Source organism: Streptomyces sp. NTD91 (assembly GCF_059510455.1).
The window spans coordinates 1-57,026 of record NZ_JCAJZW010000048.1 but is presented as its reverse complement, the minus strand read 5'-3'; the positions used below and the strand labels follow the sequence as shown (position 1 = coordinate 57,026).

Sequence of the window (57,026 nt, the reverse complement as noted above, 5' to 3'; positions counted from 1 at the left end):
ACCTTCGAGATGATCAAGGAATGAGGTCTTGACAAGGCCAACACTGGCCAAACGCAACGGTGTTGCACGACAAGGGACACGACCCTCATGCTCGTCTGTGACGGGCTGAAAGACTGCCCGACGCGGTCGAGACGGTCTCGCCCCGAACTGTCGTCCAGACGTACATCGTTCACTTGATCCGCAACAGCATCCGCTACTGCGCTCGTCAGGACGGGAACAAGGTCGCCAAGGATAACGCGCCACCTGGTCAGGCGTCCTGGGCACGGCACCGGTTCACCTGATCTCCTGGCGCGGATGGGGATACAGGGCGCTCTCCTCAACCCTCACCACGACGTCCGCCGCCCCGGCCCCGCTCACGGACCCCGCCACCGCCGCAACGACCCACGACCACGCGGACAGCACCCACGCGATCGCGATCGACGGCACCCACGCCTTCCCCGAGAGCATCGCCGCCGACAGCCCTCAGTGACCACCGTGGACACGGGGGAAGCGCCGGCTGGAGAGTCCATGCGCCGGCTGGACGGCTCCTTGGCTCGTGGCCTTACCTGTAGAAGACGGCCACGCCCCCGTGGTGCGAGCAAGCGCCCTGATGGTGGGCGGCGTACGAGTAGGTGCCGTCGTTGCAGAGCGCCGTGGCACCGTTACCAGCACTGCCTGAACCGCCCGAAGCGCTGGAGCCCCCGCTCCCGGACGAGCCGCCGTTGCTCCCCGAACCCGCGGCAGCCGCCTGCGCGGTGACGGTCACCTTCACCTTGACCGTCTTCGTCGCCGTCACCGTCGGTCCAGGACTCGGCGTCGCTGTCTCCGTGGCAGTGGCTGTGGCTGTTGCGGTGACCGTGGCGGTGGGTCGCACCTTGTCGGCCGCCGGCTTCGCGTCGGTCCCGTTGTTCTGCCCGCTCGCGCCGGCGCCGATGCCGAGGAAGAAGGCGAAGCCGATCGCGGGCAGCACGTACCGCTTGCGCGCCCATCTCGGAGCCGTTCGCGCGGGCGGCTGCGGCGGCATGGCGTACGGGTTGCTCATGTGTCCCCCCAGGGTGCGTTGGAGGAACGACCGTAGCGCCAGTTGTGAGTCTTGTGTGAATATTCAGTGCAACATTCATCTATTCGTGACGCATCCCAACCCCGGCTCAGGCGTAGGTGGGTTCGGCGACTCGTCGCGCTCCCCCAGCCGTGGCGCGTTGAGAGTGCGCCACGGCCATGGGTGGTACCGGCGCATGGCGAAGTTTCAGTCCCGTCAGTCCCACGGGCCCGGGCAGAGTGAATGGGTGGCCATGGGGACGGGCGACGGGTGGCAGGGGCAGGCAGGTCAGGCGCTCATCCATGCGGTCGCGGGACTGACGGGACCAGAGCTCGGCATAGATCCGTAGAGCGACGGCAGCTCGCAGTCAACTCGATGCCTTGGTCCCGTCAGTCCCGTGCACGCGGTGGTACCGACGTCGTCTACCGGCCGGCTGGTGCTATCTCGGCGGCCTGGCCCTTTTGCGAGCGCGGGGTCTTCGCGCCGACCTTGCCCGGTTCGATGGTGCTGGGGTCGACGGCTTCGCCTGGGGCTCCTACGGCGTACGGCCCGTGAGGCTGCTTGTCGCGGTCGTGGGGCAAGAGGAAGAACGCGCGGCGGGCGAAGAGTCCGGAGTCGGGGTCGCTGGCGGCGCCCGGCTGAAGGTTGGTGTAGCCGACGAGGCGGCCGTCGCGCGAGTAGCGGGGCTTGCCCTTGCGGGTGGGCACCTTGTCCAGGGCCTGCCTGACGTAGTCGAGGTTCGCTGGGTCCTCGAGCCAGACCACTTCGGCTTCGTCGGTGAGCTGGCTGTCTTGCAGCATCGAGCTCATGGCCGCAGACCCTCCTGTCCCGTGGACCGGCCTCTGGCCGGATCATGCGGCGCGCTCACCGCTGGTCGTCTGGTTCTGGCAATTATCGCAAGAGTCCTGGACAGGGGGCTGTCGGACTCTGTCCGGAGCGTCATTCGCCGGGTTCTGCCGCGGCGTCGGCGAGAAGGGCCAAGCCGGGGTAGAGCTTGCGGTCGTTGTTCTTGATCATCTCTGCTGGGGACGCCAGGCCGAGTTCCTGGCGGATGCGGCTGGCGAAGGCGCGGCTCGTGGCGGGGCGGATCCCTTCGTCGGAGCACCAGCGTCCGTAGGTCTCGTAGAGGAGTTTCTGCTCGACGCGCAGTTCGGGATTGGGCTGCCCGTCTTCGCCCTTGGTGCAGCGCTCGGCGATGAACCGGCCGATGTGGTCCTCGGTCTTCTCATAGGCTTCTGTGGCCAGCCGTACGCTGGCCGGTCCGTGGAGAGGGTCCCTGGTGGCAAGGTATTTCTGGGCACCTTGGATGAGCCAGTTCAGGATGCCGGGGCCTTCGTCACGCACGAGTTCCTGAGCCAGATTATCGATCTTGAGTTCGTCGGGGACCTTCCGTTCGAAGGGGATGATTCTCATGCGGCGCCAGAACGCGTAGCCGCCGGTGCCGACTTCGGGCCGGTGGTTTCCCAGGAGCCACAGCTTGTGCGTGGGCCGGAAAGTAAAGAAGTCCTGGCGCATGCGGCGGGCCGTGATGGTGTCGCCGCCGGTGAGCAGCTTGACGCGGGCCTCGTTGAACTTGTCGTTCGGTTTGAGTTCGGAGCATACGACGATGCGGCGGCCGTGCAGTTCGGTCAGCTCGGTGCTGTGCTCGGTGAACTTTCCCTTCTCCATCAGGAAGCCGGGCGGCGCCGCGTTGGCGTAGTCGCCGAGGATCTGCATCATCACCTCGAGCAGTACGGACTTGCCATTGGCTCCGGATCCATACAGGAAAGGCAGGATCTGGGCCCCCACGTCCCCGGTGACGGAGTAGCCGAGCAGCAGGTGCAGGAACGCGATCGTCTCCTGGCCTTTGGCGTCGTCGCCGAAGGTGTCTCGCAGGAAGCTGCGCCAGCGGGGCAGAGGCATGTCCTCGGGGCCGACCGTGGTGGCACGCGAGTGCATGTCCGTCAGAGGGTCGGGCTTGCGCAGGTCACCGGTCCGCAGGTCGACCACGCCGCCCGGGGTGCACAGGGCGTACGTGTCCCCGTCCATGGAGTCCGGGTCGAGGCTGAGTCCCGGGGCGGCCTGCGCCTGCTGAAGCAGAGCCTTGACACCCGAAGTTGATTGAGTGCGACGCCGGTGTGCGGCTACTTCACGGTCGCTGAAAAGCCCGTGCGGATCGGTCCGGGGCATCTGCTCGGCCATGTCGCCGGCTGCCCACATCGCACCCTTCTCACCACCGGTGCGCTTCCACCGGTACTGGTCCCACGAGTACCAGCCCAGGCCCTCTACGTGCCGGAAGCGGTCACTGTACAGACGCGCGAACAGCTTGGCGTTGCCCCGGTCGGTCAGCTCGTCGGGCAGCAGGCCTGCCGGAGAAACGCGTCGGGCTCCCTCTCTTGCCGCCTGCGCCGGCAGAAGCGCTTGATCTCCGGGCAGGCCGAGGTCGAGACTCGTCTGGCGGATCTGCCCGCCGCCGGCGGCCGCGGCCTCGAAGCGAGCCGACTCGGCGCTGCTCATGAGCATCCCTTGTGAAAGCCCGGGGGGAAAAGACGAGTTGATCGAACGAAACCGGTTCGCGTGGAGCTGCAGGGCTCGTGCATGCCTCCACCGCAGCGGACACCTCCGGGTCCTGACGAGCCTGCCGCAACCTGGCCGGGCACTAGAGAGTCCTTGTCCTAGCTGATCTTCTTCGTCTGCCGCATCAACTCCACGGACACCGTGTCCGTTGCCCGGCGACCCGTCTCAAGGACGGGGCTAACGGGACTGACGGGACTGAAGTTTCCGCTCGCGATCAGAGGCTAGCGCACACCCCGTCGTGGCAGCACATGCAACGTCATTGTGTCGAACATTCAGTCCCGTCAGCCCCGCGCGGCCAGCACCCAGCAGGAGTCGCAGGGCCGGGCCGGGACCGAGTGCTGGATTGGTCCCGCTTCGGTCCCGTACTCAAAAGAGCAGGTCAGAGGGCACAGTTCCCGTTCCACGGGACTGACGGGACTCAAGGTCCTATATATGAGCTGTACAGCACAGTTAGTACTACAGAAGTACGTACGCGCGCATGCGCGCGCGCCTGATCGTCATAACTTGCACACTGAGTCCCGTCAGTCCCGTTCACAACCCCCAGATGGCTCTGACCAGCGATTTTCCCCACGGGACTGAAGCGGGACTCAAGCAAAGAAGAGTCCCGTGAGTGACACACAAGCCCCTCGAACCAGTCGAACAGCCCCCGCATCCGACCCTCGCCACCGAAAGTCAGCCACGACGATGTCGGCAGTCGACGGAGCAGGCGCGCGTATGTTGCAGCAACCCTGTTCCGGCCTCAGCCACGCTTCCTTCTTGAAGGCCTCGAGAGACCCGCCGGCCGGCCGCACGGACAGGTATGGCCACAGGTGGTCAGCGCCGCGGCACGTCAGGGGCGGCCGCCCTCGTTGCAGTCGACACGGACGACGGACGGTCTGACCTGACAGCTCGTCGACACTTGAGAGTGTTCGGGCGCTGCGACGTCCTCAGAAGCACGCACTCAGCGGCGTCGGCGGGCGTTGAGACGGGCGGCCTGGCGAGTCAGATGGACGCGCTCGGCGAGGTTGGGGGCGTGGTGGGCCGCCTCGGCGTAGAGGCGAGCGGCCAGGGTCGGGTCGCCGTCGCGTTCGTGGGGGTAGGTGGCCACGGCGGTGTGGCGGGGCAGGGTCGGGTCCAGTTCCGCGAGCGCGGCCAGGCCGGCACGTGGGCCGTCGGCCTCGCCGACGGCCACTGCGCGGTTGAGACGGACGACGGAGCTGTCGGTCAGGCGGACGAGCTCGTCGTACCACTCGACGATCTGCACCCAGTCGGTCTCCTCGGCGGTGGTCGCGTCGGCGTGCAGGGCGGCGATGGCGGCCTGGAACTCGCCGAGCCGGTCGCGCCCGAGGGCGGCCTGCAGGATCTCGATGCCCTCGGCGATCAGGCGTGTGTCCCACCGGACGAGGACGCCGGTCAGCGGTGCGTCAGTGTCGTGTCAGGCCGTCGCGGCACCATGAAACACGTGAACGGCGCCGCGGCAGACGCGGGACCGGGAGCAGGGAGAGGTGCCCGGAGTGGCTGATCGGGGACCAGGGCGCAAGCCCGGAGTCGGACCCTCGAGGGTCCACGCAGGTTCGAATCCTGCCCTCTCCGCCGACCGCTCGTTCAGCCTCAGCGAGGGCTGTGGACCGTCAAGGTGAGGCGACGCAGGGCGGGTGGGCCCCACGTCGGCTCGCCCCCCGGACGACCGATGGGGATGCCGCGTGGCGGGCTGCCGCGCTGCTGCACACCATCGTGCATTTCGAGCCGCTTGCACACCATGGATCCGTCCGGTGAGGCCGTCGACCCGCCGTACGGGGCTCTGTCGGATCTCGTGCGGAAGGTGCGGCACGACCGCCGCCGCGCGGGTCATCACCACCCACACGACGGCTGAAGCGATCGGAGCCCAGGTCCGGACACGATCCACGGGCCCCACGGAAGTCGGCGTGAACCTCCCGGGCGCTGCCTCATGTTGTGGCCAGTCCCTCCGACGCGCCGTGTTCGAGACGGGCGCCGCCGGAACGCCGGGGACCGAGGATGCGGGCGTCCTGCCGTGCGGTCTCGCCGAGGTGGACGGTGGCGCGGGCGCCGGGTCCGTTGATTGACCCATGAGTGCGGGCGACGGCCCAGCGCTCGTGTCGGCGTTCCGGTGGATGAGGCCCGGCTCTCGAAGGGCGCGGCCTCCTTGTGCTCGCCCGCAGCGCCGGCGTCGTACCCGCGAGCCCGCGAGGGCGTGGCGTCGGAGCCGCCCGCTCTCGTCCTCGGCGGCCCGGCAGTGCGTTCACCTTCATCCATTGCATCGAACGCGCTCCATTCGTTGCATTACCCGGCATGGGCATTGCAACAATTAATGGCTATCTACCGGCAGAATTGCAGATTGCATGCAACGAGACTGTTGCCACTTAGCTGAAAGCAACGTAGCGTTTTTAGTATCGGAAACAAGATCCCGAGGAGCCTGCCATGCTGAAGTTCACCACCCCCGCCGCCATCACCGCCGTCTTCGCCATCCCCGCCGGACGCATCCAGGTCATCGCCGCCGACCGGGCGGACACCGTGGTCGAGGTCCTGCCCGCCAACGCCACCAAGAGCCGCGACGCCAAGGCGGCCGAGGAGATCAAGGTCGGCTACGGCGACGGCGTGCTGCGGATCGAGGCCCCGGAGACGGCCAATCGGCTCCTCGGGCACTCCGGGTCCGTCGAGGTCACCGTCCAGCTGCCCGCCGGCTCCCGGGTCGAGGCGAAGGCGGACGCCGCCGAGTTCCGCGGCGTCGGACGGCTGGGCGATGTCGACGTCACGGGCGGCTACCGCTCGGTCAAGCTCGACGAGGCTGCGAGCGCCCGCCTCAGCGCCCAGGACGGCGACATCTCGGTCGGCCGACTCAGCGGCCCCGCGGAGATCCGCACCCAGAAGGGTGACATCCGGATCACCGAGGCCGTGCGCGGCGCCGCGACGCTGCGCACCGAGAACGGCGACATCTCGGTCGGCGCCGCCCGCGGCGTCTCCGCCTCCCTGGACGCGGGCACCGGCTACGGCCGCATCAACAACACCCTCAGGAACGACGGCACCCCCGAGTTGACCGTCCACGCCACCACCTCGTACGGCGACATCACCGCCCGCAGCCTCTGACCACCCGCAGCCCTCGAAGGAGCACCCTCATGAGAACTCCGGCCATCGCGGCGAACGGTCTGCGCAAGTCCTACGGCGAGAAGGCTGTGCTCGACGGCATCGACCTGGCCGTGCCGGAAGGGACGATCTTCGCTCTGCTCGGCCCGAACGGTGCCGGCAAGACCACCACGGTGCAGATCCTGTCCACGCTGATCTCCGCCGACGGCGGGCAGGCCCGGATCGCGGGCCACGACCTCGCCACCGAGGCGCAGGCCGTGCGCGCCACGATCGGGGTGACCGGGCAGTTCTCCGCGGTGGACGGGCTGATCACCGGCGAGGAGAACATGCTCCTCATGGCGGACCTGCACCACCTGCCCAAGGCCGAGGGGCGGCGGGCGGCCGCCGAACTGCTGGAGCGGTTCGACCTCGTCCAGGCGGCGAAGAAGCCCGCCTCCACCTACTCCGGCGGCATGAAGCGCCGCCTGGACATCGCCATGACCCTGGTCGGCAGCCCGCGGATCATCTTCCTGGACGAGCCGACCACCGGACTCGACCCGCGCTCCCGGCACACCATGTGGGGCATCATCCGTGAACTGGTCTCCGGCGGTGTCACCGTCTTCCTGACCACCCAGTACCTGGAGGAGGCCGACCAACTCGCCGACCGCATCGCCGTCCTGCACAACGGCAGGATCGCTGCCGAAGGCACCGCCGAGGAACTCAAGCGGCTGGTCCCGGGCGGTCACGTCCGTCTCCGCTTCACCGACCCGGCCGCCTACCGCTCCGCCGCCGAGGCGCTGCGCGAGGCCGGCCGGGACGACGAGGCCCTGGCACTGCACATCCCCAGCGGCAGCACCCAAAGCGAGCTGCGCTCCCTCCTCGACCGGCTCGACTCGGCCGGCATCGAGACGGACGAACTCACCGTGCACACCCCCGACCTCGACGACGTCTTCTTCGCCCTCACCGACACCACCACCGTGCCCAGCCAGCCGAACCGGTCCTAAGGAGACCCTGCGATGAGCGCTCCCCTCGCCCCCGCCCGCCCGGCCCGGTTCTCCCTCGCCGTGCGCGACTCCTCCACGATGCTGCGCCGCAACCTGCTGCACGCCCGGCGCTACCCCTCCCTGACCCTGAACCTGCTGCTCACCCCGGTCATGCTGCTGCTGCTGTTCGTCTACATCTTCGGAGGCGCGATGAGCGGCGGCGCCGGCCGCTCCGCCTACGTCACCTACCTCCTGCCCGGCATCCTGCTGATGACCGTCGGCTCCACGGTCATCGGCACCGCGGTGTCCGTCTCCACCGACATGAGCGAGGGCATCATCGCCCGTTTCCGCACCATGGCCATTCACCGCGGCGCCATCCTCACCGGGCACGTCATCGGCAGCATCCTCCAGTCGGTCATGAGCGTGGTCCTCGTCGGCGCCGTCGGCACCGCGATCGGCTTCCGCCCCCACGGGGCCGCCGTGCTGGACTGGCTCGCGGCGTTCGGCCTGATCGTCCTGTTCGCCCTGGCGCTCACCTGGATCGCCGTCGGCATGGGCCTGGCCAGCCCCAACGCCGAGGCCGCCAGCAACAACGCCATGCCACTGATCCTGCTGCCCCTGATCTCCAGCGCCTTCGTCCCTCTGCACTCCATGCCCGGCTGGTTCCAGCCCATCGCCCACTACCAGCCCTTCACCCCCACCATCGAGACCCTGCGCGGACTCCTCCTCGACACCCCCATCGGCGACAACTGGTGGATCGCCCTCGCCTGGTGCCTCACCCTCGCAGCACTCGGCCACCGCTGGTCCACCTCGACATTCGACCGGGACGCGAAATAGCACCAGGACAACGCAGACCACCCCCCACACCCCCATCCACCCACAGCGGCACACCCCCGCGACACCCCCACCGGAGTACCCCGCCCCTCTCGCGTGCGGCGGTCTTGGTCTCGCCCCGGGGGCCGACGGGCAGTTCGGCGGCGATCCAGGGATCCGGAGTGGCCCAAGACCTCATTCCTCGGCCGCGGTGTCGGCACGGTCAGCGGCGATGATCCGGATGCGTCCGGCGAGGACGTCCAGGACGGCGGAGACGGGAGCGGGGGTGTCGAGCTTCTGCATCGTGCTCGCCCCCGTCCTGGCGGCTCAAGTTTCCCAATCTCGAAACGCTACGTTGCTTTCTTGGTCGCTGCAAGACCGCTCTTGCTTTCAGGGTCGTTGTGTGCCAGTTCAAAGCACTGAGATCATTGCAATGACGTCTCTTTTAACGCAACGAAGAAGAGGCTCTTCGTTGCAAAATATTGAAGATGAACACTATGGTGGAGGCGTCAGGGAAAACCGAGCCGCGCCATGAACACCCGTGGCGTGGGAAGGAGCGCACCGATGCCGGGAGGCAGGCTCACCCAGGCCGAACGCCAGCAGATCGCGCTGGGGCTGGCCGACAGCCTCCCCTACGCCGAGATCGCCCGACGTCTCGGCCGCCCGACCTCGACGATCACGCGAGAGGTGATGCGCAACGGCGGCCCCACCGCCTACCGCGCCGAGCTGGCTCAACGCGCCACCCAGCAGCGCACCCGCCGGCGCAAGCAGTCCACGGCCCAGGGAAGGCAGGCGCTCGAGCAGCCCTACGGGCGCGATGCCGAAGCCGTGGCCGCGTACCAGGAGACCCTCACCACCGTCTTCATGGCCTCGGGCCTGCCCAAAATGATGGCCCGCGTGCTGGGTTGCCTCTACACGACCGACACCGGCAGCCTCACCGCCTCAGAACTCGCCCAGCGCCTCCAGGTGAGCCCGGCGTCCATCTCCAAAGCGATCACATTCCTCGAGAGCGTCGACCTCGTCCGCCGGGAGCGCGACGAACGCCGCCGTGAACGCTACGTCGTCGACGACGACCTGTGGTACCAGTCGATGATCCAGAGCGCACGGGCCAACGACCAATTCATCGAAACCGCACGGCAAGGCGTCACCATCCTCGGCCACGGCACCCCGGCCGCCACCCGCCTCGAAAACGCCGCCCGTTTCCTCGACTTCGTCAGCGAAGCACTCATCCGCGCCGCCGAACAGGGCCGCGCCGTCCTCTACACCAGAACCGAGACGGTGCCGGACGACACCACCGACCCCGAGCCGGACGACGGACGCACGACCGCACCGTCCGCCACTGGATGAGCACGCCACCGAGGTGGACAGCCGCATGCGCGTGCGCGAGGCCGTCCCCTATTACGCCGTAATAGCCGCCGTCCCCCTTGCATGGGGGCGGCACGCCTCGGCCGGCCGTCGGCGCTGCGGGCCCCGGACACGTCCGGTCAGCAGCACGTCAGAAGGACGTCAGCGCTTCCTGGCATCGTGAAACACGTGAACGGCACCGCGGGAAGAACGCGAGGCCGGGAGCGAGGAGAGGTGCCCGGAGCGGCTGATCGGGGACCAGGGCGGCAAGCCCGAAGTCGGACCCCCCAAGGGTCCACGCAGGTTCGAATCCTGCCCTCTCCGCCACACACTGTCTCCGCCACACAGCGATCCGTCCCGGGTGACGCCCTGGGACGATCTGCGCGGTTCCGCTGGCTGTCGCGCAGCCGGCCCGCTCCCCCGGCGTGACCCCGACCTGTTTCAGGAGCGCAGCTCCGTGCCTTCGGTTTCCGTGATGGCGGCAAGGCCGCACGGGTACCCACCCCACGGCCGTCGTCCTTGCGTCGGTGTGAAGCGGAACGGACTCGAGGAGCGCACCTCATTGACGTCACGTCAATGAGGTGCGCTTCCCAGGACGTCAGGTCGCCCGGCGCAGCGGGACGACGACGTTCTCCCCCATGCGCTTGGGGTCGAGACGGTAGTACTTGATGTGCCCGATTCGCTCGGTCTCCTCGAGCCAGCCGGCCTCGATGACCTGCTTGCGGGTGCGGGAGAAGACGGGAGGGGCCATGCCGACGAGCTTGGCCAGATTCGCCGCGGTCTCGAGGACCGCACCGGACCGGTCGGTCGGATGCAGGGCGTACAGCATGACGACGAGACGCTGGTTGGCGCTCATGCCGGCCGTCTTCTCAAGCAGTTCGAGGTTCTTCTGCTTGTCGTCGGTGCTGATCACTGGGCCTCCCACCGTGCAGGGGCGTTCTCGTCGAATCCTGGGATGTCCGGCGGGTTGCACGTCTTCACGGCTTCACGCTGCTCGATCCCTGTGCCGTGGAAGGCAATGTACGGGCTGATCCGGTAGAAGTTGTAGTTGCCGATGCGTCCTCGGATCACCAGGATGCGGTGTTTGGCGAGCTTTCTATTGATCTTTCCCACGGCATCGGTGGACATGCCCACACGTTTGGCGATGTCCGCTCCGGTGGCCCGCAGCGGTTCCATGCCCTCGGGCGAGACCCCGATCCACCACAGGACGAGGAACTTCTGACTGGGCGTGAACGCCTTGGATTCGGTGATCGCCTCGACTCGCGCCTTGTCGACCTGTGTGTGCCGGCCGGAGAAGGCGTACGGCGCATAGGGGACCGGCTCACCGGTGTCGGCGTCGACCAGCCTGCGTACTGCTCCCAACGGGCCCTCCGTGGAAGGGGGGTGATTGGTGGTTCATGAGGGACGGCCGTGAGGCCGACCAGATGAACTTAACGTACATGAGCATGAAGTCAATCAGCTCCGCCTGTCGGCCGTGTCGGCTGCCCTCCCGTCAACGGCTCGCGATGCGCTCAAGGTTGCCCCGAGCGGCCGACTCATGTACGTGACGTCAATCTGGTGCGGCCACAGGATCGTGGTACCCGGGTTCTCCAGTCGTGGTAGCGGTTCTGGCAGACGCTGTGGCGGTCTGCTCGGACGCGGTCTGAGGTCACCGGGACTGGGTGGTACGTCCCAGGGAACCGGGCACCCGGATCCTTGAAGCGCTCTGCACGGCTGGCCGAACTGCCTGCCAGTTCCCACGATCTTGGCCATTCGGCCTGTTTATGCAGGTCAAAGCGATGATGGCGGGTGCGCTCTCTTACCTCGGTAGCCAGCGGGCAGCCCGTCCCGGGATGCGAGGACGGAGCCGGTCGGCTGTCGCCGGAACAACCGGCGGGCCGTGACGCCGTAACACAAGGACCTGTGACTCGTACCGAACCAGCGACCCCACCGGCCTCAGCCCACGGCGGGGCGCCACGAACGGCCGCCGGCTCAACAGTGGATCGGGCCCCGCTCCAGTCGCACCCGACGACGAACCCACCCACACACGAACCCGTCGCTTTCCGGCGCGCACGGCTCGAGCCACGACGAAACGGATGCGCGCCGGGAAGTGACGGGGCAGCGGGGTCCAGGGGCCGGCGAAGGCCCCTGGTACCACGCGGCCGAGCCACCTCCCGTCCCTCAGTCAAGCCGCACCGGCGGACGGCGGATGTCGGTGCGAAGGGCCGTGACCCGCACCCGGGAACGGGCGGTTCGGCAGGAGAGTTCTGGGCGTGGGCTATTACGCCGTAATAGCTCGGGGACCGACACTGGGGTCGTCGACTGTCGTCGGGCGTGCCCTCAGGCCGAAACAACTAACGTGTCGGTGCTTCCAAAGATCTTGGACGTTAGTAAGGTGTCGTCCATGAGTTCGCCAGCCAATTCCAGCGACCGCGAGAAGGTCGTCTCCAAGCTGCCGGGATGGCTCCGGCAGAACCTCAAAGTCAGAGCCGCCCAGCACGGTGTCGAGATCCAGGCCGCCGTGGAGCAGGGGATCCGGGACTGGTGCACGCTCGCCTCCACTCCTCCGGGCGTCGACACCTCGCGTGCCGATTCGTTCTCCACGTTCCTGCCGCCCGGCCAGTGGGACGAGTTCCGCCAGGTCGCCGCCGAACGTCGTGTCTCGCTCATCCAGGGCCTGGCGCAGTCCGTCCAGCTGTGGCTCGACACCAATCCCGCGCCGCACGTGGAGCGGCCCGAGATCACCCGTCGCATCATCGTGTGCAACCAGAAGGGCGGGGTCGGCAAGACGGCGATCACGGCGGGCCTCGGCGAGGCGCTCGCCGAGGACACCGAGAGGCTGCACGCGGTGCGGGTGGCCAAGGCGCTCACCGAGGCCCTGCGGGCGAGCGAGACCGGCACCGATGAAGCGCCGGGCGGCGATGACCCGTTGAGCGTGGAGAATCTGCCGGGGCTCGGGCTGCGGGTGCTGCTGGTCGACTTCGACCCGCAGTGTCACCTCACCAATCAGCTCGGGGCGGCTCCCCTGCCCATGAACGGCGACAGCCTGACCAACCACATGGCGGGCGACCCCAAGGGCGACCTCCGGGACCTCATCGTCTCCATCGACGACGAGACCTTCGGCGACCGGCTCCATCTTCTGCCCGCCTGCAACGACGCCTTCCTGCTCGACGTGCGGCTGTCCGCCGTGCGTGCCAGGGAGGCGGCACTGGAACGCGCCCTCGCCCCGCTCGAGGCCGATTACGACGTGATCCTCGTCGACTGCCCGCCGAGCCTCGGGCTGAGCATGGACGCCGCCGCGTACTACGGCCGTCGGCGCGACGGGGAGAAGCCCGGTCAGTCCGGCGCGCTGATCGTCGTACAGGCCGAGGACAGCTCGGCGGACGCCTACGAGCTGCTCACCACTCAGATCGACGATCTGCGCGGCGACTTGCAGGTCGACATCGACTACCTCGGCATCGTCGTCAACCTCTACGACTCGCGCCGCGGCTTCATCGCCACCTCCTCGCTCCAGGGCTGGGTGGACATAAAGGATCCCCGGGTCGTCGGACTCATCGGCGATCTCAAGGAGCAGAAGGAAGCGGTCCGGATGAAGCGGCCGCTGCTGTCCTACGCCCCCAAATCGCAGCAGGCGATCGGAATGCGCGCATTGGCCCGGGAGATCGTATGAGCAAGGCCGACCAGCTGGGAGCCGGCCGGTTCGGCGGGGGAGTGCGCTCGGTCAGCGCGCGCCGCCAGGCCGTGGCCGCCGCCACCGGGGTACCCACCGAGGGCGTGGCCCCACCCACCGAGCTTCCGCCTCATCGCATCAGCCTCAACCCCGACAACCCGCGCTCCAGTCTCGGCGACCTCACGGATCTCGCGGGCAGCCTGAAGACGCACGGCCAGAAGCAGGCGATCACGGTCATGAACCGTGATGCCTACATCAAGGCCAACCCCGAGCGTGAGGCCGACCTCGAACCCGACACCACCCATGTGGTCATTGACGGCAGCAGCCGACTCGCCGCCGCCCGCGAGGCACGGCTTGCTGCCGTCAAGGTGATGGTCAGCGACGACCAGGGCACCAACTCCGAGGAACTCCTGGAGTCCGCGCTCGTCGCCAACATTCACCGGAGCGACCTCGGGGAACTCGACGAGGCCCGGGCCCTGCGGCGCCTGCTGGCCATCCACGGCAGCCAGACCGCACTGTCCAAGCGGCTCCACCGCTCCCAGGGCTGGGTGTCGCAGCGCCTGGCGCTGCTCAACCTGACTCCCGAACTGCAGAGGCGAATCGGCGAGGAGCCCATCGATCTGCTGCGTGCCGTGGCCAACAGGCCGGCCGCGGAGCAGGAGGCGGCGCTCCAGGAGCTGAAGGAGGAGCGTGCGCGGAGGGAGGAGGAGAGGCGTGGGCGGCAGAAGGCGAGCGGAGGCGCGGCGTCCGCGTCCACCGCGCCGGAGCGGGAGAGCTATTACGGCGTAATAGGGGGTGGCGAGCAGGGCATGCCCACGGCGGCCGGGCAGGCAGCGCGGGCCGATGGAGCCGGGCCGGGCCGACAGCCTGGGGAGTCGGAGAGCTATTACGGCGTAATAGGAGACGGCGAGCCGGATACCGCTGCGGCAACGGGTCAGGACGAGCGGGCCGATGGCGCCGGGCCGGGGCAGCCGGCCGGGAAGCCCGAGGGCTATTACGGCGTAATAGGGGGAGCCGAGTCGGGCGCTGCGGCCCCGGGTTCGTCGGCCGCGCCGGCACCTGCCGCTGCTGAAGCCGAGCTGCCGGAGCCGCGGGCGGAGACGTCTGTCGTGGGCACGGAGGCGGATGCGTCGGCCAGCTCCCATTCCCGCCGGGTGCCGTACGACGAGCCGGGTCCCCTCGCCATGCTCCTGGACCGGAACATCGACAGTGACGACACCTTCTTCGACCTGCTCCGGTTCCTGTGCAAGAAGGGACGGGAGCGGGATGCCGCCCGGCTCGCGGAGCTGGCGCAGTCCTTCGTCGAGCAGGCCGCCGTACGGGGGGACTGATCCCTGCGGGAACGGTGGACGGGCCGGTTGCCTCGGGAGGCGGCCGGCCCGTTGCTGCTGCCGGGCTATTACGGCGTAATAGCCGGGCGAGGTGCTGCCGAGCTATTACGGCGTAATAGGAGACGGCGAGCCGGACACTGCCGCGGCAACGGTCACCACGAGTGGGCCGATGGCGCCGGACCGGGCCGACAGCGGGGGAGTCCAAGGGCTATTACGCCGTAATAGGGGGAGCCGGACGCGGCAGCCGGGCAAGGGGAGGACTCGTGGCGCCGGACCGGGCCGACAGCGGGGGAGTCCAAGGGCTATTACGCCGTAATAGGTCGGCCTCCGCCCGTGAGCCGTAGAAGGGGCTCTACAGCGAGATGTCGACCTGCTCGACGTCGGTGAACTCCACGTCCAGGCCCTGGGCTCGGGTGTTGGCGGCCCGGAAGTACATCTCTCCGAGGCCCTCCGCCGCGATCTGCAGCAGTTGGTCCTCGGTGGCTCCGGCGTCCCGGGCCTGGAAGAGCCGGGCGGCCCAGTGGGGTGGCAGGGCCTGGGTGATGTCGCGGACGCGGGCGTCGTCGGTGGTGCCTGGCGCGGCGGTGAAGCCGAACCTGCCCCGGGTGGCGAAGACCAGGCCGTCGGTGGTGACGGCCTTCTGCTTGGCCCGTGCCCGGACCTGGGGCTGCCAGCGGCGGCGGACCTCGCGCTCCAGGCGGGCGGCGAGGTCGGGGCGGGGCTGTTTCAACTGGCCGGCCACGTACCGTTCCACCGTGCGCTGGGAGATGCCCAGCAGTTCGGCGACCGGCCTGGTGCCCTTGAGCTGCTTGACGAGGTATCTCATCCGGGCCGGGGCGCTCTTGGGGATGGGGCGGGTGAACGCCTGCTCCAGCGCGCGGTCCAGGCTGTCCCCTACCGAGTCCATGACCGGCTACTCCCCTTCGGCGGCGATGCCGTCGTTCTTGATGTGGTTGGCGATGTTGAACACACCGCCGTGCTGTTCGAACTGTTGCTCCGCCCACAGCACGGTCTGTGTGCCCTGGTGCTTGATCATGCCGGGGCTGACGCCCAGCCGGAACGTACCCGGAACGGGTGTGCCCTCGGGGGTGTACGGCAGAAAGTCCAGCGGGCTGGGGCCGGGGGAGGGGTAGACGAGGGCGTCGGTGCCGATGGCGACGGGGTAGAGGTCCGTGGCGGCCGCCGTCTTCATGATCTTGCGGTGCATGCTGACCCGGACCGTCGCAAGGACGGCGGCGCGGATGTCGGGGCGCCAGGTCGGGCGGGCCAGCGCCGGCCAGGGCTCGTAGTACGGCACCTGGCCCCGGTTGCGCTGGCGCAGTTTGCCGATGCCGCCCTTGGCGGTCGCCTTGATGGCCTTGAGCACGAGGGCCAGCGTCGGATCGGCGTGCCGGGATCGGGCCATGGCGTCCAGGAACTCCTCACCGGCCATCGCGGTGCTCACCCCGAGGTCGGCCATGGTGGCGATGTAGGCGTCGCGCAGCCGCTTGTACCAGGGGTCCAGATAGCGGCCGGTGCGGGTGCGGACGTAGGCCTCGATGGGCGCGACCTCGAAGCCGAGTTCCACCGCGTATGCCACGGTCGGTGTGGCGTACCAGGCCGGTCCCTCGGGCCGGTCGCCTCTCGGGGTGAACGGCGACGGGAGCCGCTCCGCGTCCAGGGCGCGGCCGCCGACCTCCACCCGGGAGAGATCGACATGGGAGAGGTCGACCAGCCAGGAGCCGGGCAGTGTGGGGTCGAAGCGCGGGTTGCCGGTGAGGTGGGTCGGCCCGTTCAGCCCGACGGTCAGGCCGTTGGCGGCCGCCGCGAACGCCATGTTGACGTCGATGGCGACGAGGTACGGCTGCATGCACTCGTCGTCGGTGAGTTCCCGGCACCAATCGTACGGCTCCTCCAGCAGCATCTCGGCCGGGGTGCGCTGGTGGTGGCGGGCGAACCTGCCCTTGAGCAGGGGGTGTTCGTCCGGGACCTCGCACTCGACGACGTCGTACACCTCGGTGAGGGCGTCGGTGTTGAAGGCCTGCCGGAACTCGCCGGTGTCCAAGTCCTTCTCGGCGTGGGTGGGCGGGCGCAGGGCCGTCATCAGTTCCAGGCCGGTGACGGCCGTGGTACCGCGCGGGGTCATGACCCGCTCCGCGTAGGTACCGAGGAAGCGTGCGAGGTCGGCGGACGGCATGGTGGGCAGGCGGGGGTCGTTCTTGTCGTCCCACTCCTCCGCGGGCAGCGCGCCCCAGGACGGGATGCACAGCTGAACGCAGCGGCGGCGGGCGCCTTCGGGGTCGCGGTAGAGGCGGGCCCACGGGCCGAAGCCGAGCTGGGTCAGCCGCAGGCCGGCCTTCTTGACCTGCTTGACCACCTTGTGGTCGTCCTTCAGCCGTCCGGCGCGGCGTTCCTCCGGCGACAGGGTGACGGGCAGGCCGTAGCGCTCCAGGGCGGCGGAGGTGAGGACGAGGACGGGGTCGGCGTCGCGGCCGTGCCGGTGCAGTCGGGCCTGGCCGAGCCGGCCCTCGCTCAGCGTCCAGTCCACCAGGGCCGGGATGCTCTTGCCGGGTACGTCCAGGACCAGGCCGCCCACACAGTGGGCCACCACCTGGTCGCCGTCGAGGTCGACGACCGCGAGGGGGCCGTTCTCGAAGCGGGCGGCGGTGGGTTCGGCCGTGGTCTGCGGGGCTGCCGATGTCCTGGGCGGCTTCCTCGGTACGGATCTCGGCCGGGGGGCGGTCGTGGACCTCGTCCCGGTCTGCCGGGGAGGAGGCTCGGGCGTGGCGTTCGCCGTGGTCCCCGTGTCCGGCTGCGCGGGGAGGGTGGCGGCCGGGGGCTGGTGGTCCTCGGGTGCCGGGGGAGTGGTGGGGGGCTGTGGGGACGGTTCGGGTGGGGCGGGGAAGCGTTCGGCGAGCTTTTCCAGGAAGCGGGCGTAGGCGGCCCGTTGGGGCGGCCGGGGCTCGTTCCTGCCCGACTCCCAGCTCGCGACCGTCTCGCGGCGGGTCGCCAGCGCAGCCGCGACCTGGGCCTGGCTGAGCCCGGCGGCCTCGCGCAGGCGCCTGCGTTCGGCGGGCGTCGGCAGGTCGTTCTGGGCGACTTCCTCCAGCAGCGCGTCGACGGCGCTGAACAGCTCGTCCTGAGTGGGCACGCGGCTCACCTCCCGGCCGCACCCTATCCCAGTCACGCATCGCATCCCTCGCTGGATCGCTTGCCGATCGCACATCGCGTCGCGTGCAAGGCCTGTGGGGGAGGAGCGGGACGCTGAGAACACGGTGTGATTCCACGCGGATGCGATTGGACCGGATGGCGGGAACGCATGCGCGTGAGTGCCGCTGCGCACCCTGCCGCCGGTGCGGGGACGGCAGCTGACCACCGTGCTGCACAACCCGCCCATCCGCGTGATCGCACACCCTGCGGTTGCACTGGCGCTGTCCACGGGCACCCTCGTGGTCCTCTACTTCACCCCCCTCTACGACGTGACCATGAGCAACCCCGCAGCACACTGGCTGCTGCACGCGCACTTCCTGCTGTCCGGGGGCCTGTTCGCCTACGTCATCGCCGGCCCCGACCCCGCACCCTCCCGGCCGGGCGTGCGCGCACGCCCGGTCTGCCTCGGCGTCGCCATCGCGGCCCACGCCGTCATCTACGGGCGGCGGGCCAGCAAGTGTGTGTCGAGGAAGCCGCGCTCGGATGCTGGGTCGTGGAGCAACCGAGCCACCGTGACGAGCCCAGCCTCGGCCAGCAGCTCGGCAAACCGCTCCGCCGGCCAGCTATAGGCGGGCGCCACCTTGTGATCGAAGCGGACCGGCTCCGGCCCCTCGGTGCCGAAGAAGGACACCAGGAGCAGACCCCCTGGTGCCAGAACACGCACCTGCTCGGCGAGCACCGCGGGCAGCTGTTCAGGTGGGGTATGGATCATCGAGTAGTGGGCCAGCACTCCACCGAGCGCGCCGTCCTCGACCGGCAGGGCCTCCATTCGCGCTTCGTCGAACCGCAGCGCCGGCTGAGCCCGCCGAGCGTGGTCGACCATGGCCGGGGAGAGGTCGATCCCGAAGGCGTCCAGCCCCAAGTCGTACAGCATGGCCGTCAGATGGCCGGGTCCGCACCCGACGTCGGCTACCCGCAGGTTCCCCGTGTCACGCACGAGCTCGGCGAAGGTGCCGATCATGTTCCGGGCGAACGGCCGCGTCTCCAACCGGCTAGTGAACATCGACGCATAGAGCTCGACGACCCCGTCGTAGGCCGCCCTGGTCTCATCCTGGTGTTCTGACATGGGCAGGAAGCTAACGCCCCCGCCGTTCAACGCCGTTCACCGGCCCATACCGGCCCTTGCTCTCGGGACTGATCGTCCCGTCACATGATCTCGGCATCCAGACGGCGTTTCGCTCGAAACGCCTTTCCGGGCCGTGACAAACCCGTATTTCGCCTTGTTTGCCTGACAACGGACTATGCCGTCTGACCTGTGCAAAGTGCCTTCGCACCCTAGATAATGCCTGCCACCGCTCCTGTCAGCCGCTTCGCGGCGGTCACAGCCCGTACGTGGCAGGTGCGTTTGCGCGATCATGCCGTCACCCGGCTTGTGGCGCGCTTTAGGAGAACTTGTACCCGGCGAAGTCGGCGACGTGGACATACCCGATGCGCTGGTAGAGGGCGTTGCTGGTGGGGTTGTCCGGGTCCGTGAACAGGACTACGTCCGTCGCGCCCGCGGACAGCGCTGCCCGGCTCGCCTCGACCGTGACGGCGCCCGCGTAGCCGCGGCCCCGGAGGGGGGCCGGGGTGTAGACGGGGTCGATCCGGACCATGCCGCCGATGACCGAGGTCGCGGCCGCCATCGAGACGGGGGTGCCGTCCGGGGTCTCCCAGAAGGTGAAGTGCCGGTCGCCGAAGCGCGAGTCGTCCCAGGAGCCGGCGTCGATCAAGTCGATGGAGGGCTGCTCCCCGACGTCGACGCAGAACTCACGGCACCAGCGCACGACGTGTTCGCGGTCTGTCCTGCCCGTGAGACGGCCCCGGCCCTCCGGGCGCGCCTGCGGTGGGGTGAGTGTGCCGAGACGGTAGAGATGCGTCCGCCAGAAGAGTGCTGGCGCCGCGCCCGTGTGCCGCTGCCAGGAATCGGCGTATGCGGTGGCGGTGTCGTGGTCCGCGATGACGTTGGCGGGTGAGTGGCCGAGGGCGGCCAGGCGGGCGGCGAGGGCGTCGGTCTGCTCGACAGAGAGGGGGGTGAGGCCCAGGCGGCCGCGCGAAGTGAGACAGAAGACCGCGTGGACCTCGCCTCCGGACTCCAGTCGGCCGAAGACGGCGGTGACGGGGCCGTGTGCGTCCGGCCTGCGTATCCGCAGTTTCTCGATGTCCGTCAGCGGCGTGTTGTGCAGGGCCGGGCGCGAGCGCAGGAAGTCCCCGGCTCGGGCGAGGAAGTCGTCAACGTCTTGGGTGAGGCGCCAGTCTTCCAGGAGCATGCTTCATGATCCCGGATCTCCTCGACTCGGGGAGCACTTGCTCAATGCCTTTCAGCCACGTGACGTAGCTGCCCCCGATCAGCCGCAGGCTCCTGTCGGCGAAGGATTGACGACAGGCGGCCGACGTGTCCGATGAACCCGTGCGATCCAGGGGTTCGCGGCGGCCCGATTCCCATCGGATCCGATGGCAACTGCTGACAGGGTTTGATGACAGATAGGGTCAGTTCCTCCGTACGGAAGGGGCCCACGAGTGGCGAACCCGGTCTACGAGCGGGTCTCGACCGACCAGCAGTCGACCGCCCGCCAGGACCTCGTCCTGGACGAGGCCGGGATCGAGGACCCGGTCCGCTTCGAGGAGGACCCCGGCACCTCCAGCCGTCTCCACCCGCTCCAGCGCCCGAAGTTCCGCGAACTGCTCATCTACGCGCGCCTGGCGACACCGTGCACATCTCCGAGATGTTCCGCCCCGTACGCGGCACCGGCCACGTCCTCGACGTGCTCGACGTCCTCCACCGCGACCGCCTCGCGCTGCGCATCCACGACGGCGCGTTTCTCCGCGATGGACCTCACCGTCCACCACCCGCGCACCGGCGAGCTGCTGTCCACCGCGAAGTTCATGGTGCAGACCCTCGCCGCCGCCGGCGCACTCCAACGCGACCTCCAACGCGAGCTGACCCACGACGGGCTGCGGGCCGCCGGGGCCAGGGGCAGCAAGGGCGGGCGACGCCCCGCCGTGGCGGCCGACAGGACCGACGCCGTGCGCACCGCGTACCTCGAAGGCCGCTCCATCGCCGCCCTCGCGCGCGACCAGGACGTCAGCCACGGTGTCATCCGTACCGCCGTCGCAGACCTTTTGCCCGAGCACACCGCCGAGGGCCAGGAGGACGTCCCGACCCCGGAGCTGCCGGTCACCCTCGACATGCCGGGGCAAGGTCGCCGACTACCTCCGCCCCACCGAGCTGGAGCCCGACGAACGAGCCGCGATCGGCCAGGGCGTCACCGTACGGCGCGGCCAGGGCCACACCCTGCGCGTCAGCACCACCCGGGCCGTCCACCCGCCAGCTCCTCGCCCGCTGCCGGCCCCTCGACGGCGGCCAGGACGCCCCGACCGTCCCGGCACAGCGCACGGCCCGCCGCGGGGGCGGGAACCGCGTCGGCGCCCTCATCCCGACCGGACCATGATCCGGGTCACCGGCTACCGCCATTTTCCGTTCGGATGCTCCCCGAGGGCCAGGCCTGCCTGGAAGGCGAGTGCGGCGACTGAGAGGCGAAATACGGGCGTTCGGTCGCTTCGGTCGCTTCGGTCGCTGGTGTCGGGTGGACGGTCCGGTGGAGAAACGGTCATCCAGGTTCGGTCCAGAGTCGCTTGAATCGCTCCGGTCGCCGCGCGGGCAGCGACTCAAGAGCAGCGGGGGAGGGGCAGCGACTGAAGGGCAGCGACCGAAAGCGGGGCGGATCGCTGTTGAGTCGCTGGCCGGTCGCTGGGCAAAAGGCCTGCTCGGACCGGGTCTTGGGGCGGAACAGCGACTGAAGCGACTCAAGGGTCGGGTATATCAAGACATTCGCGTGTGCGTGTGCGCGCGTGTGCGCGTTATATGTACCGAACTTGAGTCGCTTGAGTCGCTAATTGAGGGCTGTATGGGCTGTGACCTGCTGTTTTGACAGCGACTCAAGCAGCGACTGATGTAACAGCCAACGGGTTTTCAGTCGCTGTGGGTCGCTGTTTCGGTCGCTCGCCGCCCACCGGGACGGCGGAATCGATTCTTCGTTCACATGACCCCAGCTTTATCAGTGCTTCGCTACCCTGTGCCTGTTGTTGAGTCGCTTCGGTCGCTGACGGGGGAAACGCATGACCGATGAGCTGCGGGTTTTACGCAGCGACTCACAGCGGCCCGCTCCCGCCGGACCGGGCGTCCCGCAGTCCCTGGCCATCGCACGATGGTGCGCCGGCCGCGGCTGGCCGGTCCATCCGCTGGCCCCGGGACGCAAGACGCCGGCGGGCAACTGCGTGGCCTGCCGTGAGCCCGGGCACACCCACCGGGGATGCCGCTGTCCTGCCACCGGTCGCTGGTGCCACGGATTCCGGGCCGCCACGCTGGACTTCGCCCGGATCGAGCAGTGGTGGGGAGCCCACCCGGAGTTCGGCGTCGGGATCGCCTGCGGGCCCGCCGGACTGGTCGTGATCGACATCGACGCCCATGCCCGGCTGCTGCCCGCACGGGACCGTCTGCTGCCCGGCATCGGCATCGCCGAGACCGTGGACCTGACCGGGCTCGCCAACGGCTTCCACACGATCGGGGTGCTGGCCGCGCTGCGCGAGGCGGCCTCTCCCGCCGACGACGAGACGACCCTGCGCGTGCGCACGCCCGCGGGCGGCCTGCACGTGTGGTACCGCGCCCTGGGCGGGCACCGCTGGCAGTGCTCCTCCGGTTCGGGCGGCGGACGGGCCCTGGCCTGGCAGGTCGACGTACGGGCGCACGGCGGGTACATCGTCGCTCCGGGCACCGTCACCGAGGCGGGGGCGTACGAGGCCGTGGGTCCCGCGCGGGAGCCCGCGCCGCTGCCCGCCTGGCTCGCGCGCGAGCTGGAGCGCACCGGCCATCTGCCGCCCGTGCACGTGCCAGCGCCCCGGCCGGTGCCCCCGCGTGCCCGGCAGGCGGTCCTGGCCGCCGGAGGGGGCCGTGGAGCCGCCGGCCGTGCGCTGGCCCCGCTGCTGGCGGAAGTGGCCGCCTGCGCCGCCGTACCGGAGGGCGCGGGGTTCACCGAGAAGCTCAACCGGGCGGCGTACACCGCGGGCGGGCTCGTCGCCGCGGGCGTGCTGGCCGAGGCCGAGGCCGAGCGTGTCCTGCGGGAGGCGGCCGCGCAGGCCCGTCCCGGGCAGGAGCGGCGCTACGGCGCCGTCATCCGCGGTGGACTGAGCGCGGGCCGCACCCGTCCGCTTGCCCCGGGAGGCCGCCCGTGACGCGCGGCCACGACAACGCCCTCTTCGACGCCGGGGAGGTCGCGGCGCAGATCCTGGCCCACAGCGTGCCCCAGGTCCGTACAGAGGCTCACAGCCTGCCCCAGGACCCTGTGAAGGCGCCGAGCGTCCCCCAGGGCCGTACGCGAGAGCAGGGCGGTCCCCGGTCCGCCGGGGAGGCGACCGCCGACGGGCTGCTGCCCGACACCCTCAGCGACCGAGGCAACGCCAAACTGTTCGTCAGCCTCTACGCCAACGACTACCGGCACGTGCCGGGGCTCGGCTGGTTCCGGTGGGACAGCACCCGCTGGCAGATCGACGAGGACGACACCGTGCTGTGGGCCGCCGGCGACCTGGCAGAGTCCCTCGCCACCACCGACCCGCGGGGGGTGCACAGCACGACCGCCCTCCAGCAGCACCGCCGGCGCGCGCTGAGCACCAGCGGGATGAACGCGATGCTCACCCAGGCCAGGTCCGCGCCCGGCATGGTGCTCAACGCCGCGCTGCTGGACGCCGATCCGTACGCGCTGTGCACGCCCGGTGGCATCGTGGACCTGCGGACCGGGCTCAGGCGCGTGCCGGACCCGAACAAGGACTTCCACTCCCGCTCCACCACCGCAACGCCCGAGCCGATGCCGACGCCCCGCTGGGACCGGTTCCTCGCCGACACTTTCGGAGAGGGCCCCGAGGGCCGGGAGATGATCGACTTCCTGCATCTGCTGCTGGGCTACTCCATCACCGGCGACGTCGGCGCCCAGGTGATGCCCTTTCTGTTCGGCTCCGGCAAGAACGGCAAGTCGGTGCTGCTGGACGTGGTGATGAAGCTCGTCGGCGACTACGCGGACGCCGCGCCGCCCGGGTTCCTCATGGCCCGCCCCTACGAGGGACACCCCACCGACCTGGCCGAGCTGCACGGGCGCCGGGTCATCGTGTGCAGCGAGGTCAAACCGGGGGACCGGTTCGACGAGGCCCGGGTGAAGCTGCTGACCGGCGGCGACCGCATCAAGGCGCGGCGGATGCGGCAGGACTTCTTCAGCTTCCAGCCGACGCACAAGCTGTGGCTGCTGGGCAACCACCGGCCCGAGGTGGGCACAGGTGGGTTCGCGTTCTGGCGGCGGATGCGGCTGATCCCGTTCGAACGGGTCGTGCCCGACCACCGCAAGGTCGACAACCTGGCCGACATCCTCGTGACGGAGGAAGGGGCCGGCATCCTCAACTGGCTCGTCACCGGGGCCCGGCGCTACCTGACCGGGGAGCGGGACCTGCTGGGCCCGGAGGCCGTGCGCATCGCCACCACGGCGTACGCGGAGACCGAGGACCACATCGGGCGTTTCCTCGGTGAGGCCTGCCGGCGCGAGCCGGGCCTGCGGGCGGAACAAGCCGGTCTCTACGCGGCCTACCGGACGTGGTGTCAGAAGGAAGGGGCCCCGGCCGTCTCGTCCCGGTCCTTCGCCGCGCGGGTCCGGGAGGTGGTTGGCCTGGCGTCCCCGAAGGAAATGATCCTGTCCAACCAGCGCAAGTACTATCCGGGCATCGGGCTGGCCGCCGACGAGGAGACAGTATGAGTGCCCTCATAGCCGAGGACGAGATCGTCCACGAGGTCGACCTCGTCTGGCTCGAGGACATCAGCGAACTGGACTACGTCCGCCAGAGCCTGGACCGGCTGCCGACCCGCCGGGGCAGGCCCGCCTACCACCGCGACGGCCGCATGGTCGGCTACGCGCTGCTCGGGCCCAAGGCCAAGCCGTCGCGCTCTTCGGGGACCTTCCGCCGACGTGTGTTCTGGCTGCTGCCGCACGACCGGGACACCGTCCCCGACGGCCTGTACGCCACCGGGGCGCCCGCCGAGGCCGTCGATCCGCGCACGCTGGCGCCCGGGAGGAAGGGACGCAAGACGGAGCGGTCGGAGGGCGGGCAGATCTCGTCCCGGGCGCAGGGAGAGTCGTTGCCGCTGTGAGCCCGGGGTGCCCGGTCCGTCACAACAACAAGAACAGACCTTCCGGTTTTCTCTCGCGGTGTGGTGTACTGCCGACGTCGCGCCGGCGGCAGGAGGCACTCACGTCTCCGACCGCCGGGAGCTGCTGACCTGACCGGGGGGAGGTCGGTCCATGTGTGGCGTGGGCGGTGGTCGATGTGTGAAACCGCCCGCAGGCCCGGTGGAAGAGGCCGTGCGGGCGGCGTGGACGGTGGCGTCGTGGCGGTTACGGACGACCAACCGGCCCCGTGAGGGTCGAGGCGTAGACGCACCGGTCGTCCTGGCGCCCGATGACCTCGACCGTCATCATCTCCTCGCTGTCGGCCGAGACGCGCGAGACCTCGATCCAGCAAGGCCGGTCGAACTCGACGTAGTTGGAGAAAGTGGTCGAGGCACTCGCGGGGACGAATGCCCGCGAGCCGACCGCGGCGAAGGCGGCCTGGCGGGCGGCTTCCAACAGGACCATGCCCGGTATGTGGTCGGCACCGTGGTCGAACAGGATCGGGTGGTCGAGGTTCGGCGTGAGCAGCCAGCGCCGCGGGTGGTCAGTGGCCGAGAGCACCACGTCGGCGGCGAAGAGGCGGTTCACGGACGCCGGCGGCATTTTTCCACGGGAGGCATCCGGTACGGCCCTGTCGACCGACGAGGCGGTCCCGGCGGTTCGGCCGGCCCGCAGCCGCGTGTAGACGGTCGGGGTGATCGTGGAGAACTGGGTGGCGCCGTGGGCCACCACAACTCCCTCCCTCAAGATGGACAGTTCCATGGCCCCCCGGTTGATCACCCCTCGGCGCTGGACGAGTTCCGTGCACCTGGCCTCGATGCCGAAGTCGGTCGGGCGCGAGGCGATGCCCAGGCCGCGCAGATCCGCCGTGTAGCTGATGGCCCGCATCACGAACTGGTGACCGAGCGGAACGCCCAGCTCCGTGTGGGCGAGGAAGATGCCCGCCTGGCGGAACGTCTCTGCAACCTGCAGCGGGTCGTGGCTCGCCCCATCGGGGCCGGTGAAGTACGTATGGGCGCGGGGCCACTGGCCGGTGAGCGAGAACTGCAGGCCGTCCTGCGCGGTGCAGGCGGTCAGGAAGACCTCGGCGAGGCTGGCGCGATGCACGTACTCCTTGGGGACCGTGGTGGTCAGGCGAGGTAGTTCACGCGTTCCTCTGTCGCTGCCGGTGGTGATCAGACTCATCGCTACCCCCGTCTTGAAGCCGCGTCCGACGACTCCATAAGATACGGACCTACCGGTTTTCTTGTCGGGAGCATGAAGTAAAGAATCTGCCAAGTTTGTGCCGGAAGTGTGAATAGCTGATTCCGTTTTGCGGTGTTGACAGCAAAGAGTCCTTGTGCCGTCGGGGCCCAGCCTCGATCTGAAACCCGCTTGGCGGTTTCCTTTGCTCCTCTCCCTGAGGCGCTTGGAGGTACTTGTGCAAGGAAACCGACCAATGTGGACACCTGCACCGGCCTGCGAAAGGAAGACCACGATGTCCGTCCCGCTGGGGACTCTCCGGCTGGCCGCCGTCAACATCGACGGCGTACTCCTCAACGACACATTCAGTCCGGTCATCCACCGATTTCTCGTGGCGCACGGGGTCACCTACACCCGAGAGCTCGAACGGGCCGTCCTGTCCCAGCCACGCCACGTCGCCGCGCTGGTGCTCGCAGATGCCATCGGGTCCACGGCAGGACCGCAGCACGTGCTCGAGGCCTGCTTCGCAGAACGCGAGAAGTACCTGCGGGAGCATCCGGTGCGCGTGAACGACGGGGCGGTCGACCTGGTGTGCCGGCTGCGCGGGCTGGGCCTGGACGTCGTTTGCTACGGAGGGCTGGACGAGAGCCATTTCGAGCGCCACGTCGGATCCTGGCGGTCCAGCTTCACCGCACCTGGCTACATCTGCACCAACGACTTCCGGCCGGGCATCCGGGAGATCACCCGGGACCACATGGGACTCGACTACCCGGAGGTGGTCTTCATCGACGACGCGGCCAGAGTCGCTGAGCGGGCACGGGAGTTGCGGGTGCCGTTCGTGGGACATCCCAGCCCGTTCCGGCACGGCTTCCAGCGCCAGTCGATGCAGGAGATCGGCGTGCGGCATCTGGTGCACCGTCTGGCCGACATCGACGAGGCGCTGCTGCGCACCCTCGATCGCGAGGCGGCGCAGGACGCCGTGTGGCCGAAGGACGACCGACCGCTCGCCGCTGTCGGTGTCGAGCGGCGGGACGCACGGACGTGACGGCGGACGGAACCGCTCCACTCGCCGGAAAGGTGGCACTGATCACCGGTGCCAGCAGCGGCATCGGCGCGGGCGCCGCCCGTGTGTTCGCTGCGCAGGGCGCGGTGGTGGTGCTGGCGGCCAGGCGGGAGGAGAGACTGCGGGACCTGGTCGAGGAGCTGCGCGGCTCGGGCGCCGAGGCGAGTTACCGCGTCGTCGACGTGCGCAACGGCGAGGAGGTCCGACGCACGGTGGAGTACGCCGCCGAACGCTACGGCCGTCTGGACGCCGCGTTCAACAACGCCGGTGTGGGGCTGGCGAAATCGCCCCTGCACCTGTTGGACGACGACGCCTACGAGCGCGTGATGGACACCAACGTGCGTGGCGTGTGGAACTGCATGCGCTGTGAGATCACCGTCATGCTCGAATGCGGCGGAGGCGCGATCGTGAACACCAGCAGCGTCGGTGGCCTGGTCGCCTCCTCGACGGGTGCGCCGTACATCGCCTCCAAGCACGCCGTGATCGGGCTGACCAAGGCGGCGGCCGTCGAGTACGCGGGGCACGGCATACGGGTCAACGCCATCGCGCCGGGGCTGACTCGCTCGGAGATGGTCGACGAGTGGTTGGAGGTCCCGCACATGATGCAGCGCGCCCTTCGCTCCGCGCCGCAGCAGCGGGCCGCAGCCCCGGAGGAGGTGGCGGAGACAGCAGCCTGGCTGTGCAGCGACAGGGCGAGCTTCGTCACGGGGGCGACCGTGTCCGTCGACGGAGGGCGGACCGCCTGGTAGCGGCGGCGGGGGACCGCGATCGGCGGAGCCCGCAGCGGTCGCGGCGGCCGGCACCGGGCGGGTGGTCGCCGTTGCACGGATTGGCGTGTCCGACCCGGAGTAGGAGCCCGAGCGTGGGGTAAGGTACCTCACGTCCGGTTTGGTTTTCCCCTGAGGAGGGTCCCATGGCACGGCAAGAGCGTGCGGTACGGACCCGACGCGCTGTTGTGGAGGCGGCAGCCGCCGTCTTCGCCGAGCGTGGCTACGCGGCAGCGACCATTGCCGAGATCCTCCAGCGTGCGGGCGTGACGAAGGGTGCGCTCTACTTCCACTTCGACTCCAAGGAAGCGCTGGCGCGCGGGGTCATCGACGCGCAGATCACGACCGACTACTGGGTGCCGCGCGAGTTGAAGCTCCAGGAGTGGGTCGACATCTGTATGACGCTGGCCTACCGGATCCCCCAGGACGTGGTGCTGATGGCCGGCATCAGGCTCTCCGCCGATCTCCAGGGGCGGCAGTTGTTCGGCAGTGCCTGGCCGGCCTGGACGGAACTTGTGGCTCGGAAGATCGCCGAGGGCAAGGAGCAGGGCGAGGTCCTGCCGCACATCGACCCGGACGAGACAGCGGAGTTCTTCCTCGGCGCCTGGCTCGGTATCCAGTTCCTGTCGGAGGCCTACGCCAACTGGAGCGACCTGCCGGAGCGCGTCTCGACGCTCTATCACTACATTCTTCCGGCGATTGCCACCCCTGCCGCCCTGGTCAAGCTGGACATCGCGCCTGACAGAGGCATTCGCGTCATCGAGGAAGCCGAGCGTCTGACGGATCAGCCGGCGGTCGTGGCCTGAACTGCGCAGCTGAACTGCGCAGAACCGCCGTCGCCGTCGATGCGAGTTGGTTGGGTCCGCCGAACTAAACCAGAGGGATGGTTTGTCTGTGCGGCTCTGCCGACGGTGGTTGCGCGGTTCCGTGCGCGCCCTTCGCAGCTCTCCCCGCTTCTCTCGCGGTTTCACCGCTTACGAGCACCGCGCATGGACGCGTAACAGACCGACTGTCCTCTTTGCCGATCGCCGCAGGAGAGGGCGGAATGACCGCCTGCACGCCGTCTACCTGCTGGCCAAGGAACTTCCGCCGCTATATCGTTGAATGATTCAAATACAGCGCTCCCTCCCCCGCTAGTAAACCAACCAAGCATGCGGTTTGCTAAGGTGGCGCGACAGCACGTAGAGGAGGGTGCAATGGTCAAGCAGGTGCGAGCGGCTCGTACACGTCAAGCCCTCATCGTTGCTGCGGCCGAGGTCTTCGCCGACAACGGCTATGCGCTGGCCACTCTGCCCGCGGTCAGCAAGCGGGCCGGAGTGAGCACCGGAGCCCTGCACTTCCACTTCGCCAGCAAGGAAGCGCTGGCACGGGAGGTCGAGGGGGTCGCGGCCGACTCCGTCGAGAAGATGGCGGCGGGCTGCCGTACCTCCGCCGACACCCTGCTGCAGTCCCTCGTGAACGCCACCTGCCGACTGCTCGCCGCCGTGGCGAGCGATCCCGTGGTCAGGGCCGGTTTCAAGCTGAGCCATGACCCCTCCCGCAAGGGTGGGGGACTCGCGCGGTGGTGGTGCGAGTGGGTCCAGGACGTCGTGGCCCAGGCCGAGGAAGAAGGGGAACTGGCGGACGAAGTCTCGCCGGAGGGCGCCGCTGCGGCCATCGTCGCGGCGACGGTCGGCTTCGAGACGCTGAGCGACTGGGACCTCGACTGGGTGTCGCGGGAACAGGCCGCGCGTTTCTGGACTCTCCTGTTGCCGCGTCTGGCCGCCTCGCCGCAGCAGATCCTCGTCGAACCGGACGAGGAGAGTGGCGGGAACGAGCCGGAGGGCGCGCAAGCGGACGCCGGCTGACGGAGGCCGGCGCAAGACGTAGCCCAAAACCGTCTACTGGGCCGGCAATAGACCGGTCAAGCTGCTCGTTCACTCCGGGGATCGTAGGCCCTCATTGGGTGAATTTGTCCGGACACTCCAGGTAAATGGTTTCTATCTTGCGGCAGGCTTGAGTCCCCGTGGAACATAAACGGGATAGCCGGTTTGGGATTGACATACCGCACGCGCTGTTTTTAACTCATGAGTGTTAGGGGAACGCTGCAGACGGCACCAAGGATGGGGGAGACGGCGTGGACATCGATGTGCTCGGCACACTCGGCGTACGGCTCAACGGGGTGTCCATCACGCCGACGGCACCCAAGCCGCGCCAGGTGCTCGCCCTGCTGGCACTGCGCGCCGGTCAGGTCGTCCCGGTAAGTGTCCTGACCGAGGAGCTGTGGGGCGGCAAGCCGCCGCGCAGCGCCCGCGCCACCCTGCAGACCTACATCCTGCAGCTGCGCGAACTCATCTCGGCCGCCCTGGACGGCGGCACCGGGGACGAGAGCGGGGAGCGCTGCCAGGCCAAGGACGTGCTGCTGACCGTACCCGGCGGCTACCTGCTCAAGAGCGGTCACGGCGTCAGTGACGTACGGGAGTTCGAGCGTCTCGCCGGTTCCGGGTACCGGGCCATGGACGCCGAGGACTACCCCCGGGCCGCCCGGCTGCTGCGCGAGGCGCTCGAGCTGTGGACCGGCCCCGCGCTGGCCGACGTCCACACCGGTCCCCAGCTGGCAACCGAGGTCAAGCGGCTGGAGGAGAGCCGGCTGTGCGCGCTGGACCAGCGGGTCGAGGCGGACCTGCGGCTCGGCCGGCACCGCGAGCTGCTCGCCGAACTGACCGTGCTGGTCAACCAGTACCCCACGCACGAGAGCCTGTGCGGTCAGTACATGCTCGCGCTGTACCGCTCCGGGCGCCGAGGCGAGGCGCTCGACGCCTACCAGCGGCTGCGCGCCACCCTGGTGCGCGCCATGGGCCTCGAACCGTCCCCCGCGCTCGCCAAGCTGCAGCGCTCGATCCTCATGTCCGGCTCCGACACCCTCCCGGCCCGCCCCGCGACGAGCGCATCCATGGTTCCCGTCGGCTGACGCCGTGTCACCTCGCGGCTCCTCCACCAGAAATCGAGCACTGCTCAGGCCCTGCCGTGCAGGCTTGATCGCATCTGGAGGAGGGGGTCGCGCATGTCGTCGCAGCGAGTGCACTCCGCCCAGCACACCGTCCCGGTGGCGGCGCCCGCAGATGTCGTCTACGGCCTGCTCGCCGACACCCCCCGCTGGCCTGTCCTGCTGCCCCCCTTCGTCCATGTCGAGCGCATCGACTTCGACGGCACGGAGGAGAACCTGCGGCTGTGGCGGCTGCGGGACGGCCAGGTGTGTTCCGCGCTCGCCCGCCGCGTGCTGCGGCCCGGGGAGCGTCGTATCGACTTCGAACGGCAGGACGCCCTCCTGCCCGGTGCGCCGACCTCCGGTGTCTGGAGCGTGGCATCCGACGGCGTCGGCCGATGCCTGCTGACGCTGCTCCATGAGCGCCCGGCCGGGCCCGGGCAGACGCCCGAGGCGTTCGAGTCGGACGTGCGGTCCGAGCTGACGGCGCTGCGCGAGGCGGCCGAGCGCTGGGACCGTCTGGACGAACTGCTGCTGTCCTTCGAGGACAGCGTGTACGTCAACGGCTCCCCGGAACTCGTCTACGACTTCCTCTACCGCGTCCAGGACTGGGCCGACCTGGTTCCCCATGTCGACCGGGCCGACGTCACCGAGGACCGGCCGGGCGTGCAGGCGACGGTCCTGCACACCTGTGAACCGGAGACGGGGGAGATGCTGGTGTCCGAGTCCGTACGGCTGTGCTTCCCGGCCGCCGGACGAATCGTCCACAAGGAGACCCTGACCCCGGATCCCGTCGCCGCGCACTACGGGGAGTGGTACCTGGAGCCCGACGAGACCGGCGTGCGGGTGGTCTCGGTCCACCACGTGATGCTCCGCGAGGGCGCGGTGGAGACCGTCCTGGGTGAGGGCGCTCTTCTCGTGGACGCCCGCCGGTACGTGCGCGAGTGGCTGGGCCGGTCGAGCACGGAGGCCCTGAACCTGGCGCGGTGGCACGCCGAAAGCGCCGTACGCCGACTGCGATGACACTGTCGGAGAACCACCGTACGGCGACGGGCACCACGACGAGGAGGAGACCGGCGATGGCCCTGACCCGGCCGGCCCCGCATGCCGGGCGGCCCCTGACGACCCGGACGTCCCCCGGCCCCGCGGAAGGACCGGACGGCGCGGCGCGCTGCGCGGCGCGCCTCGAAACGCTGCTGGGGGACCCCCGGGACCCCGCCAACCCCTACGGGCGGTCCGCTCTGTGGGCTGCGGGGCACAGCACCCCGCCCGCCCCGCTCGTCGGTCTGCCCGGCGCCGAGGATGTCCGGGCCGCCGATCAGCTCGTCCGCGCCCTGCGCCCGCTCTTCCGCCGGGATCTCGCCCTGGCCCACACCTGGAGCATCCGTCCGCTGCTGAGCGCACCGGTGCCGCACCCGGCGGCCGCGCTGCTCGGTCCGGCCGCGCTCCTCGCGGCGACGGGCGGCGTCCTGCGCGGCGCGACCCGCATCGTGGACGGCCTGAGCAGGTACGAGGCCGCTGCCCGGCAGTGGCGGCCGGTCCTCGCCTCGGCCTTCGCGGAACTGCTGGCCTGCGAGAGCCTTACGGCCGTGGCCCTGCGGGCGTGCTCCGGCCCGGGCGCGGACGATTCGGGGACGCCGGAGCAGGGCTGGGAGGCGCTCGCCGCCGTCGTGGAGTACCTCGTGCCCCAGCTCGTCGGTGAACTGATGGGTGATCTCGAACTGGTGCTGAGCGAGTGCGGTTTCGACGGCGGTACCGTCGAACGGCGCACCCTGGACAAGATTCGGCAGGACCGGGCGTTCGCCCAGGTCGACTGGACGGCCGCCAGTGCGGCTCAGGCCCGTGTCGTTCAGGGGCTGAGCGCGGCGGGTGACGCACGGCCGGACGATGGCACGGAGTGCGCGGCGCTGTTCCGGATCACCGAGCAGGCGCCTGCCATGGCACCGGGCAGCGACTGCCTGCGGGCCGTCGCGGCGACGCTGGCCGGCGCCACGGCACGGCTGGCGGCCGGTGCCGACGACGCAGGCACCGCGGCGCTCGCCCGCGTCGGCCGCAGGCTGGTCACCGAGCAGCGGGCGCTGCGGGTCACGTGTTCGGTCACGGCCGTGCACGACCCCGCCGACCCGGCGGCGCGTGCCCTGGCCGACCGCCAGGCCCTGCTCGCAGCGGCCGCCGTGGCCCTCGGCGTACGGGAAGCCGCGGCCGGGGTGCGGCTGTCCTTCCTCGGTCAGGCCGACTGGGCGCTGTTGGCCCTCGGGCGGATCACCGGGCGGCTCGGACAGCCCCTGCCCGACGGCGTCCCGGACCCGCAGCCGGGCGTGTGGGGCGAGCTGGCCCGCCGCGCGGCGAACGGCGTGGACTGCGACCTCCATGCGACGAGGCTGCGGTGGTGAGCGGAATCGGCGCCGCGCACAGCCGCACTCCGGGGGTGCCCTTCCCGCCGCCCTGCCGTGTTGCCGGGCCGGACGGGCCGTGGGAGGAGGTTCAGGAGCGGATCGAGCGGACGGGCCGGGCGGTGGTGCACACCACCTGGGGCCAGTGGCTGATCCCCGCCCTGCTCGATCCCGGGCTGCGCACGCTGCTCGGCCGCGACTGGCCCCGCTACCGGCAGCATCCGGTCCCGGCGGGCCGGCTGAGCCTCGCCGTCTCGCGGGTGGTGCTCAAGCACACGGCCGCCGTGGCCCTCCAGGTTCCCCCCGGCCGGCTCGACCTGGCGTATCTGCCGGGCGGCCGGCCAGTGCTGCGCGGCCTCGGTGCGGACCTGCAGGTGAGCCTCGCCCACACCGAGGAACTGATCGTGGTCGGCGTCAGCCGCGCCGGGACGGTCGGCGTGGACGCCGAGCCCGCGGGGCGCCGTGTCTCCTTCGAGAGGCTGCGCGACCGCGCCTGCACCGCGGCGGAGGCCGAACTGCTCGCCGCCCTGCCCGAGGACGAGCGCACCGACCGGTTCCTGCGGCTGTGGACGCTGAAGGAGGCGTACACCAAGGCACTCGGCCACGGCATGCGGCGCCGGTTCTCGGCGTTCGGTTTCGAGTGGGACGCGACGGGGACCGTCCGGCTCACCGGGGACAGGGCCGGAGAGTGGGCGTTCGCCACCCATCTCGTCGAGGAGCGCTTCCTGGTGAGCGAGGCCCATCGGCAGGATGCGGCGCCGGCAGCGGCGGACGGGACACGGGTCCGTCCGCCACGGACGGACCGGGGCGGCCGCCTGTGATGCAGGTGCCGCAACCTCCGCGGGTCACCGGCCTTCCGGGACGGCGGGGCCGCGGAAAGCGGTGGGCGGGCGCACCGGTCCAGGCCGCCGCCGGACCGTGGCCGGAAGCGCCGTGCAGAAACGATTTGAAAAGGAGGTCTGGGGACCGGACACGGCCGCTGCGGCAGCTGCGTTCGGCGCCTCGGGGAACGGATGAGGAGTCATCACTCGCACGCGGGCACCGTCCTCGCCGTGGTGCACGAACCGCTCGGCACGCAGGCCTGGTCGCCGCTCGTCTTCGAGCTGTGCGGGCTGACCCGCCCGGATGCCGAGGCGGTCGCCGCACGCGTTGGCGAGCGCCATCGGACGTACGACGTCGGGCTGGACCGCGCCCCGGACGCCGGGCGCTCCGGTCGGTGTCTCCTCAGGCTCACCCCCCGCGGCACCACCGAACCCGGCGGGCAGCTCACCGACGATCTGCTGTCCGACCTGCTGGCGCCACTCGCGGCGGAGACGATCGCCGTGACCGGGCATCAGCGGGCGCTGCTCGCGGCGGCGGTCGGCGGTCGGGGCGGCCCCGGGCGGTTCGTGGAGCAGCTCTTCTGGGACTGGGCGGGCCCGTTGGACTTCAGCCGGTTCGTCACCGCCTGGCAGTCCGTCGCCGAGCGGGAGGTGGTGCTGCGGACGTCCTTCGACTGGACCGGCGCCGCCCGCCTGGTGATCCACGACCGCACGGTCGTGGACGTCGTACGCCATGGGCAGGCGGACGTCGACTGGAGCGAACTGCTCCGGCAGGACCGGGCCCGTGGCTTCGAGCTGTACCGGCCGGGTCTGCTGCGGGTGTCCCTGGTCGACGGGCCGCCGGACACGAGCGGCGCCGGCGCCGGGCAGCCGCCCACCCGCCTGCTGGTGACCTATCACCGGGCTCTGCTCGACGAGCGCGGGGCACGTCTGCTGGTGCGGCAGTTCTACCGTTCCTACCTCGCCGGCGGGGTGCTGCCCGGCGCGGACCGGCGGCCCGACATCCGGGACCACGCCGAGTGGCTGACCCGCCAGGATCCGGCCGCTGCCCGGGAGTTCTGGTCGGCGGCCGCACCGCCCGCCGATGCCGCAGTCAGCCCGGGCCGCCCCGCCGGGCCACCACGGCATGCCGGGGGGCCGGGCAGGATCCAGCGCCGACTCAGGCCGCCCCAGACCTCCCGGCTGCGCTCGTGGGCCGCGGGCCGGGGCGCGGGGGAGAGCAGCGCCCTGCACGTGGTGTGGGCGCTGTTGCTGTACCGGGCGGCCGGGGCCGACGGACCGCTGCCGGTGGCATTCGGGGTGCATCTGTCCGGGCGGGACATGTCGCTGCGGGCCGCGGCCGACATTCCCGGACTGCTGGGCAACCCGCTGCCGATGACGGTCACCGTGGACCCGGCCGCGCCGCTGGTGGACCTCCTGCTGCAGGTGCGGGATGCCGCGCTCGACCTCACCTCCTACGCCTGGGTCTGCAGCGACCGGATCCGGGAGTGGGGTGGGCGCGCCCCCGGAGCCGAGCTCACCGAGACCACCGTCCGTTTCGACAGCCGCCCCGAAATGCCGGAGAACCTGCGGGCGGAACTGGCTGCGCAGGGCATCCGGGTGGGGGTGCCGCAGAGCGCCGGTGGTGACACGACGCTGCCGGTCACGCTCGTCGCACACTACGACACCGAAGGCGCCCTCGTGCTGACCGTCCTGTACGACCGGGCCAGGTTCACCGACGCCGACGCCTCCAGCACGCTGGCGCAGTGCCTGCACCTGCTGCGCAGCCTGCCGGAGCACCCGGACGGGCAAGTCACGGTCGGCGACGCCCTGCGGTTGCTGAGCACCTCCGAGGTGCCCCGCATGACACCGCCCGAACCCGGCTGCACCCGGCACGTGCTGGCGGTGCTGCGGGCCGGGGAACCCGAGGCGGACGTCGTGTGCCTGGTCACAGTTCCCGGGGTCACGCCGGGCGCGTACGACACGCTGCTGCGCGACCACGAGGGGCCGGAACACATCGTGTCGCTCAGGATGACGGGCCGGCGGGTGCCGCCCGATCTCCTGGAGGAACTGGTCGGTGACGGGCGGCGGTTGACCCTGTGCGGGGCGGGTCCGGCCGGTCGGGTCGCCCATGAGATCGGCCTCCGCGTGGCGGAGCGGACAGGTGAGGCCCCGGCCGTGGTCATGACCGGGGTCGGCGGTGCCGTGGAGAGCGCGCAGGCGTTGGCCCGGGCCCTGCGGGCGGTGCGGGCGCCCAGTACTTGACGAGTGGCGTCGCCGTCGGCCTTTCGAGCGGGCGGCGAGCAGTTCTTGAGCCGCATGGCCGACGGTGGCCGAAAGAGGAGGCGGCATGGGCGACACGGACCGGGGAAAACCGGCTCTGCGCGTCGAGCGCGGCACGGCGACCGAGGAGGAACTGGCCGCGCTGACCGTCGTGCTGCTGGCCCTGCGCGGCCGGACGGCACACGAGGAGACGCGGCCGTGGCCGGTCGACCGCGCGTTCTGGTGGCGGCAGGGCCGTTACTGCGGATCGCACAGCTGGCAGTGACGAAGGCCCCGTCTCTTACAAGACCTGACGGTCTGTTTGCTGAAGGTTCGGCGAGGTGTCTGGTCGGTTCCTCGCGGGGATGTCCTCCTCACCTGCCAGACGTCTATCGGTCAGGGGTGATGCCTGCGGGCCTCAAGTCGATGGTCGTTGCATGGATTTTGGCAGGTGGGCGCCCGTCTTCGAGAGCTGCTGCACTGCATCTCGAGGTTGTTAAAAACAGGACGTTCGGTCTCGTATTGACATACCGTTCGTGCTGTTTTTAAATCGTGAAGTGCCGGCAGCGCACGTGGACTTAGGGGAGACGGCGTGGACATCGACGTACTGGGCGCACTGGACGTGAGGGAGAACGGGGTGTCCATCGCCCCGACGGCGCCGAAGCCACGCCAGGTTCTGGCGCTGCTGGCGCTGCACGCGGACCGGGTGGTGCCGATCGCCTCGCTCGTCGAGGAACTGTGGTCGGACCGGCCACCGCGCAGCGCGCGCACCACCTTGCAGACCTATGTGCTGCAACTGCGCGAACTCATCGGGACGGCGCTGGCCCGCGGCACCGCACAGGCCTGCGGCACCGAGCCGGAACGCCGTACCGCCAAGGACGTGCTGCTCACCCTGCCCGGGGGATACCTGCTCGCCTCCGGCGGCGGCACCAGTGACGTCCGCGAGTTCGACCGGCTGGCCGGACTGGGCTACCGGGCCATGGACGCCGGTGACTTCGCCGGTGCCTCCCGCACCCTCGCCGCCGCCCTGGACCTGTGGTCGGGATCCGCATTCGCGGACGTGCAGACCGGCGTCCAGCTCACCATGGAGGCCAAGCGCCTCGAGGAGAGCCGGCTGTGCGCACTCGACCAGCGCATCGAGGCGGACCTGCGGCTGGGCCGGCACCGCGAAGTGCTCGCCGAGCTGACGGTCCTGACGAGCCGCTACCGTACCCACGAGAACCTGCACGCACAGTTCATGATCGCACTGCACCGCTCCGGGCGCCGAGGCGAGGCGCTCGACGCCTACCTGCGACTGCGCACCACCCTCGGGCGCGAGCTGGGCCTGGAACCGTCACCGCGGCTGCGCCGGCTCCAGCACTCGATCCTGATGGCCGAGCCCGAGACGCAGCCGGGCACGGCGGCCCCGGCCCGAGCCGCGCAGACCCCGCACGCCGGACCCCTGACACCGACCCACTGACCCTCCGGCGGGAGGGGCCCCGAGCCTTGGAGGCATCCACCATGACCAGTGAGCCGACGGCACCTTCCGATGGCCACGGAGACATCCTTGTCGAGCTCACGGCCGTGTTGGCCGATGTCGTACACGCCGATCCGGACCGGGTCGACCCCGAACAGCACTTCGCCGTCCTCGGCCTGGACTCCCTGCTCACAGTCGAGTTCGTCTCGGCCATCGCCGAGCGCTTCGGCGTCCGCATCGCCGGCACGGCCCTGTACGAGCACCCCACGCCGGCCCAGCTCGCCCGCCACCTGGTGGCCGTCCGTCAAGGTGCCGAGGAGGCCCCCGCCGCCCAGCACCCCGGTGCCTCGGCCGCGGTGCTGCAGGTGCTGCGCGAACAGCTGGCGCAGATCCTGCACTGCGACCCGTGGGAGATCGACGGCGGTGCCGCCTTCGCGGAGCTGGGCATCGGTTCCATCCTGGCGGCCCAGTTCGTCGCCGGCGTGAACCGCGCCTTCGGCCTGAACGAAGGCCCGGCCGGCGTCTACGAGCACCCCAGCCTCGCCGCCATGGCCTCCTACATCGCCTCCCGCACCGGGGGCGCGCCCGACGGGGCAGGAGTGGCTCAGGAGCCCCCGGACACCTTGGCACCGGACGTCGTAGGCGCGCCGGCCGGGGCCGGAGTGAGTCAGAAGCCGCCCGCCACCGCGGCCGCGCAGCGGCCCCCGCTGTCCCGGGAGGAGGTGGTCGCGCTCCTCGACGCGGTGCGCGGCGACCGGCTCGGCGTCGACGAGGCCGCCGCACTCCTGGTGGACCGTTCCGCGTGAACGGGGACACCACCCGCGGAGCACTGAGGGCTCCCCGCCCGCAGCGGCCCCGGCGGCCTCCGGGCCGCGACGTCGCGCCGTCCGCGGGGGGACGGCGAACCGAGACGGACGAGACGACATCATGACCATCACCGCACCGGAGTCCCTCAGCGCCGGGCCCACACCGCACCACGAGACGGTGCCCCCGGTGAAGCTGTGGCTGTGCCCCAACGACGCCCTCCCACCGGCCATCGCCCAGGTCCTGGCGGAGCACTGGCTGGACGAGCGGGAGAACGAGACTGCGGCCCGGTTCCTCTTCGAGCGCGACCGCCGACAGTACCTCGTGGCCCATGCCCTGGTCCGCCGGGCGCTGGCGCTGGAGGCCGGTCTCGCCGAGGCCGAGCTGGTCATCTGGCGTTCCTCGCGCGGGCGGCCCTTCCTGCAGCCGCTGCCCGGCGGTCTGCCCAGGGGCGGCGAACACCTGGACTTCAACCTCTCCCACGCAGGCGGCTACAGCCTGCTCGGCATCGTCCGCAGGCAGCGCATCGGAGTCGACGTCGAGGGCCTCGACCGGGAGCCGCGGGGCCTGGAGACCATCCTGACCACCTTCGCCCCCGAGGAGCAGCGGTGGGTGGGCGGCGCGTCCTCGACGCGGCAGCGGGACCGCCGGGTGCTCAGGCTGTGGACGTTGAAGGAGGCGTACACCAAGGCCCGCGGACTGGGACTCGGTCTGCCCTTCGACGAGTTCTCCTTCACCCTGGCCGACGACAGCGGGGTGCTCGCCTTCCGGCCGCCCGCCGACGACCTGGCCGGGCGCTGGCGGTTCCTCGAACTGGAGCCGGTACCCGACGTGCTGGTCGCGGTGGCCGTACCAGCGGACGAACTCTCCCCCTCCCGACTGGAGTTGCACATCGGATTCCCCTGGGGCCGGGCCGCACCGCAGACCATCACCCTGCCGGGGCCCGTGGGCGCACCGCACGACCAGGGGGTTTCGTTCGGATCAGGTCGGGCAGGCCGCGGCGTCCGGTGCGGTGCGTCGCAAGGCGGAGGATCACCCGAGCACCGGTCGTACTCGGGTGGTCCGACAACGCGGCGAGGTGCCGTGCCGGGCGTCGCGGACCCGGGCTGATCCCAACGAAACCCTCTGGTTCGGTCCACGTCCTCACGACCCGGAACGGCTGGTCCGTCACCGTTCTCGCGACGACGCCTGGTCCCTCACCGCCCTCGTGGCGACTTGTCCCCCGCCCGGAATTCGGGCCGGAATCAAGAGTTCGGTTCCAGACGTGCCGACACCACACGTGGAGTGCCGCTGGAGGACGGATACAGGAAATCGCTTGAGGGGGACGGGCACGGCTAGCGTGCGTAGCGGCAGAGATTTTTGGCCACCAAAAGGAACTGGACAAGGAACTCGACGAGGTGGGGAGGCCACCATGCAGATTCAGGTTCTGGGTCCGTTGAGTGCCGAGGTCAACGGGGGATCAATCGTTCCGACGGCCGGTAAGCCGCGGCAGATTCTGTCGCTGCTGGCGCTCTATCCGGGACGGGTCATGCCCGTACCCACGCTCATGGAGGAACTCTGGGGGTCCGAGCCTCCGGCGAGCGCGCTGACGACCCTCCAGACGTACATACTCCAATTGCGCAGGAGGCTCGGTACGGCGATGGGGCCGGGCGCTCCGACCGGAGCGAAGGACATTCTCGCGACCCGGCACGGGGGATACCTGCTCCAGATCGACAAGAGCTGCGTCGACGTGAACCGCTACGAGGAACTGACCCGGCAGGGCCAGGCCGCGTTCGAGGCGGGGGACAATGAGGTCTCCGCCGCGCGTTTCGCGGCGGCTCTCGACCTGTGGACCGGTGCGCCGCTGGTCGATGTGAAACTTGGGCCGGTTCTCGACATCGAGGTGATGCGACTGCAGGAGAGCCGGCTGCTCACCGTGGAGCGGCGTATCGACGCCGACCTGCGGCTCGGCCGCCACTCCGAGCTGATCGCCGAGCTGACCGAGCTGACCGCTCGCCATCCGCACCATGAGGGGCTGCACTCGCAGGTCATGGTGGCGCTGTACCGGTCGGGGCGGCAGGCCACTGCGCTGGAGGTCTACCGCAGGCTGCGTATGCGGCTCATCGAGGACCTGGGCGTGGAGCCTTCCCCGCAGTTGCAGCGTATGCACCAGGCCATGCTGGCCGTGGATCCGCAGCTGGACGTGCTGGCGGGGCCGCGCCACACCTCGACGTTCGACCTGTTCGCGGCGTGATGGACGGCGCCGCCCGACCCACGGCCGACGGTCTGCCGTCGGCCGCGCCTCCACCGGCTCGCCGCGGAACCGCCGTCCGGACCGCCGTCCGGCGTCTTCCGTGCGGGGCTCAGGCGGCCGTCTGCTGCAACCGGGTCACCGTGTCCCACAGGACGGCCGGCGTGGCGAAGGTGTCCAGGGAGAGGACCTCATTGACGAAGCGGACGGCGTAGGCACTCTCCAACGAACCCAGCAACTCCACCGCGGCCAGCGAGTCCAGACCCGAGACCCTGAGGTCCGTGTCGGCCTCCAGCGGCTCGTCGGCGCCGAGGAACGGCAGGTAGCCGCGCAGGAGTTCCTCGAACTTCTTGTCCCAAGGCATTGCTGACCTCACTCTTTGTGTGTCGTCGGTTCGTCGAAGGAAGTCGCCGTCGTACGCCGTGGCAGATCGCCGAGCTCGTTGACCCGGTCAGCGTCGTCCCCTTCACCGACACCTCGGCGGAACGTCGACCGGCTCCTCGGCCCGGTCACGAACGCCGGGTCGCGGCTCTCCGCGGTGTACGTCCACGCGCAGGGCGGACCGGGAACGGTCGGCCGGCAGTCGGCGAGCGGGCCCCACGCGGTTCGGCGCTCGGCTCCGGAGCCGAGCGCGCACAGCACCACGGCGGCGGCCCGTTCGATCAGCAGGTGCACGTAGTGGTCCCGTCTCGGTTGGTCCACCCCTGTCTGGGCCAGCCTGACCACGCCGCCTACAGGGGTGGTGGAGCCGTGGCGGAACACGGAACGGAACCGCTGTTGCGAGGGACGTCGTATGCACACGCCGTGCCGTACCGGCGAATCCTGTCGAGGGCAATTCCGAGAAAACGCGGGAATCGACTGACGGACTCTGGAATTGGTTCCGGGGGACAAGCGCGTGGATGATTCCTCGGGCCTCACCGGGTTTTACCCGTCCTCCGGCCCCTCTCCAGTGCGGGCGGTCATGATCTGGGACTGCCGTGCGGGATGACGAACCACGAAGAAGGGCCGCTCGTCATGGTGCCGACGTTGACCGAACCCCTCAGCGGGGCGCTGCATGAACTGCTCACCGCTCGCAGCCTGCGCGAGCGCAACAGGGAGCTCGTCCTCGCGCTGGTCGCGGCAGGCAACCGGGGCGAGGTCAACCAGCTCACCCGCCACTGGGCGGGCTCCGCCGGCACGAGTGGGGGAGCGCTGCCGGACGGGCTGGAGCTGACGGTCGAGAGTGTCCTCGCCGACGGCGACGTCGTCGTGCTGCGGGCGACGGCGCGCGCCGCAGGAGCGGTCTGGTCACTGGTCGCGGAGCTCCACTTCGATGCCGCGGGCGGGGTCGTGCAGTGTCATGACGTGCTCGCACCGGGGACGACGAGCTGACTCCACCTCAGGTCGCCTCAACTCCTCGGGCTATTACGGCGTAATGAACGGAGCGATCCACTCCGCTCTGTGAGCCGCGTGAACGGCGCACCGGGCCCGTGGAGGGAGCCGGGAGGGTGGACGCGGGGTGCGCGGGGAGCGGCGAGGGCGGGTCGGTTCGCCCCCGCATGCCGTGTCCCCGGCTTTCAGGGGGGATGAATGCAGGTCGGGGACGGTTCGGGGGCCACTGGAGAAAACGGACGGCCGGGGCGCGGCGGAGCTAGCGTCGAGTGACTGAGCGTGAGAGGGCAGTCATGGCAGAGCGCTGCGTGAACGGCCGGTTGGAGAAGAGCAACACATCTGTCTGCACGTACCCCCGGAGCCGGAGCCGGAGCCGGAGCCGTGGGCCGGTCGGATGCCCGGGGTGCCGTTGTGCGGGCGGCGGTTGCGGACGCGGTGACGTCCCCTGCCGCACCGGCCCGCCGGGTGTCCTGTCCCTGCGGCGCCGCTGACGCGCCGTTTCGGGACGGGGAGCCGGTCCCCGGGCAGTTCCCGCGGGGCACGTCCGCACTGTGCGCTCTGCCGCGCGCGCCAGGGGTGCTGTCCGAACCGCTGAGCCGAAAGGGCCGATGTTGGTTCCGTACGGCGGTGTCCAGGAGGGGTTGGCGATGAACGACGACCGGCCTGCCGGTGTCTGCGCGGTGCTCGACCCCGAACGGGGAGCTCACGGCGCTCTGGAACTGCACGGACCACTGGACACGGCCTGCTTCCACCGGGCCCTGCACCGCATCGCGGAGATCCGACCCGGTGCACGGCACCCGGAGCCCCGGCTGCTGCGCCACGGACCCGACCTGCACTCCGTGGAACTGCCCGGCAGTGACGGAACGCAGGCACCCTACCCCGCAGGACTGCTCGCCGACCTGCTCACCGCCGCCCCCGAGCCCGGCCGGCCCGCCCGGTCCGGCTCCGGCCCCGGCGGCCGGCCCTGTGGGACGCTGCCGCGCACCCAGCCGGTCACCCCCGTGCAGCGGCAGCGGCTCGCCGACGCCCTGGCCTGGCCCGAGCACCAGGTCGAGCAGGTCGTCTGGCGCTGGTACGGTCCCCTCGACACCGCACGCTTCGAAGCGGCCTGGCAGGCCGTCGGCGAACGCGAGAGCGTACTGCGCACCGGCTTCGTGTGGGACCCGCGGCCCCGCGCCGTCGTCTTCGACCACGGCCGCACCGACGTCGTCCGCCACGCCCACGGCACCGTGATCCGGCGCGCGGCACTGCTGGCCCGCGAGCGTGCCCGCGCCTTCGACCTGCGCCGCCCCGGCGCGGTACGGGTGGCGCTGCTGGACAGCGGCCCCGCCGACGCGGCAGCGCCCTTCACCGACGTACTCGTCACCTATCACCGTGCCCTGCTGGACAGTTGGAGCGTCCGGCTGCTGATGCGCGAGTGCTGCCGCGCCTACCTCGCCGACGGGGTGCTGCCCGGTGGCGAACGCCGCCCCGACCTCGGCGACTGCGCTCGCTGGCTCGGCGCCCAGAACCTCGGGCCGGCCGACGGCCTCCGGCCCCTGCCCACCCGCCCGCGGGCCACACCCGCCGCATCCCGGCCGGGCCCGTCCGGCAGCTCGGGCACCGGCGTGCTCCGCGCCGCGCTGCCCCCGCTGCGCAGCGCCCACCTCGCCCACTGGGCGGCACGCTGGGGCGTCGCGGAGAGCAGCGTGCTCCAAGCGGTGTGGGCGATGCTGCTCTACCGTGCGTCCGACGCCGCGCCCGGGCCCACGACCGTCGGTTTCGGCCTGGACTTCCCGGGGCGGGGACTCCTCCTGGAGGGCATCGAGGGCGTCCCCGGACCGTTCGAGAACACGCTGCCCGTAACGATCGCCGTCCACCCGGCACTGGGGCTGCCCGCACTCCTGCGCGAACTGCGCGACTGCGTCATGGACCTGGCCGCCTACGAATGGACGACGGCCGGAGAACCTGCCACCGGCGGCGCCTTCGGGGCACGGACCGGCGGCCTGCTCGCCTTCGACTGCGGCCCGCGCCCCGAAGCCGCCTACGGCGACGAACTCGCCGGGCACGGGATACGCCTGGAGGAGCAGGAGGCCGCCGGATCGCCCGCAGGGTACGCCCTGCGGCTGCGCGCCGGTCACGACGCCCGCCGCGCTCTCGTCCTCACCTGCGCCTACGACCGCGACCTCGTCGACGGCGGCACCGCCCGCACCCTGCTGGCGCACACCAAGCGGATGCTGCGCCTGCTGCCCGCCGCGACCGCCGGAACCACCGTCGGGGACGTGCTGGCCTGGCTGCCGGACGCGGCCACACCCCGGATCCCGGACGGTCCCGTCCTCCGGGACGCGGCGTCGCTCCTGCCGCTGCGCGCCGCGTCGGCGCCCGACGCGGCGACCGTGTGCCTGCTCGACGTCCCGGGGGCACCGCGCACGGGGCACTGGGAACTGGTACGGCACTACCGCGGGCCCGAGGCGCTGACCGCGCTCCGGCTCACCGCCGGCGAGGAGACGGCGCAGGCCGGCGCCCTCGCCGCGCTGGCCCGCTCCTGCGACCGGCTGGTCCTCGGCGGGTACTCCGGCGCCGGCGCCCTCGCCGGCGCGCTGGCGCGCCGGGTCACCGAGACCGGAGCACGCCCGCCCCTCGTCGTGGTCGGCGGCGCCTGCGACGATCCGGACGGCCCCCGCAGACTGGCGCGCGCCCTGCACCGAGCCGGCGCGTCGGCGGCCCGGCACTGAAGAGCTTGCCCGGCACCACCGGGGCAGGATCGTCACTTGGGCCAGTCGATGTCGTCGTCGGAGGGCGCGGCACGCAGCGGTCCCGGTCGGCCGGAGCGGCCCTCGCGGGCAGCACGGCGGGCAGGAACCGACTGCTTCATGGACGACTCCCGTGGCGATACGGACGGGACTGCTCCCGTGACACATGGCGGGCCGGTGCGCAGGCACCGCCACCGACACTCGAGATGCTCCCCGGATCCGGTAAAGAACCGCTAGAGGAACGCAAGAGAGGTCCGTGAGATCCGCACGAGACCCAAGGCACGGCGTCTGGCAAAACATTGCCCGGCTGTTGCCCCGCCCCCTACGCTCGTCGCGGCCTTCGGTGGCTCGCCCGTCCCGCCCCGCGGCCGCCCCCACTCGTCCACCCCCAGGGAATGGTCACATGCTGAAACAGCCCGCGTTCGGCAGCCGTCTGAGGAAACTGCGTCAGGCCCGCGGGCTGTCCCAGACAGCGCTGGCCGGCGACGGCATGTCCACGGGATACCTCTCCCGGCTGGAGTCCGGCGCCCGCCAGCCGACCGAGCGGGCCGTCGCCTACCTCGCCGAACGGCTCGGCCTTCAGGTGGCCGACTTCGAGGAGCCCGCGGGCGGTTCCCTCGCCAACGCGCTGTCGCTGGTCGCCTCCACCGGTTCCGACGCGGCCCTGGAGACGCTCCGCGAGGCCCTGGCGGCCGAGGGGCATGAGGCACCGGTCCTGCGCTGGCAGGCGCTGTGGCAACTGGCCCGGCAACGCCGGGTCCAGGGCGACCACGCCGGCGAACGCGAATACCTGGAGGAACTGGTGCAGCTCGGCGACGCGGTCGGGCTGACCGCGCTGCGGGTGCGCGGGCTGACCCGGTTCGCCCGCTGCCTGCGCTCGCTCGGCGACATCAACGACGCCGTCGACGCCGCGATGACAGCCCACCATCTCGCCCGCGAGGACCACTTGGACGTGGAGGACCGCGCCGCGGTGCTGCTGGCCCTGGTCTCGGTGGAGGGCGAGGCGGGCCGGATGCCGGACGCGCGGGCCCACGCCGACGAGCTGGTCGAACTGGTCGCGGGCCGGTCGGACGCGTTGTGGGCCGAGGCCATGTGGACCGCCGCCGCGGTACGTCTGCGGCAGGGCGACCACACCGCCGCGCAGGGCTACCTGGAGGAGGCGCTGGAGAGGTTCGGCAGCGGCGAGGACCTCGTGCTGTGGCTCCGGCTCAGGCTCACGACCGGACGGCTGCACCTGGAGAAGACACCGCCGGACCCCGAGGCGGCCGAGCGGTGCCTCACGGCGGCCGAGTCGGCACTGGCGTTCGTCGGCACGCCCGGACTGCGCCAGCAACTGGTCGCGCTCAAGGCCGACCTCGCCTTCGTCACCGCCCGGTACGACGACGCCCGCGCCCTGCTCGGCGAACTCGCCCAGGTGGAGCCCCGGATGACCTATCGGGAGCGGGTGCAGATGGACATCCTGCGCCACCGGTTGCTCATCCGCGCCGGCGACGAACGCGGCATCCAGGGCCTGCGGGCCCTGGCGGAGCAGGCCCAGGCCGACGCCAACGTCGACCTGGCCGCGCAGGTCTGGCGCATCCTCGCCGAAGCGCTGGCCCGGTCCGCCGCGGAACGGGGCTCGGCGGCATCCGGGGTGTGAGCGGGCGGTTCACGCAATCCCGGTCCGGGGCGCCCTGGTCCTCTCCGGCCCGGGGCCTCACCCCGCCCGGCGGGGAGGGCGCCGTTCAGAACGGGTCGCCGAGGTGGTCGTTGATGTGGTCGAGGCACAGTTCGTACAGGTCCTCGGCGTGGGTCTCGTACCAGCCCTCGGGGACGGCGGCTGCCGCGGGCCACAGGGCGCGGTGACCGGACGAGTCGGCCAGCACCACGAAGGTGGCGCACGCGTCGGCGAACGGGTCGTCGTGGGCCGGGCCGTCCAGCACCCGCAGATTGCCGTACTCGTCCAGGCGGGCGGCGCGGCCGGTGCGCCACATGAGGGCGGTGCCGTCCGGGCCGGCGAACGGGTCGGGCAGGAACCGCTCGCCGCTGGCCCCGGGCGCCCCGGCGTAGCCCCGGGCCACGCCGGCGCCCGCGATGTACAGGGAACCGGTGCGGCCCGGGCCCACCGGGCGCAGCGCGGAGTCGAGGAGGTAGGCCCGGTGGCCGGGGGCGGGGCGGGCCGGGGCGCCGGGCACATGCTCGACGACGAGCCTGGCCTCGGCCCAGCCACCGCTCACGGTCAGCTCCGCGCCCTCGGTCCGGGCGAGCGACACCAGTGCGCACAGCACGTCGTCGGCGCCGCCCAGCACCACCCGGGCCCCCTGCCGGCGCAGCCACCCCAGCACCTCGTGCGGCACGTCTCGGGTGACGGAGCCGTCCGGGACATGCACGCGCGCGCCGCCGGCCAGCGCGCCCAGCAGCCCGATCGCCGCGTCCCCGTCCGGGTAGCCCCGCACCAGCCAGGCCGCGTCGGCCGGTGCGGCCAGCGTCGCTGCGATGACGGCCTGGCCGCCCACCGCCACGGTGCCGCCCTCGCCGGGCAGCAGCAGGAGTGGATCGCCGGCGCGCAGTGGCCGGGTCCGGTCGGCCTCCGTCAGCGGCCAGCGCCCGGCCGGCGGCAGGCGGTCGGCGGCGTCCTCGCGGACCAGCCGGGCCGCGCCGGGCACGGCCGGCAGCAGCAGGTCGGCGGTCTCGTCGAGCAGCAGCACCACGGGGTGCAGGGACTCGGCGAGGTCCAGCGACGGGTCGACCGGCAGCAGCGCGGCTCCCGTCTTCGCCACGGCGATCGCGGCCACCGCGAACCCGGCCGGTGAGGACAGCGCGGTGAGCACACAGGTGCCGGGACCGGCCTCGTGCTCGATGAGGGCGTGCGCCAACAGGTCGGAGCGTGCGTCGAGTTCGGCATAATCAAGGCCGTCCAGCGCGAGCGCCTCCGGGGCCCGCGCGACCTGCGCCGCGAACAGCGAGGCCACGTCCTGCCGGGCGAGCGGCACGTCCGTGCCCGCCCACACCCCGCCCCCGGCGGCCGGTTCGGGCAGCAGCCGCAGCCGGCCGATCGGGGCGGCGGGCGCCTCGAGGGCCGCGCGCAGTACGGCGGTGAGCCGGCCGGTGAGCGAGGCGGCGGCCGTCTCGCCGACCGTCTCGCAGCGGAAGGTGACGGTGACGGCGATGCCGGCCGGGGCGCCCCCGGGGCCCTGCCGCTCCGTCAGCGTCAGCCCCAGGTCCGCGGCCGGGACCGCGGGGGTGCAGTGCTCGGCCCGCACGGACAGTCCGGCCGCCGTGAACCGGCCCACGCACTCCTGGAGCACGGTCAGCGCGATCCCGCCGGGCAGTGCCGCCAGCGCCGCCTCGCCGTCCCGGTAGGCGGCCAGGTCCCGCTCGCGGACCCGGCGCAGCAGCTCGGTGAAGGCCGGATCGCCGGAGGTGTCGACGGTCAGGGCCAGGACCCGCCCGTACGGGCCGACGGCCTCGCGCAGCGCGGCGCTGTCCCGGGCGGGGACGGGGGCGGCGACGGTGACCCGGTCGCCCGCGCCGAGCCGGTTCAGCAGGGCGGCGAGCGCGGTGTGCACCACCATGAACAGGGTGGTGCCGTGCTCGGTGGCGAACCGGTTGAGCCGCGTGTGCAGTTCTGCGTCCAACTCGGTCTCCAGGATGCCGTGCAGGGCATGGCAGGCCTGCGGCGCGCTGCCCGGCAGCGGTGTGGGCGGCAGGTCGCCGAAGACTGCGCGGGGGGCCGCGTCCAGTCCGGCGGGGGAGTGCCGCGCGGTGTCGCCGGTGGCCCGCGCGCCGTAGGCCCGGGCGATCTCGGCGGCCAGCGGCACATGCGACCACAGGTCGACCGACTCGGCGGGCAGGGCCAGTTCCAGCAGGTGGTCGTCGGCGGCCAGCGCGCGCAGCCGGGTGCCCGCCGAGCCGAGCCGGGAGTTGCGCAGCGCGGGGTGGCGGCGGCCGAGGTCCTCCAGCGCCGCCGCCAGGGCCCGGCTGTCCAGCGTGCCGCGCAGCCGCACCGAGAACTCCCGGCTGTCGTCGGCCGTGGCGCCCGGCCCGGTCAGCGCGGCGGGCACGTCGCCGACCCGCGTGGCGAACGCGGCCGGGGTCGGCGCCTCGTACAGGGCCCGGCCGCCCGGGTCGGTGCCGAGGGTCTCGCGCACCCGGGACAGCAGCTGGTCCGCCGCCGCGTGGCCGCCGATGCGGAAGAAGTCGGACTCGGCGTGCACCTCGTGCCGGGGCAGGCCCACCACCTCGGCGAACAGGTCACGGATGATCTCCTGGATCGGTGTGCCGGGCTGGGTGCCGGGGCGCTCGGCGGCAGGGGAGGGTGCGGGCAGGGCCTTACGGTCCACCGCACCGTCGGCGCCGTGCGGCAGCGCCCGGACGATCACCAGCGCGGACGGGACCAGGCGCTCCGGCAGCCGCTCCCTGAGGTGGTCGCGCAGGACGGCCTCCAGCTCGGGGGTGTGGCCGCCGCAAGGGGTGTTGGCGCAGCTGCCGGGTTCGGTGTCGGGCGCCGCGTACACGCCGGTCAGCGCGCCCGCCGGGACCTGCCCGGGGTCGAGCAGCACGATGTCGAGGAGGTCGGGGCTCTCGCCCCAGGTGGGCAGGGGCCGGTAGCCCAGGCGCTCGGCCATCCGGCACAACGACTCCGGATCGGGGGCGGGCGCGTCCCGCGGCGCGAGGTCGATGCTCTCGCGGGGGTCGAAGAGGGACTCCATGGCCGTGTACTCGTCGTGCACCCGGCGGTTGGGCACCCCGGCAAGGCGCAGCACGGCCGGGCGGGCCGTCGACAGGCGGTGCTCGGCCTCGAGAATGCCGGCGACGTCCCGGCCCCAGCGGAGCGTGGGCGCGCCGGTGAGGTCGGCGACCGGTTCGGCGGTGGAGAGCACCGCCTCGTAGCGGTAGCGGGTCAGCTCGTTGTGGTGCCGGCCCCGCCCGACGCGTACGTCGACCGCGCGTACGGCGGGCAGGTCGCGGGCGAGCGCCCCGAACAGGGCGGGGGAGAGCAGCAGTTCGGTTTCCGTGGCGACCTGTTGGTCGATGGCACGGCGCAGTTCCTCCCGGTCGCCCCGGACGGCGCCGGGCCGGGCCAGCGCGATACCGGTGTGCAAGCAGCGGGCGAGATCGAGGTTGCGCAGGTCGCCGAGGAGCAGCGCGCCGCCCGGGGCGAGCAGCGGCAGCACCCGCTCGACGACGGTGCGCAGATGGGAGAGGCTCGGCAAGCGCCGGATCACCGAGGTGACGACGATCGCGTCGAAGTGGCCGGCGGGCAGGCCGCCGGTGTCCTCGGCGCCCCGGCAGTCGAGCCGGACCTTCTCCTTCAGGACCGGGTCGGCCTCCACCCGCGCGGTCAGCGCGGCGACGGCGGCGGGGGAGGAGTCGGTGGCCCAGTACTCGTGGACCTCCTCGTCGCGGGCGAGGCGCGCCAGCAGCAGCCCTGCGCCCGCCCCGATCTCCAGGACCCGGCGGCGCGGCAGTTCGCGGATCCGGTCGAGGGTTGCGTTCCGCCACTCCCGCAGGTGCTCCGGCGGGATCGGCAGGGCGTCGTAACTGCTGTTCCAGCCGGTGAAGTCGTCGCCGAGGCCGACCCCGGCCGCGCCGTCATGGAGCGCCGGGTGGATCCCGCACTCGGTGGTCCGCGCGTCCTCCCCGGCCGGGCGGGCCGGTACCACGTGGGCCACCAGGCGTTCGCCGCCGCCCTCGGTCCCGTGCACGGACACCGCGGCTGCGGACACCCCCGGGTGGCCGGTCAGCACCGACTCGACCAGGAGCGCCCCGGCGCCGCCCCCGGCGGACTCGTGCGCGGTGGCGAACAACTCGTCGGCTCTGCGCGGCTCACAGGGCTCGATCTCCCGCAGGACGGCGCCCGGCGCGGCGAGGGCGGCGGGCCGCTCCTGGGCGATCAGGTCGGACAGGGCGGCCGTCAGGAAGACCACCGAGACGCGGTTGTCGCGGACGGCGTCCTGGAAGAGGCCCGGGTCGGTGAGGGCGTCCTCGCCAAGGCCGACCAGTCGGGCGCCGGCGGTGAGCGTCGCCCACACCTCGAGAGCGACCGCGCCGGACGCGGGACCGGCGGCCTGGGCCACCGCGTCGGCGGGGCTCAGCCGCAGGCGGTCGCCGGAGCGGACGAACTCCAGCACCGCGCGGTGCGGTACGACGACGCGCTCGAAGGTGTCGGTGGCGGCGAAGGTGTAGCGGACGTGGAGGGCGTCGTCCGGGCCGGTGGTCTGCCCGGGCAGGGCGTCGCAGCACCCGGCGATCTCGGCGGCCTCGTCGTCCAGCGCGACGACCACCGTGTCCAGCCCCGAGTAGTCCCCGGCGCCCGCGGCCTCGGTCAGCACCGTGGAGGCCGCGCTGTCACGCACGACCAGCCGACGCCGTTCGGCCAATTCGGCTGGGTCGACCGGGACGCAGGCGGCGCCGGCCCGCACGATGCCGAGGAACGCGGTCACCATCCGCGGCCCCGGCCGCAGCGAGGTCAGCACCCGGTCGCCGGGACCGGTGCCACGGGCCCGCAGGTGCGCGGCGAGACGGTTGGCCGCGCGGCTCAGCTCCCGGTAGGTCAGGTGCTCGCCGCGGCCGTCGGCGTGCCGGGGGAAGTGCACCGCGATCGCGTCGGGACGCTCCTGGACCTGCTGCTCGATGAGGCCGGAGATGGACATCGGCACCCGCTCCTTACGACAGCGCTTCCGGCTTGGCAAAACGTTGCCTGAATGTTGGCAACGGCTGCCTGAGGCGGCGTCTCGGGACGGTCGAGCGGTGATGGAGTCACAGATGACGAGGGTGAGTTGTTGCCAGGAGGAGGGGTGCGGTGTTGCCAACTCCTGGGGCGGGCGGTCGTCGGCGTGCTGTGGGCGATCGGCTCACCGGTGGCGGGGATGTTGTGCCGGCCGCGCACGGCCGCCCGTGTCAGCCGGGCACCGGAGCGATGTTCTGGTTGGCGCGGAAGAGGTTGTCCGGGTCGTACGCGTGCTTGACGGCGGCGAGGCGGTCGTAGTGGCTCCGGTAGGTGGCCCGGACCCGGTCCTGACTCTCCGCGGAACCCATGAAGTTGACGTAACCGCCGCCCATGGAGTGCGGGTGCAGGTCGGTCCAGTAGTCGACGCACCACTGCCGGATCGTTTCCGCGTTGGCCGGGTCGGGGTCGATGCCGGCGACCACGCCGGACCAGACGGCGTCACGGTAGGCCCAGGCCGTGTCGTTGGCGCCGACCTGGCGGGCCGCCCCGTCCACCGGGTACAGGTGCATGGTCGACAGGGCGGTCGGGAGGTTCTCCGCGTACTTGTGGTGCACGTCGATCGCGGCGTCGGGGACGGCGTCGAAGAAGTCTCCGCGCCAGTACCACTGCAATCCCTCGGGCATCAGCCCGTCGAACATCGTCTGGAGGGCGGGGTAGGGCATCGGGGTGGCGAAGTGGAAGGCCGGCGGCGCCGGTTCGTTCACCGGCGCGAGCACCCCCGCCAGCCGGTCGTCGGCCAGGCCGCCCGTGTGGCACCACACGACCCCGCACATCTTCTGCCCGTGGACCGGCTCCGGGAAGGGCGGCCCCGGCGGCACGGTCAGTACGGCGAAGAACCCGCTGAGGCTCTCCGGCGCGTCCGGCAGGAACTCCCGGTACCAGCGCAGCACGTGCGGGAGGCGGTCGACCGGCCACAGCGTCACCGCGACACCCACCGTGGACACCGGGTGCAGCCGGAAGGTGAACGACGTCACCACACCGAAGTTGCCTCCCCCGCCGCGCAGTGCCCAGAACAGGTCCGCATGGTTGTCCGCCGACGCGGTGACATAGCTGCCGTCGGCGAGGACGACGTCGGCCGCGAGCAGGCTGTCGATCGTCAGGCCGTACCTGCGGGTCAGGTGGCCGTGGCCGCCGCCCAGGGTGAGCCCGCCGACGCCCGTGGTCGACACGATCCCCGCCGGAACGGCGCCTCCGACGGCGTGTGCGGCGTGGTCGAGGTCACCGAGCAGGCTGCCCCCGCCCACCTGGGCGGTGTCCGTCTCCGGGTCCACCCTGACCCAGCGCATCGGCGACAGATCGAGTGTGAGCGCGTCGTCGACCAGGCACAGCCCCGGGCCGCTGTGGCCGCCGCCGCGCACCGCGAGCTGGACGCCGGTGTCCCGGGCGAAGGAGACGATCGTTCGTACGTCCGCCACGTCCACGCACTGCGCGAAGGCGGCCGGCCGGCGGTCGATCATGGCGTTGTAGATGCTGCGGGCCTCGTCATAGCCGGGGTCCTGCGGTGTGATCACCGACCCCCGCAGTGCCTCGCGCAGACTGCCGACAGCCGTTTCGTCGATGGTGTTCATGGCCGCCTCGCATGCGGGTCACGGGCGGACGTCCTCGCCCGCCCTCAGTCTTCACCCGCCCGGCCGCCACCGCACACCGGCGCCGGGTCTCGGGCGCACCGGTCGGAACGCGATGCGCAACGCCCCGGTTACGGACAGGTACCGGCAGACACCGGCAGACACCGGCCCGGGCACCGGCGGCAGGCGCAGACAGGCCGGCGGGGCCGGTGGCCGCGGCAGGGGGCCTCAGGGCGGGAGTCCCGCCGACGCCTGCGGCAGCGGGCGTCACCCGTGGCGGGTGATCCGTGCCCCGGTCCGCCGTCGCGTCGGCCTGGTTCGTGGCGCGCAGGTGGAGATCGCCTGGATGCCCTCGCCGATGCCGGCGGTCTCGGCGATCGAAGCGGTCGGGACGGTTGCGGAAGTCGTACCGATGAAATGCCGAAGCCCCCGGCGGGCATGGCTGCCTGCGGGGGCGTCGCGGGGTCGGGCCCTGAGGCCCGGGCGCGGATCAGACGGCGGCGGTCGGCCAGTCGATGCTCGCCGGGGTGGCCGAGGCCGGGGCGGTCGGCCAGTCGATGCTCGCCGGGGTGGCCGAGGCCGGGGCGGTCGGCCAGTCGATGCTCGCCGGGGTGGCCGAGGCCGGGGCGGTCGGCCAGTCGATGGAGTCCGTCGCGGAGACCGTCGTCGGCGCCGTCGGCCAGTCGATCGCGTTCGCGGTCGCGGCGCCGGCCGTGGAGAGGACGGCGACGGTGGCGGCGGCGGTGGCGGCGATCCGGGCGATGCGGTTCATGGCTGGCTCCTCGGTGTCAATTTCGTGTTCGTTGCTTGGCAACCTCTTGCCAAGAAGGTTGGCAAGCAAATCTCGCGAATCGCTGGGGAATTGGTCGGATTCCACTCAAGATGGCCACGAAATGCATCCCTGGATCCCTGCGCCCTCACCGACTTGCCTGAGTGAAACGGCTCTGAACTGCGAAGACGCTGGCCTTTGGCAGAAGTCGGAACCCTCTGGCAATGCTTGGCAATCCCTGGAGAAGGGAGCCGGCCGCGGCTGAGACGAGAGCCGGCGGGGCCTCGGCCACTTGAGCGCCGCCTGAGCCCACGTTGCCAACTCCTCGCCAGTGGCGGCAATATGTTGCCAAGCGCTGGGCAATAAATTTCCTCAGCCATTTCCGTGACGGAGGGAGGCCCCGGAAGTGAACGCGATGCCCCACGGTGTGCGAAGGGTCCATCTGAACGCGGCCGGTGTCGGCCGCATGCCCGCCGCCGTACTCGACGTCCTCACCGAATGGACGCGCTTCGAGGACCGGTACGGGCCGTACGAGTTGGAGGAACGCCTCGGCGAGGTCCTGCACCGGGAGATCCACGAGCGACTGGCCGCCCTGCTCGGCGCGCCACCCGACGACACCGTGGTGTGCACCGGGGCCGCCGACGCGTTCGCCGCCGTCCTGTCCCGGCTGCCCCTCGGCCCGCGCGACCGCGTCTGGACGACCCCCTACGAGTCGGCCGCCAACCTCGCCGCCCTCTTCGCCCTGCGCGCCCGGACCCGCTGTCGGTTGGACGTCGTACCCCTGCGCCCGGACGGGGACCTGGACCTGGACTGGATGGCCTCGCACGCCGGCGACGACCTCGCTCTGGTCTCGGTGACGCAGGTCCCGGCGGGCTGCGGCATCGTCAACCCGGTGGAGGAGGTGGGGCGGATCCTGGCCCCCCACCGCTGCCTGTACGCCGTGGACGCCTCCTACGCCGTCGGGCAGCTGCCCGTGGACGTGGCCCGCATCGGCTGCCAGCTGCTCGTCGGCGACGGCTGGCGTTTCCTGCGCGGCCCGCAGTCCGTCGGATTCGCCTACGTGGGACCGCGGTTGCGCCAGGCCCTGGTCCCGTACGGCGGCCTGCCGGTCGTACCACCGCACGGTGCGGCCGTCGCCGCACTAGCCGCGGCCCTGGCCCGGCACACGTCCGAGGACGAGGACGCACCCGGCGACATCGGTGCCCGCCTGTGCGCAGCCGTGGAGAACACGTCCGGCACCGGACTGATCGCCCCCGGCCGGGTCCAGTCCGGCATCGTCACCTTCCGGCACGAGGAGCTGCCGGCCGCGCTGGTGCGCCGCCGCCTCGCGGACCGCGGAGTCGTCGTATGGAAGACGGTCGCCGAGGAGACCCCGCTGTACCTGCCCGGGCGCGGTGTGGACACGGCCGTACGGGCTTCCGTGCACCCTGAGGACCCCGCCGCGGACATCGAGTTGTTCGCCGACGCCCTCCAGGACGCCGTGGCCGAGGGGCCGCCGCGGTCCGCCCGCCTCCCGCGTCCGCGCTCCGCCGCACCGGCGCCGCACCCTGCCGTCCGTGCCGGCCGCGATCCGGATCCCGTGCCGCTGAGCGGCCGGCGACGGCATCTGGCCGTGGTTTCCGGCGGCCCGCAGCACACCGGCCGACTCCAGCCCGGGGCGTGAACGGCTCGCGACCGGAGGGAGAACCCGGGGCCAGGGGGCGGGAGACGGACTCGTGGTCCGGGGTCTCGCGGTTCGTCAGCGCAGGCGGGCCTGCACGGTGGAAAGGACGGCGGGTGCCTGCTGCTCGAGGTAGAAGTGACCGCCGGGGAACACCTTCAGATCGAACGGCCCCGCGCTGTGCTCCGCCCAGGCCCGTGCTTCATCCAGGGCGACCCCCGGATCGTCGTCCCCGGTGAGCACGGTCAACGGGCAGGACAGCGGCGGGCCCGGCGCGTAGCGGTAGGTCTCGGAGGCCCGGTAGTCGGCGCGGATCGACGGCAGCACCATGCGCATGATGTCCGGGTCGCGCAGCACCTGGGCGTCGGTGCCGCTGAGCCGGGCGATCTCCTCGATCAGCCCCTTGTCGTCCAGCAGATGCGCCCGCTCGTCCCGCACGGCCGACGGGCCGCGCTGACCGGAGACGAACAACCGGTGCAGCACCTGCCCATGCCGCTCGAAGCGCCGCGCCACCTCGTACGCCACCGAGGCACCCATGCTGTGTCCGAAGAAGGACACCGGACGGTCGAACCAGCCCCCCAACTCCTCCACCAGCGCGCAGGCGAGCCCGTGGACGCTGTCGACACAGGGTTCGTGGCGTCGGTCCTGGCGCCCCGGGTACTGGATCGCGAGCACGTCGACGCCCGGGGCGAGAGCGCGGGTGAACGGGACGTAGTAGGACGCCGAGCCGCCCGCGTGCGGGAAGCACACCAGGCGGTGCCGGGCGTCGGGAGCGGGCTGAAAGCGCCGTACCCAGGTGCCCGTCCCGGTGTTCGTGGACGCCGTGGAAGCTGTCATGTCGGTGTTCCCCCTTCGGGTCGTGCGGGCCGGGCCGGCGCAACCGCGGGTGCGGCCCGCGTCGTCGCGGCGCGAACGGTACGCCACGTCGATACAGCGGCGGCGGAACGAGGCGAGCGGCGCCCTGCCGATGCCGTCGTGCGATGAGCCCCGCGCGGTACGGCCCGGGCGGACGCGAGTGCCCCTCTAACGGCCGTCACTAGCCTCCGGACCAGGTGTACGCACTATTCGGTGCCGCCGCGAGACGAGTCACGGACCGACAGGAGCCGACCCAAGCATGTCTGTGGAAACGACGCCGCCCGAGGCGGGAACGGTACCCGAGAAGCAAGTC

Annotated in this window: 43 protein-coding genes, 2 tRNA genes and 6 pseudogenes; 33 read left to right on the top strand and 18 right to left on the bottom strand. The window is 71.3% G+C overall.

All coding sequences use genetic code 11. The features are described from left to right. Positions 1-84: 84 nt before the first annotated feature. Positions 85-242, top strand: a pseudogene (locus AC5WRT_RS33085) (transposase); the annotation flags it as partial. 299 nt (positions 243-541) lie between these two features. Here the strand turns inward: AC5WRT_RS33085 and AC5WRT_RS33080 are convergent. The 4 genes and pseudogenes from AC5WRT_RS33080 to AC5WRT_RS33065 form a co-directional block, all read right to left on the bottom strand. After that, positions 542-1,021, bottom strand: coding sequence for a DUF3761 domain-containing protein (locus AC5WRT_RS33080; RefSeq protein ID WP_496097761.1), 480 nt, complete (start codon positions 1,019-1,021; stop codon positions 542-544). A gap of 419 nt (positions 1,022-1,440) precedes the next feature. Further along, positions 1,441-1,827 (bottom strand): DUF6009 family protein, encoded by a 387-nt coding sequence (locus tag AC5WRT_RS33075; RefSeq protein WP_496097760.1) that lies wholly within the window; start codon positions 1,825-1,827, stop codon positions 1,441-1,443. A gap of 130 nt (positions 1,828-1,957) precedes the next feature. Next, positions 1,958-3,514, bottom strand: coding sequence for a DNA primase family protein (locus AC5WRT_RS33070; RefSeq protein ID WP_496097759.1), 1,557 nt, complete (start codon positions 3,512-3,514; stop codon positions 1,958-1,960). Positions 3,515-4,514: 1,000 nt separating this feature from the next. After that, positions 4,515-4,952: pseudogene (locus AC5WRT_RS33065) on the bottom strand (RNA polymerase subunit sigma-24); the annotation flags it as partial. Positions 4,953-5,052: 100 nt separating this feature from the next. On the opposite strand from AC5WRT_RS33065, the gene AC5WRT_RS33060 reads away from it, so the two are divergent. From AC5WRT_RS33060 to AC5WRT_RS33040, 5 genes and pseudogenes are all read left to right on the top strand, one after another. Beyond that, positions 5,053-5,146, top strand: a tRNA-Cys gene (locus AC5WRT_RS33060). Between the two features lie 96 nt (positions 5,147-5,242). Further along, a pseudogene (locus AC5WRT_RS33055) lies at positions 5,243-5,426 on the top strand (hypothetical protein); the annotation flags it as partial. A 566-nt stretch (positions 5,427-5,992) separates the two neighbouring features. Continuing rightward, a complete protein-coding gene (locus AC5WRT_RS33050; RefSeq protein WP_496097758.1) occupies positions 5,993-6,658 on the top strand; it encodes a DUF4097 family beta strand repeat-containing protein in 666 nt (221 codons plus the stop codon). Between the two features lie 29 nt (positions 6,659-6,687). Further along, positions 6,688-7,654 (top strand): annotated as a pseudogene (locus AC5WRT_RS33045) (ATP-binding cassette domain-containing protein). Further along, the gene (locus tag AC5WRT_RS33040; protein ID WP_496097757.1) at positions 7,651-8,454 is read left to right on the top strand and encodes an ABC transporter permease; all 804 of its coding nucleotides are present in this window, start codon (positions 7,651-7,653) and stop codon (positions 8,452-8,454) included. The pseudogene AC5WRT_RS33045 and the gene AC5WRT_RS33040 overlap by 4 nt, the downstream one beginning before the upstream one ends. 177 nt (positions 8,455-8,631) lie before the next feature. Here the strand turns inward: AC5WRT_RS33040 and AC5WRT_RS33035 are convergent. Then, positions 8,632-8,733, bottom strand: a pseudogene (locus tag AC5WRT_RS33035) (DUF4097 family beta strand repeat-containing protein); the annotation flags it as partial. A gap of 261 nt (positions 8,734-8,994) precedes the next feature. On the opposite strand from AC5WRT_RS33035, the gene AC5WRT_RS33030 reads away from it, so the two are divergent. Together AC5WRT_RS33030 and AC5WRT_RS33025 are read left to right on the top strand one after the other, a co-directional pair. Continuing rightward, the gene (locus AC5WRT_RS33030) at positions 8,995-9,777 is read left to right on the top strand and encodes a GbsR/MarR family transcriptional regulator (RefSeq protein ID WP_496097756.1); all 783 of its coding nucleotides are present in this window, start codon (positions 8,995-8,997) and stop codon (positions 9,775-9,777) included. 225 nt (positions 9,778-10,002) lie between these two features. Beyond that, positions 10,003-10,101: transfer RNA gene (locus AC5WRT_RS33025), tRNA-Cys, on the top strand. Between the two features lie 271 nt (positions 10,102-10,372). On the opposite strand, the gene AC5WRT_RS33020 is transcribed toward AC5WRT_RS33025, so the two are convergent. Together AC5WRT_RS33020 and AC5WRT_RS33015 are read right to left on the bottom strand one after the other, a co-directional pair. Next, positions 10,373-10,684, bottom strand: coding sequence for a cyclic nucleotide-binding domain-containing protein (locus AC5WRT_RS33020; protein ID WP_330343292.1), 312 nt, complete (start codon positions 10,682-10,684; stop codon positions 10,373-10,375). Continuing rightward, positions 10,684-11,136, bottom strand: a complete 453-nt coding sequence (locus tag AC5WRT_RS33015) for a MarR family transcriptional regulator (RefSeq protein ID WP_496097755.1) — start codon at positions 11,134-11,136, stop codon at positions 10,684-10,686. The genes AC5WRT_RS33020 and AC5WRT_RS33015 overlap by 1 nt, the downstream gene beginning before the upstream one ends. A gap of 1,021 nt (positions 11,137-12,157) precedes the next feature. Between AC5WRT_RS33015 and AC5WRT_RS33010 the strand changes: the two genes are divergently transcribed. Together AC5WRT_RS33010 and AC5WRT_RS33005 are read left to right on the top strand one after the other, a co-directional pair. After that, complete coding sequence (locus AC5WRT_RS33010) at positions 12,158-13,423, top strand: AAA family ATPase (protein ID WP_496097754.1); 1,266 nt, start codon at positions 12,158-12,160, stop codon at positions 13,421-13,423. Next, entirely contained in the window at positions 13,420-14,754 is a 1,335-nt protein-coding gene (locus tag AC5WRT_RS33005; protein WP_496097753.1) for a ParB/RepB/Spo0J family partition protein, read from the top strand. Before AC5WRT_RS33010 ends, AC5WRT_RS33005 begins: the two co-directional genes overlap by 4 nt. A gap of 352 nt (positions 14,755-15,106) precedes the next feature. Here AC5WRT_RS33005 and tpg read toward each other — a convergent pair whose 3' ends face one another. Beyond that, positions 15,107-15,661 (bottom strand): telomere-protecting terminal protein Tpg, encoded by a 555-nt coding sequence (gene tpg / locus AC5WRT_RS33000; RefSeq protein ID WP_496097752.1) that lies wholly within the window; start codon positions 15,659-15,661, stop codon positions 15,107-15,109. Between the two features lie 6 nt (positions 15,662-15,667). After that, positions 15,668-17,884 carry a telomere-associated protein Tap gene (tap, locus tag AC5WRT_RS32995; RefSeq protein WP_496097751.1) on the bottom strand — a complete coding sequence of 739 codons (2,217 nt, stop codon included), beginning with the start codon at positions 17,882-17,884 and terminating at the stop codon, positions 15,668-15,670. A gap of 178 nt (positions 17,885-18,062) precedes the next feature. Here tap and AC5WRT_RS32990 point away from each other — a divergent pair. Continuing rightward, positions 18,063-18,368, top strand: a pseudogene (locus tag AC5WRT_RS32990) (cytochrome c oxidase assembly protein); the annotation flags it as partial. Positions 18,369-18,379: 11 nt separating this feature from the next. Here the strand turns inward: AC5WRT_RS32990 and AC5WRT_RS32985 are convergent. Both AC5WRT_RS32985 and AC5WRT_RS32980 read right to left on the bottom strand, forming a co-directional pair. After that, positions 18,380-19,009 carry a class I SAM-dependent methyltransferase gene (locus tag AC5WRT_RS32985; RefSeq protein ID WP_496097750.1) on the bottom strand — a complete coding sequence of 210 codons (630 nt, stop codon included), beginning with the start codon at positions 19,007-19,009 and terminating at the stop codon, positions 18,380-18,382. A 316-nt stretch (positions 19,010-19,325) separates the two neighbouring features. Beyond that, complete coding sequence (locus AC5WRT_RS32980; protein ID WP_496097749.1) at positions 19,326-20,192, bottom strand: GNAT family N-acetyltransferase; 867 nt, start codon at positions 20,190-20,192, stop codon at positions 19,326-19,328. 250 nt (positions 20,193-20,442) lie between these two features. Here AC5WRT_RS32980 and AC5WRT_RS32975 point away from each other — a divergent pair, with 250 nt between their 5' ends. The 4 genes from AC5WRT_RS32975 to AC5WRT_RS32960 all read left to right on the top strand — a co-directional run bounded on the left by AC5WRT_RS32975 (position 20,443) and on the right by AC5WRT_RS32960 (position 25,108). Next, on the top strand, positions 20,443-21,456 hold the full coding sequence (locus tag AC5WRT_RS32975; protein WP_496097748.1) for a serine integrase family protein: 1,014 nt from the start codon (positions 20,443-20,445) through the stop codon (positions 21,454-21,456). Between the two features lie 585 nt (positions 21,457-22,041). Continuing rightward, the gene (locus tag AC5WRT_RS32970; protein WP_496097747.1) at positions 22,042-23,154 is read left to right on the top strand and encodes a bifunctional DNA primase/polymerase; all 1,113 of its coding nucleotides are present in this window, start codon (positions 22,042-22,044) and stop codon (positions 23,152-23,154) included. Then, positions 23,151-24,716: a DNA primase family protein gene (locus AC5WRT_RS32965; RefSeq protein ID WP_496097746.1), complete on the top strand. Its 1,566-nt coding sequence runs from the start codon at positions 23,151-23,153 to the stop codon at positions 24,714-24,716. Before AC5WRT_RS32970 ends, AC5WRT_RS32965 begins: the two co-directional genes overlap by 4 nt. Then, entirely contained in the window at positions 24,713-25,108 is a 396-nt protein-coding gene (locus AC5WRT_RS32960; protein ID WP_496097745.1) for a DUF6009 family protein, read from the top strand. The genes AC5WRT_RS32965 and AC5WRT_RS32960 overlap by 4 nt, the downstream gene beginning before the upstream one ends. Before the next feature lie 244 nt (positions 25,109-25,352). Here AC5WRT_RS32960 and AC5WRT_RS32955 read toward each other — a convergent pair whose 3' ends face one another. Continuing rightward, positions 25,353-26,312: a ScbA/BarX family gamma-butyrolactone biosynthesis protein gene (locus tag AC5WRT_RS32955; protein WP_496097744.1), complete on the bottom strand. Its 960-nt coding sequence runs from the start codon at positions 26,310-26,312 to the stop codon at positions 25,353-25,355. A gap of 292 nt (positions 26,313-26,604) precedes the next feature. Between AC5WRT_RS32955 and AC5WRT_RS32950 the strand changes: the two genes are divergently transcribed. The 14 genes from AC5WRT_RS32950 (at position 26,605) to AC5WRT_RS32885 (ending at position 41,052) form a co-directional block, all read left to right on the top strand. Then, positions 26,605-27,354, top strand: a complete 750-nt coding sequence (locus AC5WRT_RS32950; RefSeq protein ID WP_496097743.1) for an HAD family hydrolase — start codon at positions 26,605-26,607, stop codon at positions 27,352-27,354. After that, positions 27,351-28,121: an SDR family NAD(P)-dependent oxidoreductase gene (locus AC5WRT_RS32945; RefSeq protein WP_496097742.1), complete on the top strand. Its 771-nt coding sequence runs from the start codon at positions 27,351-27,353 to the stop codon at positions 28,119-28,121. Before AC5WRT_RS32950 ends, AC5WRT_RS32945 begins: the two co-directional genes overlap by 4 nt. A gap of 164 nt (positions 28,122-28,285) precedes the next feature. Beyond that, positions 28,286-28,945 (top strand): ScbR family autoregulator-binding transcription factor, encoded by a 660-nt coding sequence (locus AC5WRT_RS32940; protein ID WP_496097741.1) that lies wholly within the window; start codon positions 28,286-28,288, stop codon positions 28,943-28,945. A 390-nt stretch (positions 28,946-29,335) separates the two neighbouring features. After that, complete coding sequence (locus tag AC5WRT_RS32935) at positions 29,336-29,986, top strand: ScbR family autoregulator-binding transcription factor (protein WP_496097740.1); 651 nt, start codon at positions 29,336-29,338, stop codon at positions 29,984-29,986. A 269-nt stretch (positions 29,987-30,255) separates the two neighbouring features. Continuing rightward, positions 30,256-31,089 carry an AfsR/SARP family transcriptional regulator gene (locus tag AC5WRT_RS32930; RefSeq protein ID WP_496097739.1) on the top strand — a complete coding sequence of 278 codons (834 nt, stop codon included), beginning with the start codon at positions 30,256-30,258 and terminating at the stop codon, positions 31,087-31,089. Between the two features lie 93 nt (positions 31,090-31,182). Then, on the top strand, positions 31,183-32,127 hold the full coding sequence (locus AC5WRT_RS32925; protein ID WP_496097738.1) for an aromatase/cyclase: 945 nt from the start codon (positions 31,183-31,185) through the stop codon (positions 32,125-32,127). 56 nt (positions 32,128-32,183) lie between these two features. Continuing rightward, complete coding sequence (locus AC5WRT_RS32920) at positions 32,184-33,497, top strand: hypothetical protein (RefSeq protein ID WP_496097737.1); 1,314 nt, start codon at positions 32,184-32,186, stop codon at positions 33,495-33,497. After that, entirely contained in the window at positions 33,494-34,318 is an 825-nt protein-coding gene (locus AC5WRT_RS32915) for a 4'-phosphopantetheinyl transferase family protein (RefSeq protein WP_496097736.1), read from the top strand. Before AC5WRT_RS32920 ends, AC5WRT_RS32915 begins: the two co-directional genes overlap by 4 nt. Before the next feature lie 192 nt (positions 34,319-34,510). Next, a complete protein-coding gene (locus AC5WRT_RS32910) occupies positions 34,511-36,562 on the top strand; it encodes a condensation domain-containing protein (RefSeq protein WP_496097735.1) in 2,052 nt (683 codons plus the stop codon). An 85-nt stretch (positions 36,563-36,647) separates the two neighbouring features. Continuing rightward, the gene (locus AC5WRT_RS32905; RefSeq protein ID WP_496097734.1) at positions 36,648-36,845 is read left to right on the top strand and encodes an acyl-CoA carboxylase subunit epsilon; all 198 of its coding nucleotides are present in this window, start codon (positions 36,648-36,650) and stop codon (positions 36,843-36,845) included. 306 nt (positions 36,846-37,151) lie between these two features. Next, the gene (locus AC5WRT_RS32900; RefSeq protein ID WP_496097733.1) at positions 37,152-38,018 is read left to right on the top strand and encodes an AfsR/SARP family transcriptional regulator; all 867 of its coding nucleotides are present in this window, start codon (positions 37,152-37,154) and stop codon (positions 38,016-38,018) included. Between the two features lie 41 nt (positions 38,019-38,059). Beyond that, the gene (locus AC5WRT_RS32895; protein ID WP_496097732.1) at positions 38,060-38,821 is read left to right on the top strand and encodes a phosphopantetheine-binding protein; all 762 of its coding nucleotides are present in this window, start codon (positions 38,060-38,062) and stop codon (positions 38,819-38,821) included. Between the two features lie 121 nt (positions 38,822-38,942). Further along, on the top strand, positions 38,943-39,929 hold the full coding sequence (locus AC5WRT_RS32890) for a 4'-phosphopantetheinyl transferase family protein (RefSeq protein ID WP_496097731.1): 987 nt from the start codon (positions 38,943-38,945) through the stop codon (positions 39,927-39,929). Positions 39,930-40,230: 301 nt separating this feature from the next. Further along, complete coding sequence (locus AC5WRT_RS32885; protein ID WP_496097730.1) at positions 40,231-41,052, top strand: AfsR/SARP family transcriptional regulator; 822 nt, start codon at positions 40,231-40,233, stop codon at positions 41,050-41,052. Positions 41,053-41,161: 109 nt separating this feature from the next. Here AC5WRT_RS32885 and AC5WRT_RS32880 read toward each other — a convergent pair whose 3' ends face one another. Together AC5WRT_RS32880 and AC5WRT_RS32875 are read right to left on the bottom strand one after the other, a co-directional pair. Continuing rightward, positions 41,162-41,413 carry a phosphopantetheine-binding protein gene (locus tag AC5WRT_RS32880; RefSeq protein ID WP_496097729.1) on the bottom strand — a complete coding sequence of 84 codons (252 nt, stop codon included), beginning with the start codon at positions 41,411-41,413 and terminating at the stop codon, positions 41,162-41,164. 8 nt (positions 41,414-41,421) lie between these two features. After that, entirely contained in the window at positions 41,422-41,724 is a 303-nt protein-coding gene (locus AC5WRT_RS32875) for a hypothetical protein (protein ID WP_496100877.1), read from the bottom strand. Positions 41,725-42,033: 309 nt separating this feature from the next. Here AC5WRT_RS32875 and AC5WRT_RS32870 point away from each other — a divergent pair, with 309 nt between their 5' ends. From AC5WRT_RS32870 to AC5WRT_RS32860, 3 genes are all read left to right on the top strand, one after another. Further along, a complete protein-coding gene (locus tag AC5WRT_RS32870; protein WP_496097727.1) occupies positions 42,034-42,420 on the top strand; it encodes a hypothetical protein in 387 nt (128 codons plus the stop codon). A gap of 647 nt (positions 42,421-43,067) precedes the next feature. Further along, a complete protein-coding gene (locus AC5WRT_RS32865; RefSeq protein WP_496100876.1) occupies positions 43,068-45,134 on the top strand; it encodes a condensation domain-containing protein in 2,067 nt (688 codons plus the stop codon). Between the two features lie 421 nt (positions 45,135-45,555). After that, entirely contained in the window at positions 45,556-46,791 is a 1,236-nt protein-coding gene (locus AC5WRT_RS32860) for a helix-turn-helix domain-containing protein (protein ID WP_496097725.1), read from the top strand. An 85-nt stretch (positions 46,792-46,876) separates the two neighbouring features. Here the strand turns inward: AC5WRT_RS32860 and AC5WRT_RS32855 are convergent, their stop codons facing one another. The 3 genes from AC5WRT_RS32855 to AC5WRT_RS32845 all read right to left on the bottom strand — a co-directional run bounded on the left by AC5WRT_RS32855 (position 46,877) and on the right by AC5WRT_RS32845 (position 54,201). Then, positions 46,877-51,787 (bottom strand): AMP-binding protein, encoded by a 4,911-nt coding sequence (locus tag AC5WRT_RS32855; protein ID WP_496097724.1) that lies wholly within the window; start codon positions 51,785-51,787, stop codon positions 46,877-46,879. Between the two features lie 247 nt (positions 51,788-52,034). Continuing rightward, entirely contained in the window at positions 52,035-53,432 is a 1,398-nt protein-coding gene (locus tag AC5WRT_RS32850; protein WP_496100875.1) for an FAD-binding oxidoreductase, read from the bottom strand. 487 nt (positions 53,433-53,919) lie between these two features. Further along, a complete protein-coding gene (locus AC5WRT_RS32845) occupies positions 53,920-54,201 on the bottom strand; it encodes a hypothetical protein (protein ID WP_496097722.1) in 282 nt (93 codons plus the stop codon). A 412-nt stretch (positions 54,202-54,613) separates the two neighbouring features. Between AC5WRT_RS32845 and AC5WRT_RS32840 the strand changes: the two genes are divergently transcribed. Then, the gene (locus AC5WRT_RS32840) at positions 54,614-55,861 is read left to right on the top strand and encodes an aminotransferase class V-fold PLP-dependent enzyme (protein ID WP_496097762.1); all 1,248 of its coding nucleotides are present in this window, start codon (positions 54,614-54,616) and stop codon (positions 55,859-55,861) included. Between the two features lie 75 nt (positions 55,862-55,936). Here the strand turns inward: AC5WRT_RS32840 and AC5WRT_RS32835 are convergent, their stop codons facing one another. Further along, positions 55,937-56,695 carry a thioesterase II family protein gene (locus AC5WRT_RS32835; RefSeq protein ID WP_496100874.1) on the bottom strand — a complete coding sequence of 253 codons (759 nt, stop codon included), beginning with the start codon at positions 56,693-56,695 and terminating at the stop codon, positions 55,937-55,939. Between the last annotated feature and the right edge of the window lie 331 nt (positions 56,696-57,026).

Coding starts and splice junctions, on each gene's coding strand:
- AC5WRT_RS32860 (WP_496097725.1), top strand. CDS start 45,556: ATGCTGAAACAGCCCGCGTTCGGCAGCCGTCTGAGGAAACTGCGTCAG.
- AC5WRT_RS32940 (WP_496097741.1), top strand. CDS start 28,286: ATGGCACGGCAAGAGCGTGCGGTACGGACCCGACGCGCTGTTGTGGAG.
- AC5WRT_RS32855 (WP_496097724.1), bottom strand. CDS start 51,787: ATGTCCATCTCCGGCCTCATCGAGCAGCAGGTCCAGGAGCGTCCCGAC.
- AC5WRT_RS32935 (WP_496097740.1), top strand. CDS start 29,336: ATGGTCAAGCAGGTGCGAGCGGCTCGTACACGTCAAGCCCTCATCGTT.
- AC5WRT_RS33030 (WP_496097756.1), top strand. CDS start 8,995: ATGCCGGGAGGCAGGCTCACCCAGGCCGAACGCCAGCAGATCGCGCTG.
- AC5WRT_RS32885 (WP_496097730.1), top strand. CDS start 40,231: ATGCAGATTCAGGTTCTGGGTCCGTTGAGTGCCGAGGTCAACGGGGGA.
- AC5WRT_RS32925 (WP_496097738.1), top strand. CDS start 31,183: ATGTCGTCGCAGCGAGTGCACTCCGCCCAGCACACCGTCCCGGTGGCG.
- AC5WRT_RS32890 (WP_496097731.1), top strand. CDS start 38,943: ATGACCATCACCGCACCGGAGTCCCTCAGCGCCGGGCCCACACCGCAC.
- AC5WRT_RS32970 (WP_496097747.1), top strand. CDS start 22,042: ATGACCGATGAGCTGCGGGTTTTACGCAGCGACTCACAGCGGCCCGCT.
- AC5WRT_RS33070 (WP_496097759.1), bottom strand. CDS start 3,514: ATGAGCAGCGCCGAGTCGGCTCGCTTCGAGGCCGCGGCCGCCGGCGGC.
- AC5WRT_RS32880 (WP_496097729.1), bottom strand. CDS start 41,413: ATGCCTTGGGACAAGAAGTTCGAGGAACTCCTGCGCGGCTACCTGCCG.
- AC5WRT_RS33075 (WP_496097760.1), bottom strand. CDS start 1,827: ATGAGCTCGATGCTGCAAGACAGCCAGCTCACCGACGAAGCCGAAGTG.
- AC5WRT_RS32955 (WP_496097744.1), bottom strand. CDS start 26,312: ATGAGTCTGATCACCACCGGCAGCGACAGAGGAACGCGTGAACTACCT.
- AC5WRT_RS32985 (WP_496097750.1), bottom strand. CDS start 19,009: ATGTCAGAACACCAGGATGAGACCAGGGCGGCCTACGACGGGGTCGTC.
- tpg (WP_496097752.1), bottom strand. CDS start 15,661: ATGGACTCGGTAGGGGACAGCCTGGACCGCGCGCTGGAGCAGGCGTTC.
- AC5WRT_RS32950 (WP_496097743.1), top strand. CDS start 26,605: ATGTCCGTCCCGCTGGGGACTCTCCGGCTGGCCGCCGTCAACATCGAC.
- AC5WRT_RS32850 (WP_496100875.1), bottom strand. CDS start 53,432: ATGAACACCATCGACGAAACGGCTGTCGGCAGTCTGCGCGAGGCACTG.
- AC5WRT_RS32870 (WP_496097727.1), top strand. CDS start 42,034: ATGACGAACCACGAAGAAGGGCCGCTCGTCATGGTGCCGACGTTGACC.
- AC5WRT_RS32980 (WP_496097749.1), bottom strand. CDS start 20,192: ATGCTCCTGGAAGACTGGCGCCTCACCCAAGACGTTGACGACTTCCTC.
- AC5WRT_RS33010 (WP_496097754.1), top strand. CDS start 12,158: ATGAGTTCGCCAGCCAATTCCAGCGACCGCGAGAAGGTCGTCTCCAAG.
- AC5WRT_RS33005 (WP_496097753.1), top strand. CDS start 13,420: ATGAGCAAGGCCGACCAGCTGGGAGCCGGCCGGTTCGGCGGGGGAGTG.
- AC5WRT_RS33050 (WP_496097758.1), top strand. CDS start 5,993: ATGCTGAAGTTCACCACCCCCGCCGCCATCACCGCCGTCTTCGCCATC.
- AC5WRT_RS32920 (WP_496097737.1), top strand. CDS start 32,184: ATGGCCCTGACCCGGCCGGCCCCGCATGCCGGGCGGCCCCTGACGACC.
- AC5WRT_RS32845 (WP_496097722.1), bottom strand. CDS start 54,201: ATGAACCGCATCGCCCGGATCGCCGCCACCGCCGCCGCCACCGTCGCC.
- AC5WRT_RS32840 (WP_496097762.1), top strand. CDS start 54,614: ATGCCCCACGGTGTGCGAAGGGTCCATCTGAACGCGGCCGGTGTCGGC.
- AC5WRT_RS32835 (WP_496100874.1), bottom strand. CDS start 56,695: ATGACAGCTTCCACGGCGTCCACGAACACCGGGACGGGCACCTGGGTA.
- AC5WRT_RS32865 (WP_496100876.1), top strand. CDS start 43,068: ATGAACGACGACCGGCCTGCCGGTGTCTGCGCGGTGCTCGACCCCGAA.
- AC5WRT_RS32895 (WP_496097732.1), top strand. CDS start 38,060: ATGACCAGTGAGCCGACGGCACCTTCCGATGGCCACGGAGACATCCTT.
- AC5WRT_RS32905 (WP_496097734.1), top strand. CDS start 36,648: ATGGGCGACACGGACCGGGGAAAACCGGCTCTGCGCGTCGAGCGCGGC.
- AC5WRT_RS33040 (WP_496097757.1), top strand. CDS start 7,651: ATGAGCGCTCCCCTCGCCCCCGCCCGCCCGGCCCGGTTCTCCCTCGCC.
- AC5WRT_RS32910 (WP_496097735.1), top strand. CDS start 34,511: ATGAGGAGTCATCACTCGCACGCGGGCACCGTCCTCGCCGTGGTGCAC.
- AC5WRT_RS32960 (WP_496097745.1), top strand. CDS start 24,713: ATGAGTGCCCTCATAGCCGAGGACGAGATCGTCCACGAGGTCGACCTC.
- AC5WRT_RS33080 (WP_496097761.1), bottom strand. CDS start 1,021: ATGAGCAACCCGTACGCCATGCCGCCGCAGCCGCCCGCGCGAACGGCT.